The sequence below is a fragment of the Coleofasciculus sp. FACHB-1120 genome, from assembly GCF_014698845.1.
GTDB lineage: Bacteria > Cyanobacteriota > Cyanobacteriia > Cyanobacteriales > FACHB-T130 > FACHB-T130.
The window spans coordinates 1-56237 of sequence record NZ_JACJTV010000019.1 but is presented as its reverse complement, the minus strand read 5'-3'; the positions used below and the strand labels follow the sequence as shown (position 1 = coordinate 56237).

The 56237-nt window shown below is 47.1% G+C and carries 58 protein-coding genes and 1 tRNA gene (1 of these 59 running past the window's edge); 32 read left to right on the top strand and 27 right to left on the bottom strand.

Annotation, left to right across the window (positions count from 1 at the left end; translation table 11 throughout):
* Positions 1-96, top strand: the 3' portion of a protein-coding gene (locus H6H02_RS27685) for a hypothetical protein (RefSeq protein ID WP_277922565.1). It extends 39 nt beyond the left edge of the window; only the last 96 of its 135 coding nucleotides appear in the window; its start codon lies beyond the left edge, outside the window; its stop codon occupies positions 94-96.
* Positions 97-131: 35 nt separating this feature from the next.
* On the opposite strand, the gene H6H02_RS17200 is transcribed toward H6H02_RS27685, so the two are convergent.
* The 5 genes from H6H02_RS17200 to H6H02_RS17180 all read right to left on the bottom strand — a co-directional run bounded on the left by H6H02_RS17200 (position 132) and on the right by H6H02_RS17180 (position 5103).
* Positions 132-1820 carry an NAD+ synthase gene (locus H6H02_RS17200; RefSeq protein ID WP_190819928.1) on the bottom strand — a complete coding sequence of 563 codons (1689 nt, stop codon included), beginning with the start codon at positions 1818-1820 and terminating at the stop codon, positions 132-134.
* Between the two features lie 72 nt (positions 1821-1892).
* The gene (locus tag H6H02_RS17195) at positions 1893-2189 is read right to left on the bottom strand and encodes an isochorismate lyase (protein WP_190819926.1); all 297 of its coding nucleotides are present in this window, start codon (positions 2187-2189) and stop codon (positions 1893-1895) included.
* Positions 2190-2317: 128 nt separating this feature from the next.
* Positions 2318-3064: an NUDIX domain-containing protein gene (locus H6H02_RS17190; protein WP_190819924.1), complete on the bottom strand. Its 747-nt coding sequence runs from the start codon at positions 3062-3064 to the stop codon at positions 2318-2320.
* Complete coding sequence (locus H6H02_RS17185) at positions 3037-3624, bottom strand: nicotinate-nucleotide adenylyltransferase (RefSeq protein WP_190819922.1); 588 nt, start codon at positions 3622-3624, stop codon at positions 3037-3039. The genes H6H02_RS17190 and H6H02_RS17185 overlap by 28 nt, the downstream gene beginning before the upstream one ends.
* A gap of 69 nt (positions 3625-3693) precedes the next feature.
* On the bottom strand, positions 3694-5103 hold the full coding sequence (locus H6H02_RS17180; RefSeq protein WP_190819919.1) for a nicotinate phosphoribosyltransferase: 1410 nt from the start codon (positions 5101-5103) through the stop codon (positions 3694-3696).
* A 473-nt stretch (positions 5104-5576) separates the two neighbouring features.
* Here H6H02_RS17180 and H6H02_RS17175 point away from each other — a divergent pair, with 473 nt between their 5' ends.
* Both H6H02_RS17175 and H6H02_RS17170 read left to right on the top strand, forming a co-directional pair.
* Positions 5577-5729 carry a hypothetical protein gene (locus tag H6H02_RS17175; RefSeq protein ID WP_190819917.1) on the top strand — a complete coding sequence of 51 codons (153 nt, stop codon included), beginning with the start codon at positions 5577-5579 and terminating at the stop codon, positions 5727-5729.
* Between the two features lie 114 nt (positions 5730-5843).
* Positions 5844-6026, top strand: a complete 183-nt coding sequence (locus H6H02_RS17170; RefSeq protein WP_190819915.1) for a hypothetical protein — start codon at positions 5844-5846, stop codon at positions 6024-6026.
* Between the two features lie 195 nt (positions 6027-6221).
* Here the strand turns inward: H6H02_RS17170 and H6H02_RS17165 are convergent, their stop codons facing one another.
* Entirely contained in the window at positions 6222-6914 is a 693-nt protein-coding gene (locus H6H02_RS17165) for a hypothetical protein (RefSeq protein WP_190819913.1), read from the bottom strand.
* 148 nt (positions 6915-7062) lie between these two features.
* A complete protein-coding gene (locus H6H02_RS17160) occupies positions 7063-7770 on the bottom strand; it encodes a diacylglycerol/polyprenol kinase family protein (RefSeq protein ID WP_190819911.1) in 708 nt (235 codons plus the stop codon).
* A gap of 55 nt (positions 7771-7825) precedes the next feature.
* Here H6H02_RS17160 and yidD point away from each other — a divergent pair, with 55 nt between their 5' ends.
* From yidD to murQ, 6 genes are all read left to right on the top strand, one after another.
* On the top strand, positions 7826-8068 hold the full coding sequence (gene yidD, locus H6H02_RS17155) for a membrane protein insertion efficiency factor YidD (protein ID WP_190819909.1): 243 nt from the start codon (positions 7826-7828) through the stop codon (positions 8066-8068).
* Between the two features lie 539 nt (positions 8069-8607).
* Entirely contained in the window at positions 8608-8853 is a 246-nt protein-coding gene (locus H6H02_RS17150) for a hypothetical protein (RefSeq protein WP_190819907.1), read from the top strand.
* Positions 8854-8888: 35 nt separating this feature from the next.
* Positions 8889-9224, top strand: a complete 336-nt coding sequence (locus H6H02_RS17145) for a DUF6176 family protein (RefSeq protein WP_190819905.1) — start codon at positions 8889-8891, stop codon at positions 9222-9224.
* A 348-nt stretch (positions 9225-9572) separates the two neighbouring features.
* Positions 9573-10280: a M15 family metallopeptidase gene (locus H6H02_RS17140; RefSeq protein ID WP_190819902.1), complete on the top strand. Its 708-nt coding sequence runs from the start codon at positions 9573-9575 to the stop codon at positions 10278-10280.
* 227 nt (positions 10281-10507) lie between these two features.
* Positions 10508-10900 (top strand): DUF3110 domain-containing protein, encoded by a 393-nt coding sequence (locus H6H02_RS17135; protein ID WP_190819900.1) that lies wholly within the window; start codon positions 10508-10510, stop codon positions 10898-10900.
* 83 nt (positions 10901-10983) lie between these two features.
* Entirely contained in the window at positions 10984-11913 is a 930-nt protein-coding gene (murQ, locus tag H6H02_RS17130) for an N-acetylmuramic acid 6-phosphate etherase (protein WP_190819898.1), read from the top strand.
* 95 nt (positions 11914-12008) lie between these two features.
* Here murQ and H6H02_RS26745 read toward each other — a convergent pair whose 3' ends face one another.
* Together H6H02_RS26745 and H6H02_RS17110 are read right to left on the bottom strand one after the other, a co-directional pair.
* Positions 12009-14672: an EAL domain-containing protein gene (locus H6H02_RS26745; protein ID WP_199329297.1), complete on the bottom strand. Its 2664-nt coding sequence runs from the start codon at positions 14670-14672 to the stop codon at positions 12009-12011.
* A 399-nt stretch (positions 14673-15071) separates the two neighbouring features.
* On the bottom strand, positions 15072-17600 hold the full coding sequence (locus tag H6H02_RS17110) for a PAS domain-containing protein (protein ID WP_190819896.1): 2529 nt from the start codon (positions 17598-17600) through the stop codon (positions 15072-15074).
* A 196-nt stretch (positions 17601-17796) separates the two neighbouring features.
* On the opposite strand from H6H02_RS17110, the gene H6H02_RS17105 reads away from it, so the two are divergent.
* On the top strand, positions 17797-18702 hold the full coding sequence (locus H6H02_RS17105) for an ABC transporter permease subunit (RefSeq protein ID WP_190819894.1): 906 nt from the start codon (positions 17797-17799) through the stop codon (positions 18700-18702).
* A 21-nt stretch (positions 18703-18723) separates the two neighbouring features.
* Here the strand turns inward: H6H02_RS17105 and H6H02_RS17100 are convergent, their stop codons facing one another.
* Positions 18724-19317: an HAD family hydrolase gene (locus H6H02_RS17100; protein WP_190819892.1), complete on the bottom strand. Its 594-nt coding sequence runs from the start codon at positions 19315-19317 to the stop codon at positions 18724-18726.
* 99 nt (positions 19318-19416) lie between these two features.
* Positions 19417-20376, bottom strand: coding sequence for a glycosyltransferase family 9 protein (locus H6H02_RS17095; protein WP_190819890.1), 960 nt, complete (start codon positions 20374-20376; stop codon positions 19417-19419).
* A gap of 95 nt (positions 20377-20471) precedes the next feature.
* Between H6H02_RS17095 and ispD the strand changes: the two genes are divergently transcribed.
* Positions 20472-21164, top strand: coding sequence for a 2-C-methyl-D-erythritol 4-phosphate cytidylyltransferase (ispD, locus tag H6H02_RS17090; RefSeq protein WP_190819888.1), 693 nt, complete (start codon positions 20472-20474; stop codon positions 21162-21164).
* Here ispD and H6H02_RS17085 read toward each other — a convergent pair.
* Both H6H02_RS17085 and H6H02_RS17080 read right to left on the bottom strand, forming a co-directional pair.
* Positions 21161-21379 carry a hypothetical protein gene (locus H6H02_RS17085; protein WP_190819886.1) on the bottom strand — a complete coding sequence of 73 codons (219 nt, stop codon included), beginning with the start codon at positions 21377-21379 and terminating at the stop codon, positions 21161-21163. The genes ispD and H6H02_RS17085 overlap by 4 nt on opposite strands.
* Positions 21380-21909: 530 nt before the next feature.
* Positions 21910-22698 carry a glycoside hydrolase family 16 protein gene (locus H6H02_RS17080; RefSeq protein WP_190819884.1) on the bottom strand — a complete coding sequence of 263 codons (789 nt, stop codon included), beginning with the start codon at positions 22696-22698 and terminating at the stop codon, positions 21910-21912.
* Between the two features lie 606 nt (positions 22699-23304).
* Between H6H02_RS17080 and H6H02_RS17075 the strand changes: the two genes are divergently transcribed.
* Both H6H02_RS17075 and nfi read left to right on the top strand, forming a co-directional pair.
* Positions 23305-24285, top strand: coding sequence for a glycosyltransferase (locus H6H02_RS17075; protein WP_242040753.1), 981 nt, complete (start codon positions 23305-23307; stop codon positions 24283-24285).
* Entirely contained in the window at positions 24282-24944 is a 663-nt protein-coding gene (gene nfi, locus H6H02_RS17070; RefSeq protein ID WP_190819880.1) for a deoxyribonuclease V, read from the top strand. Before H6H02_RS17075 ends, nfi begins: the two co-directional genes overlap by 4 nt.
* A 52-nt stretch (positions 24945-24996) precedes the next feature.
* Here nfi and H6H02_RS17065 read toward each other — a convergent pair whose 3' ends face one another.
* The gene (locus H6H02_RS17065; protein ID WP_190819878.1) at positions 24997-25557 is read right to left on the bottom strand and encodes a Uma2 family endonuclease; all 561 of its coding nucleotides are present in this window, start codon (positions 25555-25557) and stop codon (positions 24997-24999) included.
* A gap of 384 nt (positions 25558-25941) precedes the next feature.
* Here H6H02_RS17065 and H6H02_RS17060 point away from each other — a divergent pair, with 384 nt between their 5' ends.
* The 4 genes from H6H02_RS17060 to H6H02_RS17045 all read left to right on the top strand — a co-directional run bounded on the left by H6H02_RS17060 (position 25942) and on the right by H6H02_RS17045 (position 29472).
* Positions 25942-26493 carry an FHA domain-containing protein gene (locus tag H6H02_RS17060; RefSeq protein WP_190819875.1) on the top strand — a complete coding sequence of 184 codons (552 nt, stop codon included), beginning with the start codon at positions 25942-25944 and terminating at the stop codon, positions 26491-26493.
* A gap of 6 nt (positions 26494-26499) precedes the next feature.
* Positions 26500-28509, top strand: a complete 2010-nt coding sequence (locus H6H02_RS17055) for an FHA domain-containing protein (RefSeq protein WP_199329293.1) — start codon at positions 26500-26502, stop codon at positions 28507-28509.
* A 202-nt stretch (positions 28510-28711) separates the two neighbouring features.
* Complete coding sequence (locus tag H6H02_RS17050; RefSeq protein ID WP_190819874.1) at positions 28712-29020, top strand: hypothetical protein; 309 nt, start codon at positions 28712-28714, stop codon at positions 29018-29020.
* A gap of 26 nt (positions 29021-29046) precedes the next feature.
* Positions 29047-29472: a hypothetical protein gene (locus tag H6H02_RS17045; protein ID WP_190819872.1), complete on the top strand. Its 426-nt coding sequence runs from the start codon at positions 29047-29049 to the stop codon at positions 29470-29472.
* 135 nt (positions 29473-29607) lie between these two features.
* On the opposite strand, the gene H6H02_RS17040 is transcribed toward H6H02_RS17045, so the two are convergent.
* Positions 29608-30093, bottom strand: coding sequence for a hypothetical protein (locus H6H02_RS17040; protein ID WP_190819870.1), 486 nt, complete (start codon positions 30091-30093; stop codon positions 29608-29610).
* Between the two features lie 98 nt (positions 30094-30191).
* Between H6H02_RS17040 and hetZ the strand changes: the two genes are divergently transcribed.
* From hetZ to H6H02_RS17025, 3 genes are all read left to right on the top strand, one after another.
* Positions 30192-31334, top strand: coding sequence for a heterocyst differentiation protein HetZ (gene hetZ / locus H6H02_RS17035; RefSeq protein ID WP_190819868.1), 1143 nt, complete (start codon positions 30192-30194; stop codon positions 31332-31334).
* Entirely contained in the window at positions 31327-32346 is a 1020-nt protein-coding gene (locus H6H02_RS17030) for a hypothetical protein (RefSeq protein WP_190819866.1), read from the top strand. The genes hetZ and H6H02_RS17030 overlap by 8 nt, the downstream gene beginning before the upstream one ends.
* 73 nt (positions 32347-32419) lie before the next feature.
* Positions 32420-34720 (top strand): DUF3488 and DUF4129 domain-containing transglutaminase family protein, encoded by a 2301-nt coding sequence (locus H6H02_RS17025; RefSeq protein ID WP_199329289.1) that lies wholly within the window; start codon positions 32420-32422, stop codon positions 34718-34720.
* Positions 34721-34864: 144 nt separating this feature from the next.
* On the opposite strand, the gene H6H02_RS17020 is transcribed toward H6H02_RS17025, so the two are convergent.
* The 3 genes from H6H02_RS17020 to H6H02_RS17010 form a co-directional block, all read right to left on the bottom strand.
* Positions 34865-34946: transfer RNA gene (locus tag H6H02_RS17020), tRNA-Leu, on the bottom strand.
* An 89-nt stretch (positions 34947-35035) separates the two neighbouring features.
* A complete protein-coding gene (locus H6H02_RS17015; protein ID WP_190819864.1) occupies positions 35036-35818 on the bottom strand; it encodes an SDR family NAD(P)-dependent oxidoreductase in 783 nt (260 codons plus the stop codon).
* Positions 35819-35973: 155 nt separating this feature from the next.
* A complete protein-coding gene (locus H6H02_RS17010) occupies positions 35974-36258 on the bottom strand; it encodes a DUF427 domain-containing protein (protein WP_190410277.1) in 285 nt (94 codons plus the stop codon).
* A gap of 200 nt (positions 36259-36458) precedes the next feature.
* On the opposite strand from H6H02_RS17010, the gene recQ reads away from it, so the two are divergent.
* From recQ to H6H02_RS16985, 5 genes are all read left to right on the top strand, one after another.
* Positions 36459-38612 (top strand): DNA helicase RecQ, encoded by a 2154-nt coding sequence (recQ, locus tag H6H02_RS17005; protein ID WP_190819862.1) that lies wholly within the window; start codon positions 36459-36461, stop codon positions 38610-38612.
* Between the two features lie 584 nt (positions 38613-39196).
* The gene (locus H6H02_RS17000; protein ID WP_190819860.1) at positions 39197-40009 is read left to right on the top strand and encodes a hypothetical protein; all 813 of its coding nucleotides are present in this window, start codon (positions 39197-39199) and stop codon (positions 40007-40009) included.
* 371 nt (positions 40010-40380) lie between these two features.
* Positions 40381-41244 carry a DUF29 family protein gene (locus H6H02_RS27925; protein ID WP_347342625.1) on the top strand — a complete coding sequence of 288 codons (864 nt, stop codon included), beginning with the start codon at positions 40381-40383 and terminating at the stop codon, positions 41242-41244.
* A gap of 338 nt (positions 41245-41582) precedes the next feature.
* The gene (locus H6H02_RS16990; protein ID WP_190819858.1) at positions 41583-43562 is read left to right on the top strand and encodes a long-chain fatty acid--CoA ligase; all 1980 of its coding nucleotides are present in this window, start codon (positions 41583-41585) and stop codon (positions 43560-43562) included.
* A gap of 137 nt (positions 43563-43699) precedes the next feature.
* Entirely contained in the window at positions 43700-44149 is a 450-nt protein-coding gene (locus tag H6H02_RS16985) for a YlqD family protein (RefSeq protein WP_190414598.1), read from the top strand.
* A gap of 67 nt (positions 44150-44216) precedes the next feature.
* Here the strand turns inward: H6H02_RS16985 and H6H02_RS16980 are convergent, their stop codons facing one another.
* Positions 44217-44744 carry a hypothetical protein gene (locus tag H6H02_RS16980; protein ID WP_190819855.1) on the bottom strand — a complete coding sequence of 176 codons (528 nt, stop codon included), beginning with the start codon at positions 44742-44744 and terminating at the stop codon, positions 44217-44219.
* A 198-nt stretch (positions 44745-44942) separates the two neighbouring features.
* Between H6H02_RS16980 and H6H02_RS16975 the strand changes: the two genes are divergently transcribed.
* Positions 44943-46274: a dihydrolipoamide acetyltransferase family protein gene (locus tag H6H02_RS16975; protein WP_190819853.1), complete on the top strand. Its 1332-nt coding sequence runs from the start codon at positions 44943-44945 to the stop codon at positions 46272-46274.
* Positions 46275-46349: 75 nt separating this feature from the next.
* Here the strand turns inward: H6H02_RS16975 and H6H02_RS16970 are convergent, their stop codons facing one another.
* Positions 46350-46889: a Uma2 family endonuclease gene (locus tag H6H02_RS16970; protein WP_190819851.1), complete on the bottom strand. Its 540-nt coding sequence runs from the start codon at positions 46887-46889 to the stop codon at positions 46350-46352.
* Between H6H02_RS16970 and H6H02_RS16965 the strand changes: the two genes are divergently transcribed.
* Positions 46889-47053 carry a hypothetical protein gene (locus tag H6H02_RS16965; RefSeq protein WP_190819850.1) on the top strand — a complete coding sequence of 55 codons (165 nt, stop codon included), beginning with the start codon at positions 46889-46891 and terminating at the stop codon, positions 47051-47053. The genes H6H02_RS16970 and H6H02_RS16965 overlap by 1 nt on opposite strands.
* An 11-nt stretch (positions 47054-47064) precedes the next feature.
* Here the strand turns inward: H6H02_RS16965 and H6H02_RS16960 are convergent, their stop codons facing one another.
* The 3 genes from H6H02_RS16960 to H6H02_RS16945 form a co-directional block, all read right to left on the bottom strand.
* Positions 47065-48135, bottom strand: a complete 1071-nt coding sequence (locus H6H02_RS16960; RefSeq protein ID WP_190819848.1) for a toll/interleukin-1 receptor domain-containing protein — start codon at positions 48133-48135, stop codon at positions 47065-47067.
* Between the two features lie 121 nt (positions 48136-48256).
* On the bottom strand, positions 48257-49234 hold the full coding sequence (locus tag H6H02_RS26740; protein ID WP_199329287.1) for a toll/interleukin-1 receptor domain-containing protein: 978 nt from the start codon (positions 49232-49234) through the stop codon (positions 48257-48259).
* A 16-nt stretch (positions 49235-49250) separates the two neighbouring features.
* The gene (locus H6H02_RS16945; RefSeq protein WP_190819846.1) at positions 49251-49748 is read right to left on the bottom strand and encodes a hypothetical protein; all 498 of its coding nucleotides are present in this window, start codon (positions 49746-49748) and stop codon (positions 49251-49253) included.
* Here H6H02_RS16945 and H6H02_RS27680 point away from each other — a divergent pair.
* Complete coding sequence (locus H6H02_RS27680) at positions 49747-49875, top strand: hypothetical protein (RefSeq protein ID WP_277922564.1); 129 nt, start codon at positions 49747-49749, stop codon at positions 49873-49875. The genes H6H02_RS16945 and H6H02_RS27680 overlap by 2 nt on opposite strands.
* Positions 49876-49950: 75 nt before the next feature.
* A complete protein-coding gene (locus H6H02_RS16940) occupies positions 49951-51633 on the top strand; it encodes a GspE/PulE family protein (RefSeq protein WP_190819844.1) in 1683 nt (560 codons plus the stop codon).
* Positions 51634-51705: 72 nt separating this feature from the next.
* Here the strand turns inward: H6H02_RS16940 and H6H02_RS16935 are convergent, their stop codons facing one another.
* Positions 51706-52083 carry a hypothetical protein gene (locus H6H02_RS16935; RefSeq protein WP_199329285.1) on the bottom strand — a complete coding sequence of 126 codons (378 nt, stop codon included), beginning with the start codon at positions 52081-52083 and terminating at the stop codon, positions 51706-51708.
* Between the two features lie 2 nt (positions 52084-52085).
* Positions 52086-52292, bottom strand: a complete 207-nt coding sequence (locus tag H6H02_RS16930) for a hypothetical protein (protein WP_190819842.1) — start codon at positions 52290-52292, stop codon at positions 52086-52088.
* Positions 52293-52574: 282 nt separating this feature from the next.
* Between H6H02_RS16930 and H6H02_RS16925 the strand changes: the two genes are divergently transcribed.
* Complete coding sequence (locus H6H02_RS16925; protein WP_190819840.1) at positions 52575-52820, top strand: helix-turn-helix transcriptional regulator; 246 nt, start codon at positions 52575-52577, stop codon at positions 52818-52820.
* An 81-nt stretch (positions 52821-52901) separates the two neighbouring features.
* Here H6H02_RS16925 and H6H02_RS16920 read toward each other — a convergent pair whose 3' ends face one another.
* Positions 52902-53345 (bottom strand): PIN domain-containing protein, encoded by a 444-nt coding sequence (locus H6H02_RS16920; RefSeq protein WP_190819838.1) that lies wholly within the window; start codon positions 53343-53345, stop codon positions 52902-52904.
* Positions 53333-53572: a hypothetical protein gene (locus H6H02_RS16915; protein ID WP_190819836.1), complete on the bottom strand. Its 240-nt coding sequence runs from the start codon at positions 53570-53572 to the stop codon at positions 53333-53335. The genes H6H02_RS16920 and H6H02_RS16915 overlap by 13 nt, the downstream gene beginning before the upstream one ends.
* Positions 53573-53814: 242 nt before the next feature.
* Here H6H02_RS16915 and H6H02_RS16910 point away from each other — a divergent pair, with 242 nt between their 5' ends.
* Positions 53815-55206 (top strand): ParA family protein, encoded by a 1392-nt coding sequence (locus H6H02_RS16910; protein WP_190819835.1) that lies wholly within the window; start codon positions 53815-53817, stop codon positions 55204-55206.
* Complete coding sequence (locus H6H02_RS16905) at positions 55199-55990, top strand: hypothetical protein (RefSeq protein ID WP_190819833.1); 792 nt, start codon at positions 55199-55201, stop codon at positions 55988-55990. The genes H6H02_RS16910 and H6H02_RS16905 overlap by 8 nt, the downstream gene beginning before the upstream one ends.
* Positions 55991-56237 lie beyond the last annotated feature (247 nt).

Genomic DNA, 56237 nt, shown 5'->3' with positions numbered 1-56237 from the left:
TTAATGGGATTAGGATTAATCGCGATCGCCTTGGGCATCATTCCGCTTACCGCCTGTATCAGTCCCCTAAAATCTATCCAGCAATCCTCTCAATGAGCCAAAATTGCCGGTTCCTAAAAATAAGCTCCGCGTTATGCGATCGCGCTCCAGCGACTCGCAATCGGCATTCGCCAGCCGGTGCCAAAAGCCCGATCGGTAATTTTCAGTCCAGGCGGTGCTTGTCGCCGCTTAAATTCGGCACGCGCCACTAACTGCATCACTTTATTGACAACGACTGGATCGTGACCAGCTTCGATAATTTGAGCGGTTGATTGATGTTCGTGAATTAACCGCTGCAAAATATCATCCAAAATGTCATAAGAGGGGAGAGAATCTTGATCGACTTGACCGGGTTTTAGTTCGGCACTTGGTGGTTTTGTGAGGATATTAGTCGGAATAATTTCACCGTTGCGATTCAGCCAATTGCACAGAGAATAAACGCGAGTTTTCGGCACATCAGCAATTACCGCTAATCCCCCATTCATATCGCCATAAAGCGTACAGTAACCGACCGCCATTTCTGACTTGTTGCCGGTAGAAAGGAGGAGATAGCCAAACTTGTTGGCGATCGCCATCAATAAATTGCCCCGAATCCGCGATTGAATATTCTCTTCCGCAAGCCCAAACGACGTTCCAGCAAACAGATGTTCTAACGTTTGGTCATAACTCTGCATCAGCTGCCCAATCGCTAGGGTTTGAGTAGCAATACCTAGCTTTTGGGCTAATTTCAGCGCATCTTCGACAGAATGATCGGAACTGTAGGGCGAAGGCATAAGGACGCCGAATACATTTTCTGCCCCTAAAGCGGCGGATGCGATCGCTGCTACCAATGCCGAATCGACTCCACCACTCAAGCCAAGTGTGACTTTGGAAAAGCCACACTTGCGGGCATAGTCTCGCACTCCCAACACCAACGCCGCCCAAATTTCCTCGTCTTCACTTGCCGCAAACGCTGCTAATCCCCCGTTTTCCCCGGTTGCTGAGGGGGACAAATCTCGCTTTTCCTCATCAAATTCCAGCAGTACCAAATCCGTCTCAAAACGAAGGGCACGACACACCACTTCCCCGGCGTGATTTAAAGCGAAACTGCTACCATCAAAAATTAAGTCATCATTTCCCCCAACCTGATTGATATAAACGCTTGGTTGGCGGTAACGAACGGTACTATGACGCAACATCGCCTCTCGCAAGTGATGCTTACCGACACTGTAGGGAGAAGCGGACAAATTCACCACCAAATCTACACCCAATTGAGCTAAGTCAGCAATCGGATTCACTGCATAGCTGCGCTTTCCCCAAAATTCCTCATCGTTCCACAAATCTTCGCAGATTGTGACGCCGATGCGGAGATGATCGAGAGTAAATGAATTTGGCTGAAGCCCCGGTTCAAAGTATCGATATTCGTCGAAAACATCGTAGGTGGGCAACAGTCGCTTGTGAAAAATTTGCTGGATTTTGCCCTGTTCTAACCAGGCAATACTATTAAATAACGGTTTACCTCCGGTGACGTGCCCTTTGGGATTTGGCTCCACCGTGCCCACCAACACCGCTAAATTGGGTGGTAAATCCCCTGCCAGCTGCTGCAACACCTGTGCCATAGACTCAACGAAGCCGGGATTCAGCAGCAAATCTCGTGGTGGATAGCCGCACAAAGAGAGTTCCGGCGTCAGCAACAAACGGGCACCTTGCTGAGTTGCCTGTCTCGCCGCCTCTAGAATGTGTTGGGCATTGCCGCTGAGGTTGCCAATCGTGGGGTTGAGTTGAGCGATCGCAATTTTCATATTCAGTAATCACCTATGTAAGGGCATTTTGCGTCGTTCTAATTATTGAAACTAATTTTTCAATCGCAGCGATTAGAATTTAGATTGCCAATGTTTTAATTCTTCATTGATAAAATAAGTTACTAAATCTTGATATAGCTTTTCAATTACATCTGGATTTAAGCCTTGTTCTTCAGCCCAAAGACGTCTTTGCTGCAACATCGATTTAACCCTTTCCGGAGCTTTTACAGTTGTTTCGCTTGTTTTAAATTTAGCCGCCGCTTTTACATATTCAAATCGTTTACCAAAAGCTGCAATAATCTGTCGGTCGAGCTTATCAATTTCTTGGCGAATTTCTTGTATATTTGAACACTCATCGGCTTCTTTCATAATATGCTTTACTCATCTAAATTTTTTATTATTAACGCAAAGGTACGCAAAGGGTAACGCAGAGTAACGCAAAGGAATAGAAAAATAAATTGTTTTTTAATTGGTGAGCCTCTGCTACTATCAAGCGTTTAAATAAATACCAACGGTTTATCCTTAAACGGAGCAAACGCTTCAGCATCAAACCGATACAAACTTGCCGGACGCCCCGCGCCTCGCGAGACTTTGACTTTGGTATCGTAAAGAAAACCCAGCTTCAAAAGTCGGGCGCGAAAATTGGAATAATCCGAGAAATTTTCACCTAAAACGGTCGTGTAAAGCTGATATAAGTCACTCAAAGTAAATAACTCCGGCAACACTTCAAAGGCGACTGGACTATATTCCAATTTATTTCGCAAACGCCGATGACCATACTCTAAGATTTTATGGTGGTCAAAGGCTAATTCTGGTACTTGCTCCAAAGGGTACCAGGCAATTCCACTAACCCCATCGGCAATTAATTCAGCTTCTTCAAATCGCACCAAAGCAAAATAACTGACCGACAGATAACGAACTCCGTAACTTTCTTCGCATTCTCTCGGATCTCGTCCAGGGCCGCCAAAAGTGTATAACTGCTCTAGGTACAGATTTTTCACGCGAATTTTTTCAGCCAAAATTCGATAGGCGGCATCTTCTAAAGATTCCCCTTGCCGCACTAAAGTACCGGGCAAACTCCACCGATCGTAAAAAGGTTCGTCTTGCCGCATGACTAACAAAACTAATAGTCGGTTTTGCGCCGTATCGACTGAGAAAATCACATTATCGACTCCGACTTTAAAATCCGCTAATGCCGGTTTTTTTACCGAATCACCTATCTTTTTCGAGCTGCGTCCTCGCATTCGTATAAACGTTCTCTATGAATATAGTCCTCAACGGTCGTCGTCAAGGCTTGTCTGTTGCCATTCTCACGATAAGCTGTGGAAGAAACCGCCGGTGGTTTGATGTCAGCGATCGCAATCTGCGCCCCTAGTTGCCGCAGCGCCTCTAAATCAGGGTCATCTATCGCATATCCTGGTCTTGGCACCACGAGCAGATGCACTTGCCGCAATAAATCTTCAACTCTATACCAACGCGGCATCTGGTTGACCAAATCCGAACCAATGACGACGGTAAAATCTGCCGACATTCCCCAGCATTGCCTAGCCTTCTGCACCGTCTCCAGAGTTCTCGGACTACTGAATTCCGGATACAGTCCGATATTGTGGCAACTCGGATGAATTTCCTCAATCAGCAACCTTAGCATCGTTGAGCGATGTTCTAGCGGCGTTTGATGCGATTTAAACGGATTATTCGACGCCCAAACCGCCACCCAATCATAGTGGTGCGACAGCCATTTCAAAATTGCTTGATGCCCAGAAGTTGGCGGGTCAGCACTCGTACCGAATAAAGCAATTCTCATTATCTTCCTAATTCCTCTTCTTCCTCTTTCTTCGTGTCCTTTGCGTCTTTGCGGTTCGTTCTCAAATCCTTAACCAGAACGACGAGTTTTTTCCATCAACTCCAACAATGCAGCCGAAACCTCCACCGACGGCGACACAGGCGAATCCAACTGACGAGTCTCCGCTGGTAAACTCCCTACCGAAATCGCAGTTCGTTCTCGAATCTCCGCTAAAGATTCTGGTAGAAATACCCGTTCGCCTTGCTTAAACATCGGCTGCAACAACGGCTGCTCAAACTGCGGACTTTCCGTCACCAATCCCAATCGATCTGCTTTCATCAAAGTGCCCTCAAAGCAGCGAAAAATCTGCTTGCGACCGGGATAAGTTAACTTGCCACTCGACTGTTTCATTACAGGAATGCCATCAATTTCAACCAGTTTATACACTCCATTGACTGGGCTTCCCGTAACCAAGCGAGTTCCGAGTCCATAACCGTCAATGCAAGCACCCTCTGCTTGCAATCGGGCAATTTCCCACTCATCCAAATCGCCACTGGCAAAGATGGGAACATCCGGTAAGCGCGATCGCACTTGTTTGGATAACCCTACCAAATCGCCAGAATCTAGCCGCACCCCAGACAATTGCATTTCTCCTGCATCGATCTTTTCTGCCAGCATTTGGGCAGCGGCAACTGTATCGTAGGTATCAATTAACAAGGGCGCACCCGGAAAATATCGATGGAAGGCGGTAAAAGCCTCTCCTTCACTTCCAGCAGTTGCTGTCAGCGCCATCACCAAAGCATGAGCCATCGTCCCGCTGGGCTTTTGACCCAACTTAATCGCTGCCAGTACATTAGAAGTCGCATCCAATCCAGCCGCCAATGACGCCCTAGCTGCCCACAGAGATGCTTGGGGGCTAAAAGCGCGCCGGGTGCCAAATTCCAGTAGCGTCGCTTCCTGCCCCGCGACATCCCGTATCCGTGCTGCTCGTGTGGCAACTAAAGTTTGGTAATTAATTGTATTCAGCAGGTAGGTTTCCACCAGTTGAGCTTGCCAAAGGGGCGCTTCCACCCGCAGCAGCGGCTCGTTAGCGAATACGGCGGTTCCCTCTGGAACTGCCCAAACATCGCCGGTGAACCGAGCATCTGCCAAAAGCGACCAAAATCGCTCTGGTGCCCGATCGAAAATTCCGGTCGCCTGCAAAGCCGCTATCTGGCTGGGACTGAAGCGAAATTTCTCCAGATAGTCCAGCGCCTGTTCCAACCCCATCGCAATCAAATAGCCAAAGCCAGCGGGTAGACGCCGCGCAAATAGCTCAAAGCTTGCCCGTGTTTGATCTAAACCTTCGCCGGTGTAACAAGCTGCCATTGTCAGCTGATACAGGTCGGTCAAGAGGCTGTAATCTTCAGAAGCGATCGCCAGTTCTCGATTTTCTACCCTAACCGGCTCCTGAAGCAGGTTAGCAGGATGCTTTACAAGTCCGTCCACGGAAGTTCTCATCGTCTTGCTTCCTAGCCAGAGTGGGTTTCCTAATTATAGTAATCTTTACCATAATAGTGTCAAGGCATTTTGATGATTGCTTGAAGAAGAAGGCTGCTGAAGAGAGCTATACTGCCATCTTCAGGTCATTCTTAGGTTATATACATTATTCTTAATAGTATTTTGACTCAAAAACTACAGAAAAGACAATTGATGCCAGAAGGACACAGGAGAGGGTGCGGCGGCGTTACCCATTAGTGATTAACCACTTACCATCAGTTATTAGGGTTCATTGTGCAAAATCTAAATGAATTTTAAAGTATGTAGAAATATTAAATAAACTGACTGTTGACTCTATGCTAAGCAAAGTATTGCAAACCTAATCAAACAAGTATTGCAAATCACCTCAAATTATCGAGCCAGATTCATAATAAAAGTATGAAAGACTAATATACATTTCATCGAGTTCCCAAAGGAATCTGGAGAGTAAAGATATGAGTCTTACCCGAACGTTTGACAATATCATCCAATATTTTTCTGGCGCGATCGCTCGCATCTTTGGACCAAGTGACGATGCATATCCGTTAACTGGCGTGCAGCCCTTTACAGGGGAACCGTCCAGAGCACATCGTGGAGAAGATTGGTAGTCAGCCTGAATGCTTTTTTCTATATTTTTGGATTCAAAACTCACAAATTTGGTGGGGGAAGAGACTCTTTCTCCACCAAATCTCATGAGATATTTTTAAAATTCTACTTGCCAGATGGCTAAAAACCCGCCAGAACGTCTTGGAATGTGTCAGTCACCTCAGACTGCTCTGTTGGATGGTTTAACATCCCTTTGGTGGCTGCAAGCAGGAGAAACGACAAAAACCCTGTACCACTACTTAACGCTCAACTGGCGCTCAACTAGCTTAGTTAGTCAATATCCTGAGAATGGGAGATGAAGACCACTCGCCGTCCAGACGCCGTTCTCCTAAGTGAGGCAATTCGCAGGACAAACAGCAAAACGCCTGCTATGGTCATGTGACATTCGGTGGATGAGGAAAATTCACTCACCAAATGTTGCATAGTTATATGGTGCCAAGCGTTCTATAAAATTGGAGAAAATTTTCAACAAAATTTAGAGGTTATTTAAACTTCTAAATACTCATTTGACGTAGCTGATGTTGTTCCTGGTTAAACTGCTTTTGTTCGGGGGTTAATACGTCATAATCGATGGGCGATCGCATATCCCACTGCACTTCTGCTAGCAGCAGTAAAGTCCCCGCCATCACAAGACCCGTGGTGAGAAATTGCCAGCCACCGACATAGGGCAATATCCCAATCCCTAATAGGTGAATGAGTCCATTAATTAGGAAAGTGCGCGATCGCATTCCCACACCCGTAAAAAAGTAGCCAATGGTACTTAAACCCAGCCAAAACTGACACAGGTTCATCAGTACCAACCCCCAACCCAGAAAAATACCTAAGTCAGTTAGCACCACCCCGAATAACATCAGTGCAACCCAGCTATAAAGAAGCCACCGTAGGCGTTCTACTTTCACCCAAAAGTGAGTCAACACCACCATCCCCACCGTACCGACTAAGGTGAGTGCTGACCAAAACATCGCTTGCACGTACCAGCTAACAGGTAGAAACTGAGCATTTATAAAAATTGCAGCGGTAATCCAACCCCAAACAATAAACGCCTGATCAATTCGAGAATAAAAGCTTGAAATCAGCGTTTTATTTCCAACTTGCAAGTGAATACGTAAAAGCCCCTGACGATCCTGAAAATCAAGGGCTTCCTGTTTGCTACGGACAAGCGGTTCAGCAGGATTAAAAAAGGTCATTGACATCCATCTTTGGAGATAAATTGAATAAAGCGGGAATATGTCCCTAGGTAGGCTTCTTCAATTATCTTAATGGAAGCACAAAATTTGTAATCTGGGATTCTACGGATATTAGAAACAAACTAACTGTTTGCTAGTTATCAAAGTGTTAAGTGAGTAAAAGCAGCTCAGTCAAGAAAAAAGCGATCGCAGCACTGCCTACAGGAACCGTCAAATTGTCGATACCGAACCAGGAGAAAGCTTCTAAGACAGTAGCGAGGAAAGCAACCAAGAGCGGCACGACCCACGTTTGCCAGATATTGCCCTGGACTCCCAAGAAAATCAAGCTACTAACCCCATAGCTAACCAGGAACATTGTCAGCGAGCCTTCCCAACTTTTGTGGATGCCCCAAAACGCATAGGGATGCTTACCAAATCGTTGACCCACGAGAGCAGCTAAGCCATCCCCCCAAGCCATCACCAAAATTCCCAGTGCTGCATATTGGGGTTGGTTTAGAGGCCAGAACCAACTGATTAAAATGCCAATACTCAGGGCATAGCAAAATGTCCCCCAGCTTTTGCGCCCAACGCTGTTAATTCCTGGAAGGATCGGGAATTTGTAGGACAAAAGAGCCACTGCACTCGCTAAAATCGAAGCCGTGATGCCCACCCAAGCGGGAAGGTTCAGCCACCAGGCAAGCAAAATCACATTGCCCGTGCCAATATGAACGACCTTTCGCACCTTTTCAGGTTCGGTAGACGTGTAGCGATGCAGCCCTTCTGCCAGTAATACAAGAATGCCCAGACAAGCCCCAACTAAACCAATGTGGAGCCATAGATCGGGAACTGATTCCAACCACAACACGGATTTAAGCAAAGCTTGAATTATAAAAAAAGCTCTCCTTACCAATCTATTAGATTCAGGACACAGAATGAAAATATTACTAATTTGGCTAATTCGGGGATACCGAGTTTTGATCTCTCCCCTATTTCCCCCAGCCTGCCGGTTTCAGCCGACTTGTTCTAAGTATGCTTTGGAGGCAGTCGAGCGATTTGGCCCTTGGCGCGGCGGCTGGATGGCGATTCGGCGCATCTTGCGCTGCCATCCTTTTCATCCTGGCGGTTACGATCCGGTGCCACCAGTCGTCACTCCGACGGCAAAAGAAACCGAGTGAATTTAGGCGATCGCGCTTGATTGGCTTTTCCACAATCATTTTTCCACAATCATCCAGTCGAGTGAGTCAACGGAAGGCAGTGCAGCAAATGGGATTTCAGCAGGGCACCAAACTCCCAGCCTTATTGGGTCTTCAATATTGACATTATGTGATATAGGGCTGACGAAAACCCTCAAACCAGGCTAGCGATAGAGGAAATCACCCGATCGGGTAAGCCTAAAGGATGACGTTTGTTGGCACCCTCTCTTTTACACTAGGTGAGAAACTTGTATTACCCTTCCGGGAGTAAAAGGTTTACTTCGTGTGGCAGATTAACCGTATGACTCATTGAAAAGCCGGTTCAACAGTCAGCGATGTCTAGATTGCTAACTGCTAAGAATTGATTGCTATGAGCAATTTGCCAAACCAGAAACGCATAAAGTTGCGATCGCCCAAGTGTATTAAAAAACGGTTGCAAACAATTTTCTGGCTGGCACGAACTGATAGCTAGTTATGCTTCCGGGTCATATCGTTAACATCAAAAATTTTGAGGGGTGAAAATGTCTCTAATCCGCGACCTTGTACAACAGGCTCTGGCAAAAGGTTATTTAACGATTGCAGCAGAAAATCAATTGCGGCAGCTTTTAAGAACTAAGTACGGTCTGGAAGACTTCAACGCTTTCATGACTTTACAGACAGCTGCCATGTCTGGCCAGGTGAAGCAAGAATCGCGGGAATTAAGAACTTTGCAACAATCTTTCTGTAGAACGAATAAGCAATCTCCAACTCAATACGCAATTCGGTAATTTTTTTACTTTTTTCCAGGTAAAAGGGCAAGTTAATGGCGGAAACCCAATGCTTAAAAATTCGGATTAAGCCAGGATTGACTCTCCCTGTAATTGGTTGGCTCAAAAACTTGAACAATCAACTTGATGAAGTGCGGGAATTACTTCGTAATGAAGGAGTTATTATAGAATCCATCTTTCTGGAACGCAGCCAAGATGGGGACTATTTGATTTTGTATCAAAAGGCAAAAGATTTAAGCAAAGCTAGCGAAACATTCCATCATTCAAGATCTCCACTCGCCTTGGCTACTCAGAAATTCATCAGCGAAACATGGGGAGACATCCAGCCTCTAGAATTAGTCATCGACTTAGAGGGGATGACAGAAGTTTAGGTATTGCGGAAATCGACTATCAAAATTACGGTAGATAGAGCAATTTTTTTGATGAACCGCGAAGGCGCTAAGGACGCTAAGAAAGGAAAGAGAAGAAAGAAAGAAAGAAAGAAAGAAAGAGCTTTTAAAGGATGAATTAAGATTGCTATTTTAGATTCTGGCACTGCTAAATTTTTTATTAATAATTATTTTCCAAGTTTGATATTGATAAAATTTTGATTTTAAAGCTTTCTAGTTCGTTATTTTTAAGCGTTGATTAAACTTGTCTAAAATTACTGATAAAAATATTGCATATTTTGACTATTGCACGTCAGACGGCAAAATAGGGTCAGTCTGAAAGAGCGGAATATGAAACCTTATCAGCAGATTGTAATTGTAGAGTGTGGTGAGCCGCTCACGGCCATTCCTTTGGAACAATTTGCGGTTGTCTCTCCCCATCCTTATGAAAAATTGGGTGCAGCTTATGGCGATCGCTCACCTTATTATCTCCGTCAGGGTGTCCTCGAATCTCTGATTGCTGCCCAACATCAGTTGGCTGTCACGACTCCAGGTTGGCGGATCGAGCTTTTTGATGCCTATCGACCCGTGGAAGTCCAGCAATTCATGGTAGATTACACCTTTGCTGAAGTGGTTCAGGCTCAAGGTTTAAAGTTGGTTGAGTTAACAGAAACTCAGCGTCAAGGGATTTGGGAGATAGTTTATCAATTTTGGGCACCCCCCAACCTCGATCCAGCAACGCCGCCGCCTCACAGTACAGGGGCTGCGGTGGATATCACCTTAGTAGACAATACTGGCAAGACGATAGATATGGGGGGAGAAATTGATGAAATATCAGCGCGATCGCATCCCGATTATTATGCCAATAGCACCCAGGCAGTCGAACAGCAGTATCATTTTCATCGGCAGTTGTTAAATAATGTGATGGTGCAAGCTGGATTCCGCCGTCATCCCAACGAGTGGTGGCATTTCTGCTTGGGCGATCAGATGTGGGCGTGGTTATGCAATCAAGAAAATCCCCATCATCCTGTGACGGCTCGTTACGGTCGCGTGGTTTGAGCCAGGAAAGGATATCTATCGCTATCGGAAATGTCTTAACATCTAGTTGCTGGGGATAATTTAGCTTTTTTGCTTATTTCCTAGCAATTTCAGGAGAATCTTCTCTCTCTAAGTGTTCTTTCCCTCTTTCTCCTTTGCTCCTCATCGCTGGTAGCAAAGGAGGAGCAACCGGACGTGGTATCAGGGAAGCCAGTCAGATATCCTAAGTTAAGAATGGATAAAAAACGATGACTACATCTAAGCGCGTATTCGTTTTAATATTTAATCCTCGGACAGATAACGAGGGGATTCACTCGATTCAGATTGGCGATCGCAACTGGATACTCATGTTTGAATCAGAAGACGATGCGACTCGCTATGCGATGCTGCTAGAAGCCCAAGATTTTCTCAGTCCCAGTGTTGAAGCCATCGATGCAGCGGAAGTCGAGGAATTTTGCGAGGGTGCAGGTTACGAGTGCAAGCTAATTCCGGAGGGATTTGTTCCCGAAGGAGATGCAGAACGTCTTTTTCTGGTTCCGCCAGAAACGAATCTGGAGGAAACAGACTGGAAACCAGATGCTCCGCAACCAGAAGTTTCCGATCTAGACAGAATTCGTCGTCAATTAGAAGGACTGTTATGAAAGGATGAAGGATATTAGCGATCGCGTAACCCATAGCGGCGCTTTCTTCGCAGGATGAACGATAAAAAAATGAAGGATCAAGGATGAAGAATCTGGAGGAACGGGGACATCTTTTAACAGAACAAGTTAATCCCAATAGCCAGAATCTCGACCAGATGAGTTCTCTGGAATTGGTAGATTTGTTCAATCAGGAAGATGCTCAGACGCTAGCAGCGATCGCAATCGCCAGAACTCAGCTCGCTGAAGCAATCGATAAGACGGCTGAGGCTTTACGTCACGGAGGACGCCTGTTTTATGTGGGTGCTGGCACGAGCGGGCGTCTGGGCGTCTTGGATGCAGCGGAGTGTCCGCCCACCTTTTGTACGCCGCCAGAACTGGTACAAGGGATTATCGCCGGGGGTGCCGGAGCGTTAATCCGCAGCTCAGAAGATTTAGAAGACAAAGATGAAGACGGGGTATCTGCGATCGCAACTCGGCAGATTACCCATCTCGATGTCGTTGTCGGCATTACCGCCGGGGGAACAACACCGTTTGTCCACGGTGCAATCCAAGCGGCGCGTCAGCGGGGTGCAACCACGATTTTGATTGCCTGTGTCCCAGCCGAACAAGTCACCATCGATGCAGATTTAGATATTCGCCTAATCGTGGGGCCGGAAGTGGTAGCAGGCTCGACGCGGTTGAAAGCTGGAACTGTCACCAAAATGGCTTTAAATATCCTCTCCACCGGCGTGATGGTGAAACTGGGCAAAGTCTACGGCAATCGCATGGTAGATGTTGCCGTTACTAATAAAAAATTGCACGATCGCGCCCTGCGAATGCTGCAAGACCTCACGGATTTAAATCGAGAAGACGCTGGATATTTGCTCGAGCAAAGTGGGCGTTCTGTCAAGTTAGCGTTGTTGATGCATTGGACGGGTTTGGAGAAGCAAGAAGGCGATCGCCTCCTTGCAGAACACAAAGGTAATCTCAGAGCTGCTGTTTCAAGCTACAACCACCCAAGCGACTCTGACTAAGTTTGAGATTTTGAAATTCCATCTAAAATTTCAAATTTTTCCGAGTTTCAACGGCTGATCTTGCCTCGCCGATTTTAGGCAATTTCTGATTTTTATCACCACTGGGGCTGTGCTGCCAATAACGCCTCTGCTGCCGCTGCATCTACTGGCTTAGAAAAAAAGTATCCCTGTCCATATTCACATTGCAGCCGCTTGAGCTGAAGCATCTGCTCTGCGGTTTCAACGCCTTCGGCAACCACATCCATCCCCAGATTGTGAGCCAGGGTCATAATTGTCTGGACAATTTCCCAGCGATTTTCCTCATCCCCCACGCCGCTAATAAAGGAGCGGTCAATTTTCAAAGTATCAATCGGTAGGCTATGCAGACGCCCCAAGGAAGAATAGCCGGTGCCAAAGTCGTCAATTCCCACTTTCACTCCCAAGGCTCTGAGCTGCTCAAGCATAGCGGTTATGGCATCGGCATCTTCTAGCAAGCAAGTTTCAGTAATCTCCAGCTTTAAACTGCTAGTTTCCAAACCAGTCTCCCAAACAATTCGATCGATCTGCTGAACCATGTCAGATTGGGCAAACTGCATTGCAGAAAGATTGACGCCAATTGTTAATTGTTCGTAGTTGGATGTTGAGGGTTCGTTACCATGAACGAATCGTTCTTGCCAAGCCCGCATCTGGCAGCAGGCTTCGCGCAATACCCACCAATCCAGTTGCGCCATCAGTCCGGTTTCTTCTGCAACGGGAATAAACTCAAGCGGGGAAACTAACCCTCTCTTGGGGTGCTGCCAGCGCACAAGTGCCTCAAAGGCAATAATTTTGCCGGTCGAGAGGGAGACGATAGGCTGGTAGTAAACCCGAAACTCAGAGTTAGGTAAAAGTTTTAAGTTTGGAGTTTGGAGTTTTGAGTTTTCCTCTTGTAACGGAGAACTCAAAACGGAGAACTCAAAACCTTCCTTAGATAAAGCTCCAATTGCCAGACGCAGGTCGGTTTCTAATTGTAAAAGTGCGATCGCGCGTGCATGCAAAGTCGTGTGGAACACTGCATAACGCCCTTTCCCCATTATTTTTGCCTGAGATAAGGCAATGTCGGCATCGCGCAGCAAGTCCCACTCCGAGTTAACAGGGTCTCCTTGCCCATTCTGAGTGTTGAGTGAGGGAAGGGTTGAAGGCGAGAGGAAGGGAATTGTCTTACCGTCCTGCCCCACTCTCCGATTCTCCGGCTCTCCGGCTCTTCGGTTCAGGGCAATACCAATACTGGCGGCGGCAAATACTTCATGTCCATCGAGGTAAAAAGGTGATGCGAGGGCTTCGTGGATTGACTCGGCAACGCGGGTAGCGTCACTCAGTTGCTGAATCTCCTCCAGCAGGATCGTGAACTCGTCTCCGCCAAGACGTGCGACTGTATCTCTGGGGCGCATCAGGGTACAGAGCCGATGAGCGATCGCGACCAGGAGTTTATCTCCGACTGTATGCCCCAGGCTGTCGTTGACCACCTTAAATCGGTCGAGATCCACAAACAGCACCGCAAATAGATAATTTTCAAACTGATAGGTACGTTCTAGGGCAACCTCCAACCGCTCCATAAATAAGGTTCGATTGGGCAAACCCGTCAGAGAGTCATAAAGTTGCCTTTGCTGCTGCTGTTGCTGAATGTGTTGAAGCTGCGCCTTCATTCTCAGACGATCTTGGACGCTCAAGCTAGCTGCCGTTAAACAAAATAATGCCACGGGTGACACGACCGGCATCCAGTAACCCATCCGCAAAAGCAATACACTAACGATGACCCAGCCGCCACAAAGACTGACGACTGCAATCAGCTGGTGTCTCGCCCGATGGCGGTTGAGAGTGAAGCCAAGAATTGGCCCCCCCAGCAACAGGGAAACCAGCAGCCACTTGATGTCTGGGGTTTTCAGAAAGTTTTGTTGCAGAAGATTATTCAGAACGGTGGCGTGCAGGTGAATTCCACTCGCGGGTGGATGACCGTCAAACGGAGTGTTTAGAGGATCGAGACCGGCTGCTGTGACGCCCACCATCACAATTTTTCCCTTGAATGCCGATGCAGGCACTTTCCCCTGAAGCACTGAAACAAAGGAATATTGCGGTGCCTGAAGCACCCCTCCAGGCCAGTTCACCAGCAGCGGTCGATTCATCGGTGGGAGTTTGACTGGCTCTTTCACCAGTGAGTAAACCTGGGAAGCCGTGATGCTTAAAAGAGGCACGCCTTCAAGTTGCGGTACAACTTGGCGAGTTAAACCATCACTATCCTCGCGGTTGAAAATATGTCCGATAGCGATCGCGCTTTTACTCAATTCTGGAGTTGGACGCAAAGGAGTATTTGTCCGATCCCATCCCTGCGCCAAGACCACCTGACCCAGCTTGTCCATCGCCGCCGCCATCTGTCCATCTTCCGGACTACTTTCGGGCATCAGCACGTCCAATACCACCACACTTGGCTCTGCTGGGGACAGTTTTTTGAGCAACTGGGTGTAGTGCTTGCGAGACCAAGGAAAGCGGCCCAGTTCCTTTAAACTGGCATCATCAATGTCAATCAACACCACCCGTTGATCCCAAGGCATCGTTCCCCGGAGGCGGAATAAACCCCGATAAGCAAGCTGTTCCAGTGGTTGCCAAATTCCTAGCACCAAACCACTTGCAACGATTAAAGAAGGAAAAAAGAAAAAGGCAAAATTAGCAATGAAGGATTTTTTTTCTTTTTCTTCTGCTTTTAAACTTTGGATTTTGGACTTTTCAGGGAATTGCCAGTTCATACATCTGCTGCTTTCCCAAAGGAGTCGCAACGGCTTTGATGCGACCGTTTATAACAATTTTGCTTGATACTGCCAGGTTTAATTTTTTCAAACTCTCTATTTGGTAGAGACGCGAACTGACTCTTTCAGCGCTAAGCTAACGCCTCGCTTCACTGTTTTCATGCCCGTTTTCATGCCCAAAGGGCTGTACGCGATCGCCTTTATCTATTCCCTTGCGAATTCAACCTCGATCCAAAATCTACCACTCAAAATTTTTTAAAAGGTTTTGTTAGATGGATACCAAAGTTGTAATTGCGCTCAACTGCAACAGCAGCATCTCAATTATAAAAATTGATTGGGAACCACCTCTATCCCCCCACCCCCCTCCGCTGGAGAAGGGAAGATGGCAATCATTTCCTTTCAGCGGGCACTTGAGTGCATCGTTTGGTCAAACACCTCATACCGTCCCTTTCCTAGCGCTTTGGCACGATACAACGCTGTATCGGCATCGCGCAGGAGGTCTTCAGGTCGATCGTATCCGCTGCTGAGAACAATGCCAATACTCGCGGCAGTAAAAACTTCGTGTCCGTCGAGATAGAAAGGCGGTATCAGTTCTCGGTTGATTCGTTCAGCGATGCTGGTGGCGTGACTAAGGTCGTCAATGGCTTCCAAAAGCAAGGTAAATTCATCTCCCCCCAAACGAGCGACGATGTCTTCAGCACGCACGCAGGTTTCGAGGCGACGGACGCTCCCCAGCAGGCGTTGCGCTAACGCGACCAATAATTTATCCCCAACCAAGTGCCCCAAACTGTCGTTCACTTTTTTGAAGCCATCCAAATCTACAAACAGCAGCGCAAACTGAAAATCTTGACACTGTTTCGCTCGTTCCACAGCTTGACTAAGGCGCTCCATGAACAAAGCCCGGTTGGGCAAGCCCGTTAAGATATCATAAAACGCCCGTTCCCGCAGATGCTCCTTTGCCCGCTTGCGCTCGGTAATATCTTCTACCGTGCCTTCGTAGTAAAGCAGCTTACCTTCACAATCGCGCACTGCACGGGCATTTTCCGAAATCCAAATGATGCTGCCATCTTGGCGGGAAACCGCAGACTCAAAGTCTGAAACGGCATCGTTTTCTTGCAACAGGCGCGTAAACTCAGCACGCCGGTTCGGATCAACGTATAGTTGCTGCTTAATATCCGTCAGACGTCCCATCAGTTCTGTCGGAGACTCATATCCATAAATGCGTGCCAGAGCGGGATTGGCACTAATATACTGTCCGTCGGGCGTTGTCTGGAAAATCCCCTCGATTGCATTCTCGAAGATACTGCGATATTTTGCTTCTGCTTGTTGCAGAGCCTCTTCTGTCCGTTTGCGCTCAGTGATATCGGTAATGAAGCCTTCAAGTCCGAGGACTTTACCGGCGCTGTCACAAACCGCCGCGCCTTTTTCCCAAACCCATTTTTCCACACCTGATTTGGTCAGAATGCGATATTCCACCACATAGGGTTTTAGGAGCGTGATGGCTGTAGCGATCGCTTCTAAAACTTTGGGTAAATCCTCAGGATGAGTAATGGAATCATAAGACACCGCGCGATCGCCAATCAATTCTTCACTGTGATATCCAGTCAGCTTAAAGCAACCTTCACTCAGGTAAGTCATCGACCACGCTGGGTCATTTCCACAAGAAAACACAATCCCTGGCAACGAGTCAATCAAACTTGCCAGACGGCGCTGGCTTTCCCTCAGGGCAGCTTCTGCTTGTTTTTGCTGCATCACGGTTCCCAGATGCGCTGCCACTGCTGACACCAGCTCAACCAATCGCTTATCCTTAGGGCGAGATTCAAACAGGAAGAAAGTGAGAATTGCCACTACCCGCTCTTTAGAGATAATCGGCACGGCAAATCCAGCTTTAAGTCCACAATCTCTAGCGAACTGAGTCCGCATAAAAAATGGGGGCGGCTGAATCGAAGCATCGGGAATCCACTCTGGCTGCTTGGATAACCAAACTCGTCCCGGTAGCCCAATCCCCGGAGCAAACTTCAACATTTCGCTCTGTAGCCGGAACTCCCTCAGGCTTAGGGGAAGTTCTGATTGCAGCTTAGGGTTGGGGTACCAGTTAGCTGCTTGAAAGTTAGCCGGTTGATTTAAACCCTGCAGTTGCAACCTTTCAACCTGTAATTCCAAAGTGCTGCTGTACCAGGCGGGGCTGCATTCTAAAACAGAGCCGTCTGAGCTGGGTATCCAAGCTTCGCCAAAATCCCAGCCCGTCTTTTCACACACTTGACGTAGCGCGACTGAAAGCGCCGTGTGAAAATCAGGAGCCGTACTAATTGCCTGGGTTAGGGTTTGCAACAGTTGAATTTCTTCTTCAGCCCGTGGGCGATCGCTAATGTCAATCGACTTATCCCTAAATAGATGTAGAGTGTTAGCGAGGTGGGGATCTAAATCCCGATTCGGGATTGAAATCATGATCAAACCCTCCAGAGCCAGCAGTTCTCCCGACTCAGAGAAAACTCCACAACCCTGTTCCCAGACCAATTTCTCTTCTCCCACCGCCGTAATGATGCGGTAGACAAGCTGGAAGGGTCTATTTTCTTGCACGGCGGCTTGTATGGCGTTCCACACCTGCTCTCGGTCGTCGGGATGAATCAGTTGGGCATAGCAGATTTCTCGGTTGCCAATGAGTTCAAACGGAGAGTAGCCAGTGAGCTGATAGCAGTCCTCGCTGACCGCTTCCATTGTCCAGTTCTGGTCGTTTCGGCAACGGTAGGTCATGCCTGGTAAATTACTCATCAGGGTTGAAAGAGGACGAACTCCTGATAGGGATTGTCCCGTTGAGACAGGGCACGCTTGCAATGCCTCTGCTGTCTGCAACGTATAAGTCATTTCAAACGGTGTTCCCAGTCCCCTGATGTTTTCCTGAAGATCAACTGGTTCTAACCGCTCCACTCTCGGCGTCTCCTACAGAAATAATGTAAAGCTGAGAGAAAGCTCGTCATCTGCGGCGAGGCAGCTATTCGCTACTTCTTTCAGGACGGTTAGTGTATATTAAACTACCCGGAAGTTTCCAACAACAGTAAAATAGACTACACTCGAATCGCGAATTGAAGGATTTCTAATTACTAATTGTTAATTGCTTTTTAATATGCAGCATTCGATGCCGAAAGATAGAATTTTCGCTAAACAAAGATTAACGCCTTATCTGTTTTTGCTGCCTGCTTTGTTGATTTTGGGGCTAACTGTTTTTTGGCCTGCCTTACAAGCGTTTTACCTTTCTTTCACGGAATACACTCTGATTGGACAATCGCCCGAATGGGTTGGTTTTAAAAATTTTCGGCGTCTGTGGCTCGATCGGGTGTTTTGGCAGACGCTGTGGAATACGCTGCTTTATCTAATTTTTGTGGTGCCGATTTTAGTTGTAGCATCGCTAGGACTGGCGATTCTGGTTAATCAAAAGCTACGTGGAATTAGCTGGCTTCGGGCAGCCTATTATACACCTGTTGTCATTTCAATGGTGGTAGCTGGGATTGCTTGGAACTGGCTTTATGCAGAAAACGGTCTGCTAAATCAGGTGTTGGTTAATACAAAAATTATCCCGTTTCTCCAAAATGGCATTCCTTGGCTGACTAGCCCGCGTTTTGCGCTTTTTAGCGTCATGATGGTGACGGTTTGGAAGGGATTAGGCTACTACATGGTGATTTATTTAGCTGGATTGCAATCAATTCCAGCAGATGTCTATGAAGCGGCGGCAATTGATGGATCGGACGGGATTGCCAAGCATTGGGACATTACGATCCCATTGATGAAACCGTATTTAGTGCTAGTGGCGGTGATTTCTGCGATTTCTGCCACGAAAGTATTTGAAGAGGTTTATATTATGACCCAAGGAGGGCCGCGAAACAGTTCCAAAACAATTGTTTATTATCTCTATGAGCAAGCTTTCCAGAATTTAGAGATGAGTTATGCTTGCACAATTGGATTGGTGTTATTTTTGGCCATTTTGGGCTTGTCGATATTTAATTTAAGGCTATCTCACTCAATTAAAAATTAGAAATAAAATTAAAAATAATTTTTAATTGTTCTGCTGGCAAATCCACTCAACCGCCGCGACTAAATCCGCCGCAATGAAATCCGGGCGAGTGTGGTGCTGATACTCACCACCCAAGACGCGATCGCCAAATCCAGTCTGCACTAAAATCCCCGTACAACCGGCATTGTGCGCCATGTCGATATCGGTGGCTTTGTCCCCCACCATAAAACTGCGCGACAGCTCCAGATCGTGTTCCCAAGCAGCCGCCACCAGCATTCCCGTATTCGGCTTGCGCCAGGTACTCCAGCGGCTAAATTCTGGATTTGTCCCGCCTTCTGGGGGACTGAGATAAGGGCAGTAATACAAAGCATCTAAACGCGCCCCTGCTTCAGCTTGCAGGAGCTGGCAGAGACGCAGGTGCAAGGCATCCACGTGGCTAGCCGGATAGTAGCCTCGGGCAGGGCCAGATTGATTGGAGACGAGACAGCAAAACATCTGCCGGTCGTTGAGCAGCCGTACCGCCTGAGCCACCCCCGGTATCAGGTGTAAATCCTCAACTTGATGGATATATCCGGCTTCGACATTGAGGACGCCATCCCGGTCAAGAAATACTGCTGGTTTGGCAGTTTTAGGCATGGATTGAATCAACAGAGAATAGTTTAGAGGGGCGGGAAAATTAAAAATTAAAAATTTTGCATTTTAATTTTGCATTTTTAATTTTTAATTTTTAAGAGTTTAACCGCCCCAGATTTGCTGGAGAACGTCTGCTGGAGGAATGTCGGCTATCGAGCGACTAGGGGATTGCAAACCGCGAACGCGATCGCTACTCGGCAACAATTTTTTCGCTTCTGTCGGGCCAAACAGCGCAATCGTGTAAGTCCCAACGGCGACGGCTAAGTGCATGGGCGCACTATCCGTACACAGCATCAAATTAGCACCAGCAATCATTGCCGTCAGCTTCCCGATATCCCCAGGCGAAGTCACCTTCAGGTTAGGGGAGGACTGCATTAGTTCGCTGACAAATGCTTGATCCTCTGGCCCTTTGACGAGGACAATCGGCAAATCGGGCTGTCGCTGTTGAGTTTCTCGAACAATCTGCTGCCATTTCTTGACTGGGTAGATTTTATCTATCCCTTTTGCCTGAGCCAGGGCGCTAGAACCCCCATGAATCAGGATGTAGCCAGTTTCTTGAACACCGAGTCGTTTTTGTTCCTTTTCTGCCCACTCAATATCTGGTTTAGGTACATTGACCGCCAGAGGCGGACAGGGGGAATTAATTCCTAAACCTTGCAGCAAATCGTGATACATATCAGCGGCATACTGCTCAGTTTTTAGGGGGACTGGGTTCGTGAGAAACCAGTTTCCTGGGCCGTTATAGCTAATTCGAGCGGGAATGCCAGTCAGCCACAGCAGCAACCCTACACTCCACCTGCGCCCCAGAGACAGGGCGATATCGTACTCATGATCGCGGATTATACCCAGTAAATTTCCCCAGTCTGCTGGTCCAGTCCGGTCTTTGAAGTCATAAGTGAAGATTTCATTAACCGACTTGCAAACCCGGTAGGCACCCTTTGCCCTGGGTTCTACAATGACATCAATCTGAGCTTCCGGGTAATACCGCTTCAGGTCATCCAGGGTAGGGAAGAACAGAATTTGGTCGCCAATCCCGCCGGGGACAAGGGCAAGTATTCGCATTACTGTTGATTGAGGTTACTTATCAGCTTCATTTTAGGGGAAGATATACTGAGCGCAACAAGGATTAACAAAGCGGTCAGAAAAAGAGGAAGCGTGTGCATTTATTGATTCCAGCAGCAGGGATGGGGCGTCGGATGGGGAGCGATCGCAATAAACTCCTTTTGACGTTGCTGGGTAAACCCTTGATTCACTGGACTCTCCAAGCAGTTGAAGCTTCTCGTCACATCAGTTGGATCGGGTTAATTGCTCATCCTGATGACTTTTCCAACTTCAAGGAGATTCTCGCTGACCTCTCCCTCACCAAGCCCGTGCAATTGATTGTCGGTGGGTCAACCCGCCAAGAGTCTGTCTACAACGGCTTGCAGGCGCTCCCATCCGCCCACCACGTCTTAATTCATGATGGCGCTCGGTGTCTGGCGACGCCCCAATTACTGGATCGGTGTGCTGAGGAACTGATGAATTGTCCCGGCTTAATTGCAGGGGTGCCGGTGAAAGATACGATTAAAGTCGTGGATGCGGCTGGGGTAATTGAAAGTACGCCCGATCGACAGCATCTATGGGCGGCTCAAACGCCCCAAGGTTTTCAAGTTGATTTGTTGCAACAGTGTCATACGGAAGCCCGACGCCAAAATTGGGAAGTGACCGACGATGCGGCTTTATTTGAAAAGTGCAATTTAAACGTCCGGATTGTGCCGGGAGAAGAGACAAATCTGAAGGTGACAACGCCAGTGGATTTGAGCGTTGCAGAGTTTATCCTGCGCCAACGCTTGGGAACGGAACGATCTTAATGACGGTGTGACTCTTGGGCGCGATCGCTCTGAGCGCTTTCTTGCGGATAGGATTCTTGCTGATAAGAGTTCAATTGACTGCTGGATTCATATTTCTTTTGAACCTCTTCCAGTTGCTTAGTAATTTGATTGATTCTTTGCCTAACTGTCTGAAAGTCAATATTCCGCCAATTAATAATCGTATTTTTTACTTTTTTCTTTTGTCTGTCAGCCACAGCTTGCCTCTGACCTCCTTTCACAAAGTTTTTTAAATCTCTCTTGTAAATGAATGTAACTTGTGAATTTGAAAATTCTACTCCATCTTGCGGAGGAACCCAAGGTTAATCTCCCCATATCTGGCAACATTCTGAAGTCGGCGGTTTCAACCACATCTAAAACCCTGAAACCCTTGCAGAATCGTGGTTTGGGTAGAGCGTAAACGGAGGCGCGTTCCTGCCGTAAGGCTTTAGCCTTCAAGGGAAGAGTCACTAGGGCAAACTTCATCAGTGCCGGGTTGAGTTCCCGAACCCAGCCGACACATCCAAGATTTGCCAGTCAAGCAGGAGAGCCTACACTATTTTATTAATTTCTTGTTTGCAACAGATGGACTTCTTAACCCCCCAATTTATCGGGGGGGTTAGAGGATTAGCGCCGCAGATTTAGCGCCTCAGAACTAAATGGGATGAGTTTGTGTAACCGCGACTTTCATTGTCAGGCGTTTTTGCCGCTCCCAAAAAGTGAAATTGGATTGACTAGAGAACAGCTCTTAAGTCTTTTTGTAGATGCGGATATAGTCAATATCCAAGTAAGCCGGAAATGGGGTTGTGGTGAGAGGGCATCCCGCAAAGCTGTCGCAGTTCCCCACAAGATTACCCACCGCCAACACCATTGGGAAAGCATCAAACTTTTGCGTCGTGGTAAACTTTTGCACGCCATCAACGAGCCATGTTAAGCGTCCGGGTTCCCAAATCACGGTGTATTCGTGAAAGTCGTCGGTGTAGTTAGTTTCGTACAGCTTAGAAACTTCTGACTTCTTTTTACCATTCAGCAAATAGTGCTGCGTGAAGATATTTTCGTTAGGGATATTTCCCCTTATTTCAGCAAAGTCGATTTCCGGAGGCCACTTAAAGTCCTGTCGCCACAGCGAAATATAACCTTGGGTACCTTCTCCCTTTTGAAAACGCGCCCGAACATCCCAACGTCCGTAGGTTTGAGCCGTGAGTTGGGTAAAACCGCCTGCGGTGTAAGGAAAGGTAACTCCATTCTTAGTGACGATTTCTTTGGCAATCTTGAGGCGCAATAGTCCGTTTTCTACGATTAGTGCTGAGTTTCCATTCCACCAGGAAACCGCTCCTGCTGTACTCGGTTTACCCCAGTATCGGACATAGTTCGACTTGTCTAGGGAAGATGAGTTGAACTCATCTGCGAAAGTAAGAGTCCAACCCGGAATATTGGGAGTGGTGTTGTTATTTGAAGTGGTTGCAGAACCGACTCGACTCAATGTTGAAGTGAGCAGTACCACAAACAGGAACAAGAATAGAAAAATTCTTTTCATTTCAATCGCAACGAATTGTTCATGACTGCCCTATTGCAAGGAACAGCCTGAGTCACTCTTCTGACCTGTTGCGATCGCACCGGACATTATCCGGAACAGCCAATCCGCCTGCGGAATCCTAACTGTCGAGTAATCAATGGTTAGTTACGCTCAACCCATTGATATTGCTCTCCCAAATCTACTATAAATGCTAGATAGAAATGTAGTAATACTCCACTTGCTCCAGCAACCATACCTCCGTTCATGAGCCAATTGTTGATAGAGTGAGGCAAACTCAGGAGAACACTTAGAACAATCTAGTTAATCCTATTTGAGTTCTACGCAAGGATTCGCCTTAATATAAAGACGCGATTAATCTCGTCTCTACAGGAGTTTGCGAATCATTTAGGATTGCGATAGTCGGATGATTCTAGTTAGTGAATCGGCAAAATAAAGACTCTGCTTAGATTTCATTCGCGGCTAAATCTCAGTTAAAATAACGCTTTTTTCAATTGAAACGGAACCATCTTGACAACTGAATACAGCTCAGAGGCGTTTATACAGCAGCCTGCTTTGGCGTTAGTAGGCTTGCTATGGTGATTTCAGATAAATATGAACTCCAGCCCTATGACACAGCCCTTCCTGCCCAGGGTTTCCGTAATTGTCCCTATCTACAATGGTGAGAGGGACTTACCAGACTTAATTGACTGCTTGCGATCGCAAACTTACCCCGCTGAGTATGTCGAGTATTTGCTGGTCGATAATAACAGTTGCGATCGCACTGCGACCCTTCTCCAGTCAGCCGCCCAGTCAGCCGCCGCTGACGGCTTCACCATTCGCCCGATTGCGGAAAACCAAATCCAAAGCTCTTACGCGGCTCGAAATGCCGGAATTCGGGCGTCAACGGCTGAAATTTTTGCCTTTACCGACGCCGATTGTCGTCCTCAACCGCAATGGTTAGCAGACTTGATTGAGCCGTTTGCCAATCCCACGGTTGGCATTGTCGTCGGTGAAATTATGGCTTTGCCAGGAAACACTCTGCTAGAACAGTACGCTGACCGGGAAAATGTTTTATCCCAAAAACATACCTTAGAAAATCCGTTCTGTGCTTACGGTCAAACGGCTAACTTGGCAATTCGGAGGAAAGCTCTGGAACAAGTAGGTTTATTCCGCCCTTACTTGACCACTGGCGGCGATGCTGACATCTGTTGGCGCATCCAACGGGAAAGTGACTGGCAGTTACATTTTGCCCAGACAGCGATTGTCCAGCACCGACACCGCTCCACGCTTGAGGAACTTCAAAGTCAATGGCGTCGGTATGGTCGCTCGAATCGGTACTTGCACGAACTGCATGGGGTGAAGCTGATGAACAACCTGAGTGGAAAGCAATATCTACATCGTCTGAGTCGTTGGTTAGTAAAGGAAGTGCCGGTGACAGGTGTGAAAGCGATCGCGGGGAAAGCGACGCTTGTAGACTTGTTGAGAACTCCCATCGGCTTGATTAATGTCCGCGCTAGAGCCGCAGGGCAAAATGAAGCTAAACTGCCGGAAGAAGCCAGGGTAATTGAGTGGCTGGAAAAACCCCAGGATGTGGAAGTAAATCCATGAAAATACACCAACGTCATGCATGGCCTGATACGGCTGAGGAAGCGATCGCCATCCAGCAAGAACTGAGCAAAGAAGTGATTACCTCAGACCAGTTGGAATCGGTGCAGTATGTCGCTGGCGTCGATATGGGTTTTGCGGAGTCGGGTACCATCAGTAGAGCCGCCGTTGCGGTTCTGAGTTTTCCAGATTTACAGCTACAAGAGCAAGCGATCGCCTTCCGTCCCACGACTTTTCCCTACATTCCTGGATTCCTCTCCTTCCGAGAAATTCCAGCCGTGCTAGACGCCTTGGAAAAACTCAGTATCACGCCTGACTTAATCCTCTGTGATGGTCAGGGAATCGCTCATCCCCGCCGCTTTGGCATCGCCTCCCATCTCGGAGTTCTAATCGACCTTCCCACGATTGGCGTTGCCAAATCTCTGTTCGTTGGGAAGCATGACGAGTTGCCAGTTGAAAAAGGCGCATGGCAACCGTTGCGGTATCGCCGCGAAACGATTGGCGCGGTATTGCGGACGCGCACTAGCGTTAAGCCAGTTTATGTTTCTAGCGGACATCGGGTGAGTCTAGAAACGGCGATTGATTATGTGATGCGCTGCACTACGAAATATCGCTTACCAGAGACAACCCGCATTGCTGATAAACTGGCGTCGAATCGATGATGCAAGTTTGAGGGGGATGTGTTTGGGATGCGATCGCTTCTTTGCCGAAACACTATCCCAATATTTCATCTACCGTTAAATTAATATCAGGAAAAGCTTGGATAAAAATACTTTGACCCCGTTGTAATTTCTGTATGTCCAGATAGCCATTTGATGAAGGTTGGCGATAAATTTCTAGACATTGTTCATTAATATTTACTAACCAAACTTCCGCAATTCTGCTACTTGCACACAAGGGAATTTTTATTTCACGGTCAAACTCAGCAGTGGTGTCTGCGACTTCCACCAGCAGAAAAATATCCTGGGGTTGCGGATGTCTCGATTCGTAGAAATCTTCCCGTGGTTGAAGTAAGGCGATGTCAGGTTGTGGTTCCGAGCGATCGCTTAACTCAACCGGATTCTGGACTCGGACAATAGCTCTTTCTCCTAGACGACTGCCCAATAATCGGTTCAGACGGTCAACACAGGCTGCATGGCGTCTCCCTATCGGGGACATCTCAACAATTTCTCCATCTAAAAGTTCCACCCGATCGTTCTCTGTGAGAATACCAGCCTCCGCCATCTGGTGGTATTCCTCTAAGGTGAATCGCCGTCTAAGTAGCTGAGTTGACATCACAACCTCCTGTTGCAGAACATCGAGTTTTATTTTTAAGCGATCGCTGATTGGTATCAACCCCGTCTATAATTTTATATTTTGTTTTTGTTGACAAAAATTTCAAGGTGTGCAATCAAGCTAGTTAGTGCCACCCTAAACTCCAAAAGTTAAACGAATTGTACGGGAACGACATTGGGAACATTTACAAAGTTTGCCACTGGTAACGCCTTCTTCTGAAGTGAAGTTAAGCAAACATAGAAACTCATCGTCCTTTCTCATGCATTTTAGTTTTTTTAAACTTCCTACACAATTTCGGACTTTTCTTCCAGGTCATGTTAGAAATCAGGACACTAAGACTTGAAGCACTTTATAGAAAAAATAAAATATATAAGGGCTGACAATATGAATGAATTAACTTTAGAGTGGCAAGAAGCCGGTCGGGGACAAACCCAGACAATTCACGATCGACAAATTACAAAACATCCCGGCACCATCCGGATCGGTCGTGACCCAGCTCGATGCGATATGGTTTTGACAGATCCCACGGTATCTGGGCTGCACATCGAAATATTCTTTAACCAACAGCAGCAAAGCTTTTACTTGCGGAATCTGCGAGAAAGTAATCCGCCGCTAGTGGATGGGCGTATCATCATCCAGGGCGAAGTCCCTCTGAGTCAGGGTAGCACTATCTGTTTAGGACAGATCGAACTCAAGGTGACAAAGGTTTCCCTAGCAGTGGTGGGCGTTCCTGCCACCGTTTTGTTACCGCCGCCATCACCCGCCGCAGGCAAACCAGCCCCCACTGCCCCTAACCCAGCGGCTGTAACCTACGGTTTGGAATGTTCCAGTTGCCATCGCGTTTCACCGTATAACTTAATGAATTTGGGGTGTCCGTGGTGTGGCACCTCCCTAGCCGCAGCATTGAGCGTTTTAGTCACTCCTAGCAGCCACTAATCAACCATGAATCCAGCACCCATGCGCCTTCGCCTCAGCTGGGACGATCCAGGAACGGGAGAACGGAAAGAACCGACGCTGGCAGTCCCAATTGCACTGGGACGGGAATTTAATCAAATGCCAGCGGAAATTAATGGGCGTCGCGTCTCCCGATTAACTCTCAATAGTCTTGAGGTTTCCCGCTTCCACGTTCTGATCGATATGGACGCTGGTGGATTGGTGGTCATCGACCAAAACAGCAGCAATGGTACCTTCATGAATGGGCAACGTCAGACGCGCAGTGTTCTGGGGAATGGGGACTCGCTGCAAATTGGGCCTTATTACATCAGCGTTAGCTTCGCTGCCAATCCATCTGCATCGCCCCCCTCTGGCAATTCCCAGATTTTCTTTCACCCAGACACGGATCTCCCCGATCCCCGGATTAGTCATCCGGCACCGCTGCCTCCGCTTGCTTCCCCCGCACAACCCGGTGGAACAGCAGCGTTTCCCCCACCAGCTTTTCAGGCGCAGCAAGTCGTCGTGCAAGACCTTCATGCCACCGGGTTGTGGGTGGATGAAGTGGACTATGCCGCCGTTGGGGGCGGTTTGGGCAGCTTTGTCTGGGTAGATTTCTTAAGAATTTACGGAGTGAAAAGCAGCCAGATTGCGGCTTTGGGAATGGAACCCCAACCTTATGCCCGTTATAAGCGGTTGTGCATGAATTCGCAAATTCCTCTATACGAACGCCTGCGGTCAAATTCAGATTCTTGTCCCGATAATATTTGGGGTTGGCCTAGTTATGCCCTGCGGGAAGCTGGGTACGATTTGCTTAAAGGAAGTTTAGGAACAGCATTCGGGTATTTGTGGCAGGTATTTGCCGAACCGGCTTTTGCCCAAACTTATACTCCTCGTGCCGGTAATGTCTTTGACGCTATCGATAGGGAAGCAAAACGGATTGGTTGGGAACAGATATTTCGCTACGCCAGCGTCCGTTCGATTCGGAAAACTGAGGATGGACGATATGCGATCGCTTATTCTCGTACCAGTGCCAACCAGCGTGACCATGCCTTCTTAATCGCCCGCAATGTCCAACTCGCTACTGGCTACCCGGCGATTCAATTTCTCCCGGATTTGCAAGCTTACCGGGAAAAAACCAATGATTTTAAGTCCGTCGTCAATGCCTACGAAGAACATAACCACGTCTACGAGCATTTAGAGAAATTTGGCGGTACCGTGATGATTCGGGGGCGGGGGATTGTTGCTTCGCGGATCGTACAGCGAATTTATGAAGCGAGGGCAAAAAACCCAAATATCTCGCTGCTACACTTGATGCGATCGCCTAAACCCCAAGGTAACAAATTTGGGCGATCGCAACGGACTGTCGAAAATCATTACGAATTTCAACCCTTTAACTGGCCTAAAGCCACTTGGGGCGGTGAATTGCGAATCATGCTTGAAAAAGCAGAACCCGAACAGCGAAAGCGCCTACTCGCCGATTGGGGCGGCACCACCACAGCGGATCGCCGGGATTGGCGACGCATGGTTGAAGAAGGCATCCGTCAAGGCTGGTATCAAATTACTTTTGGGGAAGTTGAACGAGTCGAACGTAACCCCCACTCGTCAGGAATTGAACGCACTGTTACCTATATTCAAGAAAAGGGATTAAAAGGACAAATTCGCCTCGAAGCTGACTTTATCATTGACGCCACCGGACTCGATGCCAAAGTCAAAGCGAATCCCCTCCTGAATGACCTTGTCACCCATTACAACCTGCCCCTCCATGAAAATGGGCGGCTAGCAGTTGCCAACAATTTTGAACTTGTCGAAATGCGCTCCTCACAGGGTCGGATGTATGCTGCTGGTGCCATGACCCTCGGTGGCCCTTATGCCGCTGTTGATAGCTTCTTAGGGTTGCAATATGCAGCACTTTGTGCAAGCGATGGTCTGGCGGCAGCCCGTGCCCCCGGAATCCATCGATTGAACTTTTTGAGTTCTTTTGGGCAATGGTTGAAGTGGGTCGTGAATCAAGCCCCGTAAATTTACTAGATTTGCTCTGACACCCCACTGCTTGCCCAGAGAAGATTTCAGCAATATTGCTGATTCATTTAGTAGCAGGGAGGCAGACAATAAATAGATAGATACTGAAAAAAAGTTAACTCCTCAATCCCTATTGTTATCGCCTTGAGCGAGCCGAAAATATACGAGTCCATTGCACTCTTATCGGAATGGAGGCCATAAAGTGCGAAAACTCAAAATTTTTAACGAAGTTTTACCTGAAGTCAGGCTGTTCAAGTGTAAAGAAGCCGAGATCAGCAGCAGCTACCTTCTAGAAGATTTGACAATGAAGGAAATCGCTGATTACATGGGTTTTGGCTGTATCTCCGACCCCGAGGAGGCAAATGTTATGTCGGCAACGACAGGGCTGCCAATTGTTGGAAATTCTGTGCGGGTGAGATGCCCATCTAAGCTAGAAGTCGGAACAGTCTACGAAGGTCATTTACGCAAAAAAGAAGCGTCCGGACTGCCCGAACTAAAGCTTGAAAACTGATGCGGTAAGTGGATTAAAAATTTACCATGACTCCAACACTTTTTGGTCGTTGGCAAACCCGATTCGTTCTACTAGCAACAGTGGGCACGTTAGTAACGTTGCCCTTTGCTTTGGGCATCATTGGTCCCGGTGCCGACTCACTTTTTTTCTGGATACTCGGGTATGTTGCTGTCTTTGGACTCGCCTGGGATCTCCTGTATGACTATATCCAGAAATTCCGTTGGGATCGAGATTGGCCTGGAGTCTTACAGTTGCTTGCCGGGATTTGGGAAGCAGTATTTATCGTCTTGCTGGTGAAAATATTTAGCTTACCGGGTGTAGGACGGGATTTACCGTTGCAATGGTTTTTGCTGCACTACAGTTTCGTGTGGCTTAGCGTCTATCTGGCGTCGCAAACCATCATGCGAATTTTGTTTCCTCGTTGGCGTTTCCACGGCGGTCAGTTAATCTAATGGACTTTGCCGCAGCGTACCGAATCCGGTTCATTAAAAAATCTAAAAATTAGCACTGATTGTTCGGCGTTACACGCTCAAAGAATGATAATGATTCGTAGGGCGGACAACACCACCCTACAAAAAGCCCATAACTCAAGCGATATCGGGGGGCAAATTTCTGGGATTAGAGTTGACGGAAGGCCAATGTTGTTGCCGGTGTTCTTTAATCCGGTTCAACAGATTTTCCCGAAAAATTTCAGCTCCGGTGGTGCGATTACCGGGAGTTTCAAAGAAAATTGTGCTATCTACAATATCTCTGCCAACCATTTCAAACAAAATGTGAGTCACAGGTTCGGGCAAAGCAATAATTTCCGGATCTGGCACCGAAGGGAAAAGGTTGGCGTCTTCTAAAGTTGAAAAAGCGTGGATTACATTTTTTTCAAGATTGGGTTGGGCGCGATTGCTAAGGGTCGTCAACAGCCAACCATCTTCCTGACTTTGGAGAATGTAATACTCCGAATGTTGCAGCTCAGTCGCATAGTCTACGAGAACGGGTGCAATTTCCGTAATCCACTTGGGTGGGATGCGATAGAGGGACGCTTTGTCAATCAGAGCTTGAATTTGTTGGTCTAAGTTCATAAGGACTATATGGGGTCTTCTGCCGTTAACGTGTCGCAGTTGGGTATGCTAGGGTCTTGACAATAATTAGCCATTGTGGGGAAATCTACCAGGGAGTGGTGGACGCAATCTTTCAACTACTATTTAACGAACTCCGACAGTCATCCAAGGCTTCGGAGCAGAACTGTCGTGAGGTTGCGGCGCGGATAGCTAGCGAAGTCGGTCGGATTTGCACTGAGAGTAAGCGAATTCAGGACTCAGGAGATATCGAAACCTGGGCAATAACACTGGCTCGTCTCCGCCTGAAGCAATGTCTTCATTATTACCAAATGGGGGCACACCGGGGACGGGTAGAATTACACAGCACCCTGAGTGCGATTATCTATCGCTACATTACACCGTCGCAGGTGCCTACAAGCTACCAGGCGCGGCTAACTCTGATAGAAGATTTTTTGCAGGGATTTTATGCTGAGTCCTTAAACGCATTTCGACGAGAAAGCGGAATGGGTGCAGCATATCGTCCTCATACTTTGTTGGAACTGGCAGAGTACATGGCTTTTGCCGAGCGCTACGGCAAGCGGCGCATTCCTTTGCCCGGTCATCGCACTCAGCAATTAATCATCCTGCGGGCGCAGACTTTTTCGCAACAACAACCCCCGGAAACTTCCGTGGATATGGAGCAGGCGGCAGAGGGGGCTGCTAATGATTCCGACTCGGTTTGGAATGAAGCGACGGTGCATCAGGTGCGAGAGGCGATGGTGGCTCACGAATCCGAACCGCTGGAAAAAAGCCTGCGCCAGACGGTGATTAAGGAGTTGCTGGCTTATCTGAAAGAGCGCCAGCAAAATGAATGTGCCGATTATTTTACATTACGCCTGAAAGATTTATCCGCTGGGGAAATTGAAGCCATTTTGGGGTTGACGCCGCGCCAGAGGGATTATTTGCAGCAACGCTTCAAATATCATTTGATTCGATTTGCTCTTTCCCAGCGCTGGGAACTGGTGCATCAGTGGTTGGAAGCGGATTTGGAACGGAATTTGGGTTTGACGCCTCAGCACTGGCAAACATTTCAAGGAATGTTGAGCGAAGAGCAGGCGGAATTACTACGATTAAAGCAACAGGGATTCGGAAATGCAGCGATCGCTCAAACTTTGGGTTGTACAGTTTCCCAGGTCGAAAAGCGGTGGTTCAAGCTGCTAGAGATTGCCTGGGAAATTCGCAATCGTTCAGTATCCGGAGCAAGTGCATCTCAAGATGAATAGTGACCTAGACAACAATTCCGAAGCGATAGACAACCGCTTTCTGGCAAGGCTGCTACAGGATGGCGATCCTCTAGCAGCGCCACCACCCCAAGAGCCGCCTGCTCCTACAGACGACTTGGTGGCGGCAGAGCTGGAATTGGATGCGTTAGACCCACTGGATTCAGAAGACTTGAGCGTAGTGACCGACCACTTCGGTGAAGCGACCCAAGGCTGTCAACCACTCAACTTGGGAGGAGAAATACCGACTGTGCAAAATCGTTTCCATGCGCTTTTGAAGCGCAAACTACAAACAGAAATTGAACGGAATCCGCCCCTGTTTCCCTGGGAGACGGAGATTCGTAATTATGAACCTGACTATTCAGACCGCGAAGTAAACAGCTGGGTTCCCCTATGGGCACCGCAGCTCTCTAACTTCAGACTGCCAGTCACCCTACCCGAAACGGTTTTAACACAACTGCTAAACTCCTGCCAGGAGGCGATGCAGTCGCAGCTGCAACAGGGAGCAAAAATGGTGCGTGCCGCCAGTGCCTTATTTCCAGAGCAACCCCAGGCACTGAACCAGTTAGCAGGATTGGTGCTGCTTTATCCGACCCGTTCACCTCAAGAGCAGCAACTGTTTACAAATCGTTATGAAGAGGCGACAGACAGCCAACAAATGGCGCTGTCCTTATTGGCAGCGAGAGAAATCATCAACGCCCTGACGCTGCCTGTATCTCCGGATCGGCAGCCGGTAGAGCGGCAGTGGGAGACGACTGTTGGACTGATGACTCTCAGGGCGGAATATCAGGTAGAGGGGCGGGTTCCCAGATGCCGGATTGAGACGCGCTTGCCTCGCGGCGGCAGGTTAACCTTACGAACCCCGCAAGGCTCGGCAACGGCACAGCGCACTTATCCGGGCTATCTGAGTGTAGAATCCTTTGATTTGGAACCCAACCAGACTTATCCTCTGGAAATTCAGTTTCAGGAACTGGATCGGCAACCGCTGATTTTTGCGATCGCGGTCGGTAATTAAATGGTGAATGGCGAATGGCTAACTGTGATAGAACAATTAGCAATGAGCAATTAGCGATTGACTAATCACCAGTATGCGGCGTCTACCAGTTTTTAATCAGTTTAGGCAGCGGCTAGCGGCAATGCCGATGCCCGAAACGGAAGAATCCATTCTGTTGCGGGTGCTGGTGCAGGCGCTCGTGGTGGTAGGAATCATTGCGACGGATGTGGCAGCCGAGACGCAGATTAGCTTGTGGGCTGTGCCGCTCAGCATTGCCGGGGCGACGTGGAGTTGGTATCGACGACGCGATCGCAATGTGCCAGTGAAGTTCTTACTGGCGATTGGAATGTTGGTGGCACTGGCAGTTTTCTTGAAAAATCTGTTCGGGCAACTGAACGATACCCGACTGGTGCTGGCAGAGTTGTTAATTCATCTGCAAGTGCTGCATAGCTTCGATCTACCTCGTCGCAAGGACTTGGGGTATTCGATGGTGATCGGGCTGATTTTGTTGGGTGTTGCTGGAACGGTGAGCCAGACGTTCGCTTTTGCACCCATATTGCTGTTGTTCTTAGGCATTGGGCTGCCGGTATTGGTGCTAGATTACCGTTCGCGGCTCGGTTTGGAACACTTAAAAATGAAAAATGAAAAATTAAAAAAGGGGAATTCCCCAATTTTTAATTGGAAATTTTTCAGTATCAATTTTTTAGCGATTGTAGGGCTGGGGTTGACCATTTTTGCCCTAATGCCTCGGTTTCCTAGCTATCAGCTACAGACATTTCCCGTTAGTGCCCCCAGCAATCTTGCCCAAAAAGATTTTCCTGACAATAACCGTGGCATTGTTAACCCTGGTAAACAGGGCAAAGAAGGTTCTGGTGGTGGGTCAAACCAAGACACTGGCCCTGGCAATGTAGATGATACCTTTTACTACGGCTTTAACAGCAAGATTAACCAGAACCTGCGGGGAGAGATGAAGCCCAAGGTTTTGATGCGGGTACGCTCCCAGTCAGAGGGATTTTGGCGGGTGCTGGGGTTCGACCGCTACACGGGTCAAGGTTGGGAGATTTCCCGCGACAATCAAACGCAGACGGTACAACGTCCACCTTGGTCATACCGATTTTTTATCCCCAGACAGTTCATTACTGGGAAAACCAGGGAGGTGATTCAGACCTACACGGTGGTGTCTGAGATGGCGAATCTGCTGCCAGCCCTGGCGTTTCCCAAGGAACTTTACTACCCCACGTCAAGAGTGGCACTGGATACAGAAGGCAGCGTGCGATCGCCTGCACTGTTACAGGAGGGACTCACCTACACGGTAATTTCAGAAGTCCCTTACCGCGATCGCACTCGCTTGGGGCAGGCGTCCACAGACTATTCCAAACCTATCCGAAATTACTATCTGCAAGTTCCTCCGCAAATTGCTGACAAAGTGCGGCAGCTAACAGAAGAAATCTTAGCGAAGTCGAGAAAACCCATCACCTCGCCTTACGAAAAAGCCCTCTACTTGGCTCAATATCTCAAACAAAACTACACAATTCCACCAGATCCCAATAGCTTGCCATTTTTGGATGAAAACGAAGACTTAGTCGAGGCATTTCTTTTCAAGTACAAAGGCGGCTATCCAGACCACTTTTCCAGCGTCCTCACCATCATGTTGCGTTCGATTGGCATCCCGGCGCGATTGGTGGGGGGCTTTTCCCCTGGCGAGTTCAATCCCTTCACGGGCTTATACATCGTCCGCAACACCGATGCCTATATGATGACGGAGGTGTACTTTCCGAGTAACGGTTGGTTTGCTTTCGATCCGATTCCCACGCATCCACTCATCCCCCCTTCAATTGAAGAAGACCAAACTTTTAGCGTGTTACGCCAATTCTGGAAGTGGGTTGCGGGTTGGTTGCCTTCACCCCTCACCAGTTGGCTGAATAACGTGTTCGGTGCGATCGCTACCTGGTTAATTGGGGGCATCATCTGGCTGTGGGCGCTGTTATCTAGCGGTTGGGTAGGCTTATTCGCCGGTCTCATTTTAGCCATTTGCCTGGGTTTCTTGGGCTGGCTGGCTTGGAATGGTGTGCGTGTATGGCTGTACCGTCGCTGGTTAGCGAAGCTGCCTCCGATGGAAAGTCTTTACCAGGAACTGTTGGCAAATTTACGCACTCAGGGATACGCCAAGCATCCAGCCCAGACGCCCTTGGAGTATGCTTATCTGGCGTATCAACACCAGCCACCGGAATCTGCTAAGGCGATTGACGAGATTACCCAGGCTTATGTCAGCTGGCGCTATGGTAAACAGAATCCCAATGTCAATCAGTTGCGGCTGCGGCTGCGAGAGTTGAAAAAATCTCAGTTGAAGAAGCGTTGGCAGCAGCGCCAAGATTTAAAGCTGAAGACTCAATAATTTTATTTCTGGTTGCGATCGCGCTTTGCTGCTGCTTGGGGAAATCGCGATGGCTTCGCCTCGGACTCCGTGCTACGCAACCCACTCAAAACAAAACCGAGACTAAAAGCCTCGGTTAGTTACGGAGTTATCAATTGTCACTCATGCGGATGAAAGGACTTGAACCTTCACTTCTTGCGAAACTAGAACCTAAATCTAGCGCGTCTGCCAATTCCGCCACATCCGCTCATGGCGTTTACTATCATAGCAGAAACTACCGCCATTACCAGCATTTTCCTAAAGTTAAATTCCCGATTGATTAAAATGTCACTGGATTTAACCGACTAGCAGCGATTGGGCACCATCAATCCAAATTTCGGTGCCGCTGATGTGGCTAGAATTATCTGAGGCTAGAAATAAGACCAACTGGGCGACTTGCTCAGAAGTTCCGGGTTTGCCATCGGTTAAGGGGATTTGTCCTTCGGGAAACTCAACGGGTTCGCTTACCTCATCTAAGTCGCGGCGTTCGGTGTTCTCATCAATTTTTGTATCAATTGCTCCCGGACAAATTACATTGACACGAATGCCATGTTCTGCCAGTTCCAGTGCCACCATTTTAGTGAAGGCGACTTGGGCGGCTTTGGTGCAAGAATAGGCAGTTGCGCCGGTATTGCTGAACATCCGCGTGCCATTAACTGAGGAGGTGATAATGACAGATCCACCTTGTTTCTTGAGATAAGGCACGGCATATTTAACGGTGAGGAAGGTGCCTTTCAGATTGACTTTGATCGTTTTGTCCCATTCTTCTGGCTCTAGCTCTTCTATCGGTGCCCAGACGCCGTTAATTCCAGCATTTGCAAATACAATGTCGAGGCGTCCCCATTGATTTATTATTTGTTGCACCGCTTGTTGCATCTCCTCTGTTTCGGAGATGTCAGCGAGTACCGGGATGGCTTCTCCACCGGCTTGTTGGATTTGGGCAACGACTTCGTTGAGTTCGTCTTCAGTCCGTCCTAGGGCTGCGATTTTTGCACCTTCTTTCGCCAGTAGCACCGCTGCTGCTTTGCCGATGCCCGAACCCGCACCTGTAATTAGTGCTACTTTGTCACCAAGTTGCATCGCCCCTCCTCTAATTTGATAGCGTCTACACAGATGGTTGAGCAAACAGGAGGACATCACATCCCTCTTGTGGAAGACGTAGTTTGGAATCGGGCAAGGTGATAGGGAATTCCTTCCCGGTGTAGGGCATGGCACTGCCATGCCCTAGAGGAAACTTATGCTTCGACTTTGACGCCTTTCCAGAAGGCAATGTATCCTTCGATGTTCTTAGCGGCGTCCTTGGCTTGGGGATAGTACCACGCCGCATCTTTGTTGACTTGCCCATCGACTTCGATGCTGTAGTAGCTGGCTTTACCCTTCCAAGGACAGCTGGTGTGGGTGTCGCTATCTTTGAAATATTGCTGGTTGATAGCATCAGCGGGGAAGTAGTGGTTTCCTTCCACAACTTCGGTGCGATCGCTTTGGGCTAAAACCGTACCATTCCAGATTGCTTTCGGCATGGGTTAATTTACTAATAGACTTTCCAAGTATCATTATGATTCGTAAAGCAGGCTCTCGTTAGCGCAACCAATTTCGGGCAGCAGTTTTGGATGCCCACACGACTCTGGAACTCCTTTACAGAGAATTCGGAATTTCTTCATTCATCCTTTTGATCCTGCGCGGATGCGCCGCTTTGCTAACATCCTTCATCCTTCGGAAGATGCCCCAGTTTCATTCTCTCGAACAGGCACTTAAACATTTCTTTGGCTACGACAGCTTTCGCCTTGGGCAACGTCAGATTATTCAAGAAGCGCTACAAAACCAGGATTTGCTGGTTGTGATGCCTACAGGTGGGGGAAAATCTTTGTGCTTTCAGCTACCAGCACTCCTGAAATCTGGGTTAACCGTGGTCGTGTCGCCGTTAATTGCCTTGATGCAAGATCAAGTGGAAGCGTTGCTAGATAACGGCATTGGCGCGACATTTCTCAATAGTAGTCTCAGTTGGGGACAAGTACAGCACCGCGAAAAACTGATTAAAAGCGGTCAAATCAAGCTACTCTATGTTGCTCCAGAAAGACTGCTTTCAGAAAAATTCCTGCCATTTTTGGATTCGGTGCAACACCAAATTGGAATTCACTCAATTGCGATTGATGAAGCGCACTGTGTTTCTGAGTGGGGACATGATTTTCGCCCAGAATATCGGCAATTGCGACAATTGCGCCAACGCTATCCAAATGTGCCCTTTTTAGCACTCACCGCCACCGCTACCGATCGCGTCCGTCAAGATATTATCCAACAGCTGGCACTCAGGCAACCCAGTATTCACATTGCCAGCTTTAACCGCCCGAATCTTTACTACGAAGTTCAGCCAAAAGAGAAACAAGCTTACTCCCAACTCTTAAAGCAAATCCGCACCACTGAAGGTTCCGGGATTATTTATTGCCTCAGTCGTCGCCGCGTGGATGAAATTGCCTTTCGGCTACAAAAAGATGGCATCTCAGCGCTACCTTATCATGCGGGGCTAGATGATGAAGAACGGACTTCCAATCAAACTCGCTTTATTCGAGATGACGTGCGAGTGATGGTAGCAACGGTTGCCTTTGGCATGGGAATTAATAAGCCAGATGTGCGCTTTGTCATTCATTACGACTTGCCGCGCAATTTAGAAAGTTATTATCAAGAAGCTGGAAGGGCAGGAAGAGATGGAGAACCTGCGCGTTGTACTGTGTTTTTTGGCTACGGCGATTTGAAGACCATTGAGTATATTATCGACCAAAAAACTGACCCGCAAGAGCAAAGAATTGCTCGTCAACAATTGCGGCAGGTAATTGATTATGCGGAAGGGACAGACTGTCGCCGCACAATTCAATTGGGTTATTTTGGCGAACGTTTTGCGGGGAATTGCGGCAACTGCGACAACTGCCGTTTTCCTAAACCAGTGCAAGATTGGACAATTGAAGCGCAGAAATTTCTTTCTTGTGTCGCCAGATGCAAAGAAAGATACGGGATGAATTACATTATCGATGTGCTGCGCGGCTCAAAAAATCAAAAGATTTCTCAGAATGGGCATCAGGAACTTTCTACCTACGGCATCGGCACTGATAAAAGTGTAGAGGATTGGAAGATGTTAGGGCGATCGCTCTTGCATCAAGGACTTGTCGATCAAACCACTGACGGTTATTCTGTCTTGAAGCTCAATGCTTTAAGCTGGGAAATTTTGCGGCGTCAGCGTGAGGTGCAGATTGCCGTTCCAATTGTTACTGCAATTGATGAATCGCCTCAAATGGCAGTAGAAGTAGAAATGCTGTATGAACAATTGCGCCAGCTTCGCAAACAACTCGCTGATGAGCAATCCGTACCTCCCTACGTCGTCTTTGCAGATTCTACGCTAAAGCTGATGGCTCAAATGCAACCTAAAAGCTTACCGGAATTTGGCAAAATTTCCGGTGTTGGGGATTATAAATTAGCTCAATACGGTGAGCGATTTGTTACCGAAATTCAAACTTATTGTAAAGAACAAGGGCTTTTTAAATCAACTTCTGTTGGGTCAATTCCTCAAAAAAATCACCCTACCTACACCCAGTTAGCTACGCTGGATTTATATAGGCAAGGTTTGAGCATTCAAGAAATTGCTCTAAAACGTAACTTGCGTATAGGGACTATCTTAGATCATCTAGCAGAACTGATTTCGATGAATCAGCCTGTGGATTTAAACTCATTAGTGCCGATAGAACGTCAAGAACCCATTTTAAAAGCAATTCAAGAGGTAGGTGCTGCTTCACTCTCAAAGATTCGAGATTCTCTGGGGGAAATCTATACTTTTGATGAGATTCGGCTGGTGCGGGGACTGTGGAAACGAGAGAATAAAGGTTAATTTTTTAACGCAAAGGTACGCAAAGGTTAGCGCAAAGGTACGCAAGGTAAGAGCTTACCTCTCGTTTCCTGAAGTGGTTAGTAGGCAAAAAATACTACTTTTGGGGTATGGTGCAATGTGGGAAATGTGTTCAAAGGATATTGGCGATCGCTATAACAGAAGGTAGCCTGTTACTCGCTGAAGTCCGTTGGGTTCTTCGACAAGATGAAGCAAGAAGAGGGCTTCACTAGGAATGTTTGGGGCGTGCAGTTGCACTTCAATCAAGCCACCAAATCACGTGTAAAAAGACAACTAATTTGAAGCCGAATGCTGGCTCAATCGGATGCAGCATTCGTCTGATAGTCAAGCATCCGTTAAAGAGGCGACGCAACCGTTGATCGTTGATCGTCTAAAATTTGTGGTTAAACGCTTTAGCTGAGGGAGTCAGGAGGCTTCACCAACCTTTTAAATGGCAAGGACAGGAGCTTTCTCACTCATCTAGTGTTAAAACCAATAATATTGCCCGAATCCTCAAGGACGGGTGTGAAGTTAAGTTTAAGCTACTCAATGACGGATTTCGCAAGCTCTTTAGGAGAAGTTAAGAGATGACCCATCACGTCAACCAGCTTGGCGAAACTATCCCCCAAACGCTCAATGGATATGACCCTAACGTGTTTCCAGCATTTCATCAAACGCTGCAAACTCACTTTCCAGGGGCAGTCCCCATGAGCAAGTACATGAGAAAGACTTTCCAAAGCTTGAGCGCCTACGGTTTTTGTGACGAAAACACGATGGGAATGATAGCAATTTGTCGGGATGAAGTCGCCGAACCTCTATTCATTGAAGTAATTCGATACTGGGGGAAAACTTTTAATTGTTGCAGCTTAGCCGGGTTCGTCATGATGGGGAAAACTGGGTTAGCCGCTGCAACTGACCATACCCCTATCGTTGATGGTATCCGTCGTTTTACCTTCTATGCGATGCCCCATATCGCTATTTCTAGACATGGCGAGATTGGTAAGGTTTATCGAGATGGCGTTCAAAAAGTTTCTCACGCTTGTGGAGCATTAGAAACAGTCGTTAAAGAATTGGCATCTGGTCATCTGAAACTAGAAATGGATATGCAGGATATTGAACAAACAATTATCCGGCAGAAAATTCTTTCATCCCTTACCTATGGCGACAAACCCGATTTAATAGAAGTTACAAAATTGGCATCTAAAATTATTTCCGACGATGTCGAATCCCTCTTAAACACTCTGGATCGCTCTGTGTTTAACTACGCCGTCATGACCGGAATTCAAATTCATGGGCCTCTAGGCACCCACTGGATCTATCCACAAGATTTTTATGTCGTCGGCTCTGAACTTCCTGAGGGAAAGGAAAAGATAGAAGCGTTTCAGCAGGCGCAAAATTAAAAAGGTAATGATAACGCGATCGCCATAACAGAAAGTAATCTGCCACACCGCAAAAGCCGTCCGTTTCTTCGACACGATGAAGCAAGAAAAGCGCTTCTTCAGCGATGTTTGGGGTGTCCAGTTGTCCTTCAAGGAAGTTATCAAACAAGTGCAAAAAGACAACTATTCCAAAGCTAAATGATGGCGCGATCGCGTGTATCAATTGCTGAAGGAGTTATGAGCCAGTATTGAGAATCCAGAAGCATCCTGGCTCATTAATTCTATTTAAAAATGCAGTTAGTTAGTGAGTTGTCAGACCGTTGAGTGCAGGATAAAATTAAAAATAAGCCTTTTCAACTCTGATGTTCGCCTTAATAACTATTTAGGTAGTAATGGTTTATATCTATAACCTAAGAGAGAAACCCGTCACTGCTGAGTATGTGGCGGGATTGTCTGCAATTCGTTCGCGCATGAGCGAAACACAGCTTCGATTGCTCCAAGAGCAGTATCACGCTCCTAACCATAAAGTTACAGCCCCACAACTCGCAGAAAGAGCAGGTGTAAACGGTGGCTACCGATTTGTGAATTCCCAGTACGGTAAGCTAGGACGCTGGTTCTGTGAAGAAATTGGATTCAAGCCAGATAAACGCAGAGATGGTACTTACCGATGGTGGACTGTTTGGTCTGTCGGATATGAAACCCCGGAGGGTTTTTTGTGGGAGATGCTTCCAGAGGTTGCTCAAGCATTAGAGTTATTAGGGTGGGTTACTCCAGATGACGTGAGGCTACCTGAAGAAGTACCCGCACCGATAACTGCTAACAATCTCTCCAACCTATATGAACAAGACTATTATCTGTGGTTGGAAACAACCGCTAGCCTCTTGCAAGAAGGACAACTCTCGGCGCTTGATGTCGCTAACTTGCTAGAAGAAATTGAAGATATGGGAAGGAGTGAGAAACGCGCAGTTTACAGCAACCTCAAGATTTTATTAATACATCTCCTCAAATATAGTTATCAATCAGAGAAACGCTCGAACAGTTGGCTAGCAAGTATCGTTGAGCATCGCCAGAGACTCAAAAAAGCGTTCAAAGAAAGTCCAAGCTTGCAACCGTACTTTACTGAGATATTTAACGAGTGCTATCAGGATGCAAGGGAATTAGCGGCTGCTGAAACGAGACTGGAAATTAATGCATTTCCGGTTGAACCTCCCTTTACTCCCGAAGAAACCCTTAATTCTAGCTACTTACCTGATTAGAGCAATCGCATTCTTTCGCTAAGCCGTATTTAGATGCGATCGCTTCTCGTATCTAATAGAGAGTAAGTACGATCGCCTCATCGTATTGAGGTATTGCATTTAAAAAAATTTATGGGTGTGCCTCTTTCAGTTTTTTTTGGGCGCACGGATTCCCATTGTCTAAGAATATACTGCCAAATAGCAATAGTCAAGTATCAATTATTACAAATAATCAAATGCGATCGCTCTCCACAGATCACATAGACACAATCAATATCTGTCCCTAAAACCTATTATTGAAGCAACAGAGGAGTATTTTGGAAAAAGAGCTGATTAACGATTGCAGCGATTAATAGAATATGTCAAAAGCCCCTAGTTCCTTCCCACTCAGCGAGCGAGACCGTGCTAACCTTAGCCGCATGGTAGATTACAGTTCGGTGGAATCTCTACCGGCTATCTGGCAGCTGGCGCGATCGCACTTTGGTAATACCATTGCCCTCCACGACCCCCACGCTCAACCAGAAGTAGTTATAAATTACACCGAACTAGCTCAGCAAATTCAACAGTTTGCCGCTGGGTTGCAGGCATTAGGAGTACAGCCAGAATCACGCCTTGCCCTGATTGCTGATAATAGTCCGCGCTGGTTTATTGCCGACCAAGGGGCGATGACCGCCGGGGCAGTTGATATCGTCCGTAGTTCTCAGGCAGAGCGGGAAGAGTTACTATTTATACTGGCAGATAGCGGCAGCACTACTTTAGTAGTAGAAGACCTGAAGACGCTGAAAAAACTCAGGGAACGCCTCAACGACCTCCCAATTCAGCTAGTCGTCTTGCTCTCCGATGAAGAACCGCCCGAAGAATCCACCCTGAAAATGCTGAACTTCTCTGGAGTCATGGCAGCAGGGGAAAATCAATCCTTGCAGCCGGTGAAGCAAACCCGAGAAATGCTGGCGACGCTCATTTATACTTCTGGTACGACAGGCAAGCCCAAAGGCGTGATGCTGACGCATGGCAACCTGCTCCATCAGATTACCAACTTGGGAACCATCGTTCAGCCGCAACCAGGCGAACCTGTCCTAACGATTCTCCCGACTTGGCACAGCTTCGGGCGCACTGGCGAATACTTTTTCCTCTCCCACGGTTGCACCCAGATTTACACGAGCATTCGCCACATCAAAAAAGACTTTAAAGAATTCCAACCCCACTATTTAATCGCTGTTCCCCGACTGTGGGAGTCTATCTACGAAGGCGTCCAGAAGCAGTTTCGCGAACAACCGGCAAATAAGCAGAAACTGGTTAAAAATCTGCTAAGCATTAGTCAGCGCTACATTGAAGCTCGCCGTACTTGGCACAAGTTGCGCTTACAACCCCAACCTCCCTCCATGCAAGAACGGCTATTAGCTGGAAGCCAAATGCTTGCCTTGGCTCCTGCCCATGCGCTTGCCGAGAAATTAGTGTATGGAAAAATCCGAGAAGCTACTGGAGGCAAATTAAAGTACGTCATCAGTGGCGGCGGCTCCCTCGCCATGCACCTGGAAAACTTCTTTGAAATTATTGGACTTGAGGTGCTGGTGGGCTATGGTCTTACAGAAACATCCCCCGTCTTAACGGCTCGTCAGTCTTGGTGCAATTTGCGGGGTTCATCTGGGCGATTCCTGCCAGGGACGGAAATTAAAATTGTTGACCCCGAAACCCGCAAACCCCTTCCGGCTGGGAGTCGTGGTCTGGTTTTAGCACGAGGGCCGCAAGTGATGCAGGGATATTATCAAAATCCCCAAGCGACTGCCAAGGCAATTGACGCTGAAGGTTGGTTTGATAGCGGCGACTTGGGTTGGCTAACAGAGGCGAATGACTTAGTGCTGACAGGTCGGGCGAAGGATACGATAGTTTTAACTAACGGCGAAAACATCGAACCCCAGCCGATTGAAGATGCCTGTCTGCGGAGTCCTTATATTGACCAAATTGTGCTGGTGGGTCAAGATGAGCGATCGCTTGGTGCTTTAATTGTCCCCAATCTGGAAGCTTTGCAAAAGTGGGCAGCAGACAACAATCTGTACTTGCGCCTCCCAGAGGAAACTTCCTCACCCAGCAATCTCCCTACTGCATCCACTCAAGAAATTGACCTGAATAGTAAGATTGTTCAGGAATTATTCAAGAAAGAATTAAACCGGGAGGTGCAAAATCGCCCTGGTTATCGCCCAGATGACCGGATAAGTCTGTTCAAGCTAATTCTGGAGCCGTTCTCCATTGAAAATGGCATGATGACCCAGACGTTGAAAATCCGCAGACCTGTCGTAATGGAACGCTACCGCGATATGATCGACGGGATGTTTGCCTGATTTGGTCGGAAAGTTGGAAAAAAGCCTGAAGGATGAAGTGTAGTGCGAACTACACACACCGCCTTCATCCTTTAGCCCTCATCCTGAGCGCCTTTCCTACAAACCTTTACTCTTTAATTTTTCCAAGCAAAACGGATATGGATGTTTCTCAATCACACCTGCTGCTAAAGCGACCCGTTACAATCAAGGCCGTTGTTACTCCTCGTTGGAAAGAGGAAGCACAGCAGCAACTCCAGGCGCAAATTAACCAGCTTGACTCTCAGTTGCAACAGCTTGAAATGCAAGGACAGCGGGCAATCTCAGAAATTCAAAAGCAGAATCTGCAACCCCCTGGCCCGCAAGTGATGCAACAAATTGACAATATCCAAATCCAGGTTAATCAAAAGAAAAGCGAACTGCTTGAGCAGAAAAATCAACTTCTGCAACAGTTGCAACAAGTGCAGCTGATAGAACTCAATGACGAAGTGAATCACGGTCAGATTGAAGGCTTTTTTAAAGTAGAGCCGGGAGATAATCTGATTCAAAAAATGCAGGTGGAAATTCTCCTGCGCGATGGAATTGTGGAAGAAATTCGCGGGGAAATTTAATACGAATCGTTAATGGCTAATGGGTAATTCGGAGATTGCCATTAGCCATTAGCCGTTATTGGGGCATCTACTGACAATTTTGAGTTGACCAATCTTGATGACCTCGCCCCACATGGCACTTGACTTGGGAACCAGCCCATGCAAGTTTCCATTCCTTGGCTGTTTGAGCTGATGGGGAGGTCGGCACTAATTCAACGCGATGCCTGATAGCACCGACAGAGTCATCTGCAACGCCGGTTTGGGTAATCGTTACAACCGCTAGATTTTGTTGCGGATACTCAAGCGTAACTTCCCGCGTCCCCCCCTCGGATTCAGTTTGACCGAAGTGAGCAATTGCGATCGCTTTCGGGTCAGTTCCCTTCAAGGAGTTAGCAGACTTTATCTCTTGTAGCTGTATCGGTTTATACTTAGTTCGCTCAGTCCCTGCAACAGGTGTATTCTTAAGTGCATTTTGGCTCACCTGTTGGGAGGATTGCTCAACACTCGGACTGCTGGCAGGGATGGGAGTTGATTGAGTGCTTTCGCCGACGCTGCAAGCACTCAAGCCCAGTGCCATACCGACTAACACCAAAAGGGATTTAAACTTGCCAGACATCGTTATAATAGAGAGTTTGAATTAGTTTTCTCTATCCAATTCTATCCAGCCGCCCCAGCGTCCGGAGAATTCGGCGTTGAAGGATACAAACTCAATAGACTGTTGTAGAGTCGGATAGTTGTAATGACCATCGGTCAAGATACAATTCAATCTGGCTTTAATCTTGTTTATATAGACTGTCGATTCGGAAGACACCCCATGATTCACGAAGTTTTCATGCCCGCCCTTAGTTCCACCATGACCGAAGGCAAAATTGTCTCCTGGGTCAAATCTCCCGGCGACAAAGTGGAAAAAGGCGAAACCGTGGTGGTTGTCGAGTCGGACAAAGCTGATATGGATGTGGAGTCCTTCTACGAAGGATATCTCGCCACCATTATCGTACCTGCCGGTGAAGCAGCTCCGGTCGGGGCTGCGATCGCGCTCGTCGCCGAAACCGAAGCCGAAATCGAAACAGCTAAGCAACAGGCTCCTGGTTCCGCCCCCGCAACGCAATCGGTAAACGAATCCGCTCCCGCCCAACCCACCGCAACCCCAGCCCCCGCAGCCCCAGCCCCCGTAGAAACGACACCAGCCGCCGCCCGTCGCAATGGACGCAGCATTGTCTCCCCCCGCGCCCGGAAGTTAGCCAAAGAGCTAGGCGTCGATTTGAGTACCCTGCAAGGCAGTGGCCCCCACGGTCGGATTGTCGCAGAAGATGTAGAAGCATTGGCGAATAAGGGTAAACAACCCGTCGGGACAACTGCCACACCGACAATGACGCCCGTAGCTTCCCCGCCACCAGCACCCGTTGCAGCCCCGTCAGCCGCACCCGCCGTTAAACCCGCCGCCGCAGCCACCGTACCCGCCGTTGCCGTTCCCGGTAGCGTTGTCCCCTTCAACACGCTGCAAAACGCTGTGGTGCGGAATATGATGGCAAGCCTGCAAGTGCCTACCTTCCGCGTCGGTTATACCATCACCACGGATAATCTAGATAAGCTCTACAAGCAGATTAAATCCAAAGGTGTCACCATGACCGGGCTACTTGCCAAAGCAGTAGCCGTAACCTTGCAAAAACATCCTTTGGTGAATGCCAGCTTCTCAGACCAGGGAATTCAGTATCACAGTGCGATTAACGTTGCCGTAGCCGTGGCAATGGATGGCGGCGGCTTAATTACGCCAGTTCTGCAAAATGCCGACCAGCAGGATATTTACTCTCTATCTCGTACTTGGAAAGATTTAGTCGAACGCTCCAGAAGCAAGCAACTGCAACCCGCAGAATACAGTTCTGGCACCTTTACCCTCTCAAATTTGGGGATGTATGGGGTAGACAAGTTTGATGCCATCTTGCCGCCGGGAACAGGTGCTATCTTGGCAATTGGCGCGTCGCGTCCTCAAGTCGTCGCCACGGAAGACGGAATGATGGGAGTGCGCCGACAGATGCAGGTAAATCTTACCGCCGACCACCGGATTATCTACGGTGCCGATGCCGCTGCTTTCCTGCAAGATTTGGCAAAATTGATTGAAACCAATGCCCAATCTTTAACCCTTTAATTTAACCTTCTAAAAAGGGTGGGCAGTGCCCACCCTTTTTACTTTTTGACTTTTAAAAATTAAATAATCCATACCTCACCCCAATAATTCATCGACTGCCACGCTAAAGCCTTGTAGCACAACTTGAGTGCTAGCAACTTCACCAGAAATAAATACAAGTCGCTGATTTTGAGTAACTACAATAATCCAACGATTCTCAGGAAACACCAGCCAAACTTCCTCCCCACCAGATTGTAAATATTCTTGAGATTTAGCAATTACATCTTCAGCAATATCCGTAGGCGAAACAATTTCAGCAATTAGTGGAAAACTCTGGGGAAATACAGCAGGTTCGCCAAACTGGTTAATTAGTTCTGGTGCCAGATAAGCAACATCCGGAGAACGTCCTTGCTTATTAGTGCGACAAGGAACCTCTGTATAAACTTGTCCTCCTTGTCCGCTGGAGTTTTTGTAACTTCTCCAGTAAAAGTACACATTACCCTGAATCCGGCTATGCTTGAGTGTCACTCCGTTTTTCTCCACCAATTCTCCATCCACCCACTCTGTATTATCTGGGGGATTGAGCATCCAATCTTCTAGTGAGTATTCCTTTGAGATAACTGTAGAAGTTACCATTGCTATCTACTCGCTTTTACAACACTTGCCTTTATTATTACTTAGCTGTTTCTTTTCCTAATCTGGGCAGCAAAAAAATGACGGAGGATGAAGTTTGGAGCTTTCGCGATCGCATCCCCTGCATTACAGTGCGATCGCGCCTCGCAACAAGCAACATTCAATAGTGACTGTATTCTCAATTATCACAAGCGTGATCGCACCTACCGACTTCCGCCCACACTTTCATACGGGGTGAATTGGAACTATGGTTTACTAAAGGCTCTACTTTGAGGATAACTAGCTTTTCTCCAGGGTTAACTTGACCTAACTGCTCTGCAAACTGGGATTTATCCTTTCTTAAATTAGCCTTATTCTTAACAGTCACGACTGCTCTTATTGATGGAACACCAAGGGAATCGGTAGGAGCTGGCTGACCAGACGAGATTTCAATCAGTGGCTCTCCAACAGACAAATTACCTGAGTTATTGTTAACAGTACCTATCCATATCCAACCAATAGAAGTTACGTTCTTCGTTGACCTTAAAGTTAGATTAGGTACTAATGAAGAATTTCCTACTAGATGGGATAGTTGGCTTATTGCTATAGTTCCACCTAATGCCCCAATTACAAAAGGTGCTAGAGAACGTGTCACACCTGCCCTATTGCGCCGACGCGCTCTTGATTTTTTAGGTAAGAGAAAAATGCTAACATCTGGTACATTTGCAAGAGTTCTTGCAATAGCAGTCATGCCTGTCCTAACCTGCGGATAAGATTTTAAAGAAAAAGGAGAAGCGGTAATTTCCTCTATTACCTCCCGGATACCTTTAGCAATATTCGCAAAAGCATGATCGTGATGTCCCCACTTGGTCACAGGTTTTTCACCCTCAGACCCTTCAGGCAAAGCTTTGAGATTGCTGAACCCGAACGCAGAGCGCCAATTATCGACCGTAGTGAGCAGAATAGGGATAACACGGGCTTGTCGAGCATTGTGCCGTTCCATAGCCCTCTTCACCATAATGTTCCAGTAATCCTGCGAATATATTAAGTCCGAGCTAATCAGGAGCAAAATTATATCAGCGGTGTCCATCTGGGTATAAATCTCACTTTCCCAATCTTTTCCCGCGCTGATCATGCCTTTGTGCCAGGTAGTAATCACGCCCTTCTGCTTCAAACTACTGAGATGCTTCTCGAGTTTCTGCCGCTTTTCTTCATCTGTATTTGAGTCAGAGCAGCAATATAAAACTTTGATTTCTTTAGTAGACGGCATTGACCTCAGCATCTGTTAATTTAAACGTTGTATGACTTACCTTTTAAATTGAGCGCATTTGAAATTTCAAAGACCTTATCTAGCCCCACTGACGCAGTGCCAGTAAAGGACAGTTATGTGTCTATCGGTTTTCAGCCAGTTCCTCAACTGCCTCTCGAATACCTTTAGCAACACTCCAAAATGCTTGCTCACGATTTCTCCCCTTGATCGGTTTGTCACCATTGGGCAGATGTTTAAGCTTGCCAAACGGTGCGCTTTTCCAATCAACAAAGTCGAGAATTATAGGAATAACACGGGCTTCTTTGGCTTCATGGCGTTGCATTGCCCGTGGTACCTCAACATTCCAGCAATCAACCGAATTAATAAAATTTACACTAACCAGCAGCAAAATTACACTAGCTGTATTTAGGTGTGCGTCTCTCTCATTCTTCGATTCTTTTCCAGCGCCAATTTTCCGGTTATGCCATGTCGTAATCACGCCCTGCCGCTCCAGAAGACGAAGCTGCTTTTCTAGTTGAACAAGCTGTTTTTCATCTTCGTGAGCGTATGAGAAGAATATTTCAAAGGCTTTAGTAGGTGGCACAGATATAAGTTTGTTTCCTACTGGAGGCAAGTCCTTGGCAACACTTTGAGTGCCAAGTTCTAGAGACTTCTGTTCTATTTCATGGGGATGGATTCGTTGCTGCTGGGAAATCCCCGATGCTAACTTGTCTAACGCTTCATCATTATCTATCCCAGTGCCAAAACTCACCCAATTTAGTTGCTGAAGAAAGGGAAAGTCTTCGGGAATTCTCTCAACCCCTGGCAGTAAGACGGGAATTACGGGGATGTCTGCATCTACGAATCGGCTGATTAGTGATCGAAGTTCTAGTATCTGCCACTTTCCTAATCCCGTTAGACCGATGAAGATAGCGGCAGATTTGACGTTTTGAATGGCCTGTTGGATTACATCCTGAAAGGGGCGTCCTGGTGGAATTTGCTCTTCATCTATCCACACCTTCAAACCACGCCGCTTAAGTTTATTGGCAATGGTCTTAACTAAAGGTTTATCCAGACTATTGTGAGCCAGGAATACATCGAACTGGGGTTGATTATTCATTCAGAAGTTTCTCTTTTTAGTCGTTTACTCCAGTGATGATTGCCAGGGCGTTGGCATATTGCTCTAATTCCTTTCTAAGCGATTCTAGTTCAGCACGCAATTTATGTTCCTCTGGCCAATTCTGCTCATCTTCCTTGGGACTCAACTGAGTAGGACGCTGTGCCTCCCATGCCTGCAAAAGTGGATGCCACTTGGCAAGGAAGGGGCGAAGCCCATTATTGAGTACAGCAATCGCAATGCCCCCAACTGAATCGTGCGAAGCGCCAACGTCTGGTCCAGCCTCTTTCAGTATTTCGCGCGTTGTTCCGAATAGACTATATAGCGATGTCAATGCTTCGCGCAGCAGTCCTTGGTCAGCTTCCAGAGGCTGAATAGCAATGCGCGTGACGAGTTCAACGTAGAGCGACCACGCTGCCTTGCGCTCTGTCAAGTCAGCTTCCCATTCAGCTGAACCGATACCGAAAGGAAGGCTCACAGACACTTTCTTCAACTTGGCAGGGTCTCTTTTAGCCATGAGTCTATTGTTCTACTTCACCCACTCATTGTTTGCTCATTGTAGCCGCAACTTCAGTGGCTATGAGGATCGCATTCCCTCCATAAAACGCGATCGCTTAGCCTCGGACTTTGTCCTACGCTTCTGATGTCACAGAGCGATCGCCTAAGTTAGGCTGGTGTAGTCTCAACTCCCAGCTGTTGATTTTTCGCTGGAAACAAGAATGCAAACCTCCTCTCCTGCTTCATCCGCTTGGCAACGGCTGAAAAATCGTGAAATTAACTGTGAAGAAGCGCTAAAACTCCTGGTAGACGAGCAAGGAACACTCCACTTAGCGCTGTTGGATCGGGAAGTCAGTTACCGATTTTTTCGAGAATTTCCAGATAGAAAGTTTTTGCCTCCGGTGGTTCCGCTGCTGCTGTGGCGAAACTGTTACTACTTGGGAAGTCCGATGGCTCTTTCTGTGGAGACGATTAGAGAACTGAGCGATCGCACTTTAACCGATATCAAAATTATCCCAATTGCCGACAAGAGCTATCGCACCTGGTATCACACCCAAAACCTAGACCCCAAACGTATTTCCTCGACTCCCTTAGTGAATCCCCTCACGGGCGAGCAAGAGCAAGAAAACATCAGCGAAACAACTGAGCTATACCTCTCGAAAGCAGTTGACCAGATTGGACGGCTGAAAACCCTGATTTCCGGTGCATTGCGGAACCGCGCCAGCGATATCCACATGGAACCCGCGCCAGAAGGCTTGAGAGTCCGCTATCGCATTGATGGCGTTTTGCGGGACATTACCACTCTGCCAGTCGATGTCAGCCGCAAGGTCATCGTCGCCCTCAAAGTTATGTCTGAAATCGACATCGCCGAAAGCCGCCGCCCTCAAGATGGACGGATTGGAGAGAAATATGCTTCTGGCGAAGAATTAGAACTGGGAATGGATATGCGCGTCAGTACCCTTCCCTGCGTGGGTGGGGAAAAAGCGGTGATTCGCTTACTCCCGCGCAAAAACCCCTTTTCTAAAATCCAAAACTTAGGTTTCACTCCCACAACCCTCGAAACCTACAAAACCTGGTTGGAACAGCCCCAAGGGATGATTATCCTCACTGGCCCGACAGGGAGCGGTAAAACCAGTACGCTGTACACCAGTCTGCAATCCGTCGCCAGGGAACACGTCAATGTCGTGACGGTAGAAGACCCGGTGGAGTACATTTTGCCCCGCATTACTCAAACCCAGGTCAATGAAGCGGCGGGGATGACCTTTGCGGCAGGCTTGAGATCAATTTTACGCCAAGACCCAGATATCATCATGGTGGGAGAAATCCGCGACCACGAAACCGCAGAAACCGCAGTTCGGGCGGCGCTAACGGGTCACTTAGTTTTTACGACGCTGCACACCAATGATGCTCCGGGTGCGATTCCCCGGATCAAAGATATTGGCCCAGATCCTGGCTTAATTAGTGATGCCCTCTTGGGAATTGTGGCTCAGCGATTAGTGCGCCGAGTCTGTCCTCACTGTGCAGCACCCTATCAGCCAACGGAGAAGGATTTGCAGGTACTGAGTTTAGAGCCAAGTCAAGCAAATTCAACCACTTGGCGAAAGGGTAAGGGCTGCTCCAAGTGTTTCAATTCTGGCTATCTGGGGCGAGAGGCAATTGTTGAGTTGCTGGACATCGATGATACGGTGCGCGAAATTATCTATGACGGCACGATGACGCAGCTGAATCGCTACCTACGGGAAATCAAATTTTTCTCTTTCGGGATGGCAGCCGCAGAAAAGGTGACAAATGGGATCACAACGGTTGAGGAAGTGTTGCGCGTCCTACCCCGCAGTGCCTTCTCCCGCCGCAAGTCTCTGGGCGGAAGCCGCACAGAGCAGTTTACGCCGTTGGGTGTGGGATAGCGATCGCGCTTTTGCGGTAAGGCTGCATAAGCTTCGCTCTCGCGCTTCTCCAAAGGTACAATTTTACTGACTTTATGCGGCGCTTTCCTTTCCTGGTAAGCTGCCCAGATAGTCTCGGCGTTTTACCCAAAGTTGGCGGAGGTTTTCCATCATCTCTTGGTAGTAGTCGGAGAATTTCTGGCTGTCTTCTTTAATCTCAAGTCCGAGTTGTTGGAGTGCGGTAGGGGTGTGGCACGTTTGGAATAAAAGCGCGATGGCATCCCACCAGAGTCGCAATTGACGATAACTCACAAATTGTCCGCCGCGATCTGTGCGATGTACAAATAGTACATTTTGCCAACACTCGAATTGCACAATTAAGGATTCTGGTATTTTCAGGTATTTCGCCAAGAGTGCAACAGTGAGGCGAAATGTCTTTGGTGGTTGAATCCGGCGAAACAATGTTGTCATAATCAATTCACTCCAGGTTTGGCTATTGAGTCGCTGGTTTCTGGGGTTGTGTCGAAAATGATGGAATAGGGAACGTTTGGAGTATTCGCTTTGAGAATTTGCAGATGCGCTTCGGCATCGCTGCGACGAAAACGGGCGATAATCAGAGATCGCATATTCGGAAGCGAACGGATGATGCACCAAGGATGGAGTTTGGCGTAATACGTCATAAGATTCTCCCAGTCATAGCTGTGAGTTACTTAGTTATGGGTTTTGAATGGATATTTACGAGGGTGTCGCTAACCACCCCAGGCAAAGATAGCGATCATGCGATCGCGTGTCAGTTCTTGGTGGAATGACAGTTATATAAGACACTGAGGACAGGGCAGGCATCAAAGAAGGCATTTAGGCGGCTTTTCGGTTGCCTATCCTTTTGTTCTTCATTCCAATATAAGCCGCTTATAGTTTGTTTGTCAAGCAGCTTATACAAGGTAATTATATAGAATGCCAAAATGACGGAAAAGCTAGAGCTAGAGCAGGAGTCCCCGTTAAAGAAACGCAGAGAAGAGTTGAATCTAACTCAGAGGGATGTTGCCGTGGCTGTTGATGTGTCCGTTCAGACGGTGAGCAACTGGGAGACTGGACGTTACCAGGAAGCTAGACTCACGTTGCCACAGGTAAAAGCACTCTGTCGGATATTACAGTGGTCGATTAATGATTTGCCTAATGATCTGGGACCATTAGATAAATCATCGTAGGCAGGGAAATAAATTTTGCGATGGCGCTTTTGGGGAGAGGATGTGATTGCTCTATTGCTATACTCAATCGATTTACTTGATTCAAGTTGCTGCAATGTCGCTAAGGAGAACTACAGGTAGACCAGCAACACGACGGAAACCGCTATCATTCGTCAGAAAAATGCTGCAACTTGTAGCAAGAGCAGTGGCAGCATGAAGAGCATCTGGTGTTCTAAGATTTGTAGTAGCACGCAGATGTGCAGCATCCCTGAGAATCGCTTTCGTAAGAGGAATCAGTCGAATTTCTGTAGACGAAAGTAGCGTTTCATAAGCATTCACTAGAAGAGAATCAGCATTCTTTATAGGGGCAACCAATGTTTCCAGTAATGTTAGTTCACTGCTAACAATTTCAATGTCGCCAGTTCGAGACTGCAACCACAATGGTCGCAAGATTGACCAATAAATCGGATGCTTTTCAACACTGTAGATAAAAATCTGAGTGTCTGCATAAACTAGGCTAGATGATGGAATTGTCAGGGTTCCCACGCATTGCGCTCCTCCTCAATATACTGGTCTGCTTCCTGGGTCGTTTTGAATAGTCTTTGACCTGGTAATTCATCAAGTAAGTCTATTGCAGAACGGCGACTGGAGATAGGGGTTTCTGGTAGAATGACGAACACTTCTACAGCATCACCCACTGGCAAGTCAGGGGTTGAAATTTCGATTTTGTTGCCTGGTAAGACTTTGGTGCTGATGTGCAAAGCTGGCTGCATTATGGATTATCTCTTCTTGCTGCTGTTGACCAGAATAGCTCAAAGTGCTGCGCTGTTGGGTGTGTGGGGATGCGATCGCGCCTCAGTGCAGATTTTAAATTAATCGTGAAATCGCTTAACTTATAACTCTGCTGTTAAGTTAAAAAGAATTTTATGCGTACAAATACGGAGGTACACTCATTAACAAACGTGATTACATTGAGAAAGAAAAAGGCTTTTTCTTTCCGCTTAGGTATTACTTAATGTTAAATACAAGTTTAAATTGGAATAATATTTTAGGCTCTATTCCAGCCAAAGCGCATGAGCCTATTGTAAGTCATCAATTTGTAGTACCCCTTTTAGAAGCGCTCGGATTTAATAATCAAGAGCGATTTCCCCAGTTTGGGACAGGTAAAGGTGCTGACAAGGTAGATTTCGCAGTTCGTAAAAACAATGACGGTGATATTTTTTTAATTTCTAAAACTAATCCTTACCTACTGGTTGAAGTGAAGGGACGCGCAACAGATGCTGGTGTTCCAATAAACTTATCATTAAATACTCGCCAATACTTAGATACTAAGGAACAGATTAAAAGATATCTTCTTGCTCCTAAGTGTAAAACCGTTCAGTGGGGCATTATTACTAATTCAACCCATATCCAACTATTCCGAAGGCATGGAAAGGTAGTAATTCCAGCAACCCCCAACATTTTAATCGATCATAATAATATTAGTAATGTAATTGCTGACATTAAACATTTGATTGATAATCCGCCAAAAGCTTTAAATATTTGCCTGTACAACGATAAAGGAGGTGTAGGTAAAACTACAACAACTATCAATTTAGCGGCTACTTTATGGAAACAAGGTAAAAAAGTTCTTGTAGTTGATTTCGATCCACAACAAAGAGATTTAACTGAATTACTTGAGATCAAAGAAACCTCTGTTAAACTTTCGGATTGTCTGATTAATAGAGCATTGGATATTCGCGCTACAATTCAACCATTTGAGCTTCCTGATAAAAGTGGAAAAAAAATAAAGTTATTCGATGTTATTCCTTCAGATTTAAAACTGGAAAACTACATGGATCATGACTATGAAGCAAAAATTCAAAAAGGTTCAGGGAGATTACAAGACTTACTTCGGATTTTTGTTAAAGATTATGATTACATATTGATTGATGCGCCAACCAACTGGACCTTTTTTAGTAAAAGCTGTGTTCGCGCTTCAGATGTAGTGCTTATCCCGACAAAGCACACTAACTTTGCATCTATAAAAAATGTACTTAAAGTAATTAAGCAGTTCATTCCAGAAGTGCAAAGACTTAGAAATGACAGTAGTCCAACTGCTTTACCAATCTTCTTCAATGAACACAAGCAAACTGAGGCTTCAATCCAAAGGACACACTTGGAAATTAAAAATATTTTGACTAAAAAATCTATTAATAATGGTCAACCAGCTATGGTAGATCCTGAATTACTGCCCTACTATTATCCTAGAGCTAAAAAAGGGAACTGGGATACAACTATATTCAGTATTCCAGAATACGCAGTTGTTTCCAGTGCTGCCTTCGCTCGTGTCCCAGCAGTTTTAAAAAACAAGAACGTTGCTGAATATTATCTCGGCTTAGCTAAGGAGTATTTTTTGTATGGTTGATTTTGATAATATTGGTAAGCTTATGCACTTGCCATTAGCTGATATTGAGCCTGGAGAGCAATTTTCAGCATCAGAATTTATCATTACTGCCGCAGCAGATGCAGTATTACAATCAAATGGGCGTAATTGGATTCCTATTCTTGTTAAAGAAATAGGTGATTATCAGTATCAAGTTGTTACCAATCATTTTGTTTATGCAGTTGCTCAACAAGCTGAATTGGAAAGAGTCTGGTGCATTGTAATTCAACCAGAACCTAAAAGTATTGAGCAAGCAAGAATTTTAGCGAGAGAAGTTACCCCTAAAGTAAATCTGAGTACAGCATCAAGAGATACCATTTTAGCTGCACTTAGATACTTAATTGCAGAACCAGATGGTGCATTAAAAGGAGTAGATGCGATTGTAGCTGCTAATCGAATTGCAGCAGCTGATAGGAAAAATTGGTCAGGCTTTAGCCCTATCACCACTTTGAAATGTGGAATTACTAAAGGCAAAAAATTGGATGCTCTTGCTAAAGTATTTTTTCTATCGCCGCCAACGCCGCCAATGCCGCCGCCAGAGGTTATCAGTATTAAACAGGCATCAAGAGAGGATATTTTTAGCCGTATAAGCTATTTATCAACTAACAAAATCGGTGGGTTTGAAGAAGTTGATGTGGAAAAAGCAGCCGATGTTATTTTTGCTGCGAGTAAAGGTAAGTGGAAAAGCTTAAATCCTATCTCAAAACTCGAATGTGCTATTGATACTGCCAAAATCAAGACTCTTAAAACAGTATTTATTCTTTGATCTCATTCATAATTAGCTGTGCAGCCTCAATTTCTAAAGTATCTAAGTATTCAGAGGCTAGGTTGAAAAACGAAACCCAGCTTGCTAAATTTCGGTAATCTCATGCTCGGAATGGAGAAAGCGATCGCTCTGTTGCCATCTATAGCTATCGCCATACAAGTTAGGACACAGCTTGCTGTAGGACAACCTCGATTGCTTCGCGCAAACTTGTCGTATTGCGTCGTTGCTTGCGAATTCGACTTTTCAA

What these genes read in the sequence shown, in the direction of transcription:
- H6H02_RS17010 (WP_190410277.1), bottom strand. Translation starts at nt 36,258, where the DNA reads ATGCCGAAAGCAATCTGGAATGGTACGGTTTTAGCCCAAAGCGATCGC.
- H6H02_RS17025 (WP_199329289.1), top strand. Translation starts at nt 32,420, where the DNA reads ATGCGGCGTCTACCAGTTTTTAATCAGTTTAGGCAGCGGCTAGCGGCA.
- H6H02_RS17095 (WP_190819890.1), bottom strand. Translation starts at nt 20,376, where the DNA reads ATGCGAATACTTGCCCTTGTCCCCGGCGGGATTGGCGACCAAATTCTG.
- H6H02_RS17190 (WP_190819924.1), bottom strand. Translation starts at nt 3,064, where the DNA reads ATGCGAGGACGCAGCTCGAAAAAGATAGGTGATTCGGTAAAAAAACCG.
- murQ (WP_190819898.1), top strand. Translation starts at nt 10,984, where the DNA reads ATGAAGAATCTGGAGGAACGGGGACATCTTTTAACAGAACAAGTTAAT.
- H6H02_RS16960 (WP_190819848.1), bottom strand. Translation starts at nt 48,135, where the DNA reads ATGCCGTCTACTAAAGAAATCAAAGTTTTATATTGCTGCTCTGACTCA.
- H6H02_RS17105 (WP_190819894.1), top strand. Translation starts at nt 17,797, where the DNA reads ATGCAGCATTCGATGCCGAAAGATAGAATTTTCGCTAAACAAAGATTA.
- H6H02_RS17060 (WP_190819875.1), top strand. Translation starts at nt 25,942, where the DNA reads ATGAATGAATTAACTTTAGAGTGGCAAGAAGCCGGTCGGGGACAAACC.
- H6H02_RS17000 (WP_190819860.1), top strand. Translation starts at nt 39,197, where the DNA reads ATGACCCATCACGTCAACCAGCTTGGCGAAACTATCCCCCAAACGCTC.
- H6H02_RS16925 (WP_190819840.1), top strand. Translation starts at nt 52,575, where the DNA reads ATGACGGAAAAGCTAGAGCTAGAGCAGGAGTCCCCGTTAAAGAAACGC.
- H6H02_RS17180 (WP_190819919.1), bottom strand. Translation starts at nt 5,103, where the DNA reads ATGAGAACTTCCGTGGACGGACTTGTAAAGCATCCTGCTAACCTGCTT.
- H6H02_RS16930 (WP_190819842.1), bottom strand. Translation starts at nt 52,292, where the DNA reads ATGACGTATTACGCCAAACTCCATCCTTGGTGCATCATCCGTTCGCTT.
- H6H02_RS17185 (WP_190819922.1), bottom strand. Translation starts at nt 3,624, where the DNA reads ATGAGAATTGCTTTATTCGGTACGAGTGCTGACCCGCCAACTTCTGGG.
- H6H02_RS17030 (WP_190819866.1), top strand. Translation starts at nt 31,327, where the DNA reads ATGAATAGTGACCTAGACAACAATTCCGAAGCGATAGACAACCGCTTT.
- H6H02_RS16985 (WP_190414598.1), top strand. Translation starts at nt 43,700, where the DNA reads ATGGATGTTTCTCAATCACACCTGCTGCTAAAGCGACCCGTTACAATC.
- H6H02_RS16975 (WP_190819853.1), top strand. Translation starts at nt 44,943, where the DNA reads ATGATTCACGAAGTTTTCATGCCCGCCCTTAGTTCCACCATGACCGAA.
- H6H02_RS17170 (WP_190819915.1), top strand. Translation starts at nt 5,844, where the DNA reads ATGGCTAAAAACCCGCCAGAACGTCTTGGAATGTGTCAGTCACCTCAG.
- H6H02_RS16990 (WP_190819858.1), top strand. Translation starts at nt 41,583, where the DNA reads ATGTCAAAAGCCCCTAGTTCCTTCCCACTCAGCGAGCGAGACCGTGCT.
- yidD (WP_190819909.1), top strand. Translation starts at nt 7,826, where the DNA reads ATGAAAATATTACTAATTTGGCTAATTCGGGGATACCGAGTTTTGATC.
- H6H02_RS16970 (WP_190819851.1), bottom strand. Translation starts at nt 46,889, where the DNA reads ATGGTAACTTCTACAGTTATCTCAAAGGAATACTCACTAGAAGATTGG.
- H6H02_RS26740 (WP_199329287.1), bottom strand. Translation starts at nt 49,234, where the DNA reads ATGAATAATCAACCCCAGTTCGATGTATTCCTGGCTCACAATAGTCTG.
- H6H02_RS16980 (WP_190819855.1), bottom strand. Translation starts at nt 44,744, where the DNA reads ATGTCTGGCAAGTTTAAATCCCTTTTGGTGTTAGTCGGTATGGCACTG.
- H6H02_RS17065 (WP_190819878.1), bottom strand. Translation starts at nt 25,557, where the DNA reads ATGTCAACTCAGCTACTTAGACGGCGATTCACCTTAGAGGAATACCAC.
- nfi (WP_190819880.1), top strand. Translation starts at nt 24,282, where the DNA reads ATGAAAATACACCAACGTCATGCATGGCCTGATACGGCTGAGGAAGCG.
- H6H02_RS17045 (WP_190819872.1), top strand. Translation starts at nt 29,047, where the DNA reads ATGACTCCAACACTTTTTGGTCGTTGGCAAACCCGATTCGTTCTACTA.
- H6H02_RS27680 (WP_277922564.1), top strand. Translation starts at nt 49,747, where the DNA reads ATGAGTCTATTGTTCTACTTCACCCACTCATTGTTTGCTCATTGTAGC.
- H6H02_RS16915 (WP_190819836.1), bottom strand. Translation starts at nt 53,572, where the DNA reads ATGCAGCCAGCTTTGCACATCAGCACCAAAGTCTTACCAGGCAACAAA.
- H6H02_RS17055 (WP_199329293.1), top strand. Translation starts at nt 26,500, where the DNA reads ATGAATCCAGCACCCATGCGCCTTCGCCTCAGCTGGGACGATCCAGGA.
- H6H02_RS16935 (WP_199329285.1), bottom strand. Translation starts at nt 52,083, where the DNA reads ATGACAACATTGTTTCGCCGGATTCAACCACCAAAGACATTTCGCCTC.
- H6H02_RS17200 (WP_190819928.1), bottom strand. Translation starts at nt 1,820, where the DNA reads ATGAAAATTGCGATCGCTCAACTCAACCCCACGATTGGCAACCTCAGC.
- H6H02_RS16905 (WP_190819833.1), top strand. Translation starts at nt 55,199, where the DNA reads ATGGTTGATTTTGATAATATTGGTAAGCTTATGCACTTGCCATTAGCT.
- H6H02_RS17100 (WP_190819892.1), bottom strand. Translation starts at nt 19,317, where the DNA reads ATGCCTAAAACTGCCAAACCAGCAGTATTTCTTGACCGGGATGGCGTC.
- H6H02_RS17150 (WP_190819907.1), top strand. Translation starts at nt 8,608, where the DNA reads ATGTCTCTAATCCGCGACCTTGTACAACAGGCTCTGGCAAAAGGTTAT.
- H6H02_RS16940 (WP_190819844.1), top strand. Translation starts at nt 49,951, where the DNA reads ATGCAAACCTCCTCTCCTGCTTCATCCGCTTGGCAACGGCTGAAAAAT.
- H6H02_RS17040 (WP_190819870.1), bottom strand. Translation starts at nt 30,093, where the DNA reads ATGAACTTAGACCAACAAATTCAAGCTCTGATTGACAAAGCGTCCCTC.
- H6H02_RS27925 (WP_347342625.1), top strand. Translation starts at nt 40,381, where the DNA reads ATGGTTTATATCTATAACCTAAGAGAGAAACCCGTCACTGCTGAGTAT.
- H6H02_RS17140 (WP_190819902.1), top strand. Translation starts at nt 9,573, where the DNA reads ATGAAACCTTATCAGCAGATTGTAATTGTAGAGTGTGGTGAGCCGCTC.
- H6H02_RS17195 (WP_190819926.1), bottom strand. Translation starts at nt 2,189, where the DNA reads ATGAAAGAAGCCGATGAGTGTTCAAATATACAAGAAATTCGCCAAGAA.
- H6H02_RS17175 (WP_190819917.1), top strand. Translation starts at nt 5,577, where the DNA reads ATGAGTCTTACCCGAACGTTTGACAATATCATCCAATATTTTTCTGGC.
- H6H02_RS26745 (WP_199329297.1), bottom strand. Translation starts at nt 14,672, where the DNA reads ATGAACTGGCAATTCCCTGAAAAGTCCAAAATCCAAAGTTTAAAAGCA.
- H6H02_RS17165 (WP_190819913.1), bottom strand. Translation starts at nt 6,914, where the DNA reads ATGACCTTTTTTAATCCTGCTGAACCGCTTGTCCGTAGCAAACAGGAA.
- H6H02_RS17135 (WP_190819900.1), top strand. Translation starts at nt 10,508, where the DNA reads ATGACTACATCTAAGCGCGTATTCGTTTTAATATTTAATCCTCGGACA.
- H6H02_RS16945 (WP_190819846.1), bottom strand. Translation starts at nt 49,748, where the DNA reads ATGGCTAAAAGAGACCCTGCCAAGTTGAAGAAAGTGTCTGTGAGCCTT.
- H6H02_RS17015 (WP_190819864.1), bottom strand. Translation starts at nt 35,818, where the DNA reads ATGCAACTTGGTGACAAAGTAGCACTAATTACAGGTGCGGGTTCGGGC.
- H6H02_RS17075 (WP_242040753.1), top strand. Translation starts at nt 23,305, where the DNA reads ATGACACAGCCCTTCCTGCCCAGGGTTTCCGTAATTGTCCCTATCTAC.
- H6H02_RS17145 (WP_190819905.1), top strand. Translation starts at nt 8,889, where the DNA reads ATGGCGGAAACCCAATGCTTAAAAATTCGGATTAAGCCAGGATTGACT.
- recQ (WP_190819862.1), top strand. Translation starts at nt 36,459, where the DNA reads ATGCCCCAGTTTCATTCTCTCGAACAGGCACTTAAACATTTCTTTGGC.
- H6H02_RS17080 (WP_190819884.1), bottom strand. Translation starts at nt 22,698, where the DNA reads ATGAAAAGAATTTTTCTATTCTTGTTCCTGTTTGTGGTACTGCTCACT.
- H6H02_RS16910 (WP_190819835.1), top strand. Translation starts at nt 53,815, where the DNA reads ATGTTAAATACAAGTTTAAATTGGAATAATATTTTAGGCTCTATTCCA.